Here is a 55132-nt window from a genome sequence, read left to right as displayed (position 1 = left end):
ACGGCTACCTGATTTCGTTGCCGTCATTCCCGTTCGCCGCCCGCCGAAACCGGCTTCGGCCTCGCCGCCTTCGATCAGCCGAACCGGTACGGCGTCAGGTATTCGGGCACGATCACCTCCGTCTCCGGGCTCGTCGCGCGCACCGCGGCGATCAGCGCGTCGCGGCGCTGCGCGCTCTTGTCGTCGGTGCGCGGCGGGTTGGCCAGCGGTGATTCGAAATCGTCCCAGTGCACCGGAACCACCGTGCGCGGGTGATCGAGCGCGCGCGTCAGCCGCGTGGCGTAGTCGTGCGTGGCGTCGCTGCTGTTGACCGCGATCATGGCGACGTCGGGCGCGGCGCCGGTCAGGTTTCGTTCCACGAAATCGCTTGCGCCCATGAAGAACACCGACGGCCCGCCGTCGACGCGCAGCAGGAACGCCAGCGTGTCGCCCTCGGGCAGATCGGCGATGGTGGCGGGGCGCTCGGGACGGCTGATCCGCACGCCGGGGAAGGTGACCGAATACCGGCTGGTCCGGCTGTGCAGCGAACCGACGATCTCCACGGTGTAGCCGCCGAAATCGAGCACCTCACCGCCGCGCACCACGCTCAGCTGATCGGACGGCACGTCACAGGCTTGCGCCACGTGATACGTCGTCAGGGTGCCGAAGACCCGCGCGCCGCTGCGCGCGGCGATGTGCGGCACGTCGTTGAAGTGGTCCCAGTGGGTGTGCGTGACGAACACGTACTTCGGGTTGCCGATGTGCGGGTCGATCGCGGCGGGATCGACCCGCAGCGGCGCGTTCGCGTCGAAGGCGCCTGCGGCGAGGCCGACCGGGTACCTGCTCAGATACGGGTCGATGAGCAGCGTGTCGCCGCCGATGTCGACGCGCCAGCCCGAGACGCCGAGCCAGCGGAATTCCGCGTTCCCAGCGCCGGGCAGGCGGACGGGTTCGCCGGAATCCCGGCTCGAGAGAAACGCGCCCGCCCCCGCCGCCCCGACGGCCGCGACTCCGGCGCCCGCGGCGGTGGTGCGAAACAAGGTGCGGCGGTTGATCCGTGGAGATGTCATGGCGACGAGACAAGCAGGCCGACGCGGGTCACGTCCAAGATCGAAAACCCGCCATGCCGATACGCGATCGGATATCAGGCCTGGTCGGGACCACTGCGGAGGGCGTCGACGGCGAGCCGCGCCGATCGCGCCATGGCCAGGTCGACGTCGATGCGGCGGGTGGCGAGCTCGTCGCTGCGCGCGAACACCGCCACCGCGTAGCGTCCGCCGTCGGGGTACTCCAGGACGCCCGCCTCCATGTGCAGTCCGGGCAGCGTGCCGGTCTTCGAGGCGACCAGCACTTCGTCCGGGAACGCGGCCGCCAACCTGGTCCAAGAAATCTGACGCCGCAACAGGTCTCGAGTCGCGGCGCACGCCGCCGGACTGCCCGCCTCGTCGCCCCAGATCATGCCGAGCAGCCGGGTGATCTCCCGCGCGGTGCTGGAGGTGGTGTGCTCGGGACGGAAGACCCGCATGTCCGCCACCCGCTCCCTGGGCAGGCTCGGGAAGATCGCGGCGAATTCGGCGGCGGTGCGCGCGCCCGCGTCGGCGAACATCGTCTCCAGCAGCTGGCGCGGTCCGCCGATCACCCGGGTCGCGGCGAGCCCCAGCTCGGCGGCGAGCAGCGCGGGCGTGTCCGGCCCGATCCGGCGCAGCAGCAGATCGGCGGCCGTGTTGTCGCTGACCGACATGGTGAAGTACGCCAGATCGCGCAGCGACATCTCCACGTCGTCGGCGCAGCCCGCGGTGCCCCAGCCGCCGAGCCGGTCCGCAGCGCGCACCAGCACGCGTTCGGTCGGGTCGAGCTGGCCGGCGTCGACCTGCCTGCTGAACTCCAGGATCAGCAGGATCTTGAAGATGGAGGCGATCACCACCTGGTCGTCGGCGTCGACGCCGATCTCGCGCCCGTCGGCCAGGTCGACGGCATGGAACCGGCCGCGCACCGGCAGCTCGGCAAAGATCTCGCGGATGCGCTCCTCGGGTGACACAGGCGGCAACAGTAACCGGCCCGCGCCCGAGCGGCCGATATCCGATCGCATATCGTCGGCCGATGGACCTCGCCCGACACCTGCGCCATTTCCTGGTGGTTGCCGAGGAGATGCATTTCGGCAGGGCGGCCGAGGTGCTCGGGATCGCGCAACCGCCGCTGAGCCAGTCCATTCAGCGGCTGGAACGCGAGCTCGGCGTCGCGCTGTTCGACCGCTCCCGGCGGGCCGTGCAGCTGACGACCGCGGGTCAGCTGCTGATCGAGGAGGCGCGCGCCCTGCTCGCGGCGGAACAGCGGTTGCGCACGGTGGCACGCAAGGCGGGCGACGGCAGTCTGGGAACGCTGCGCGCGGGCGTCCCCCCGGATACGCCCGCGGCCGTGCTGCACCGCCTGCTTCGCGAACTCGCCGCGCAGGCCGCCGGGCTCACCGTGGACCTGCACGAACTGACGACTGCCGAACAGCTCCGTCTGCTCGCCACCGCGGAACTCGACGTCGGACTGGTCGAGCATCCGGTCGACGCGCCCGACCTGCGATACGGACCGACCGCCGAACTGCCCCTCGGCGTCGCGCTGCCCCGCACCTCGCCACTGGCCCGACTACGCGAGGTGAGCCTCGCCGACCTGGCCGGACACGAGCTGATCCTCTTCCCGCGGGCCACCGCTCCCGGCTGGCACGACGAACTGCTCGAGGTGTGCCACACGCACGGTTTCGTTCCAGGGCTGGTCCGGCATGCTAGCAATCCCGAATTCCTGCTCGGACTGGTTCTTTCCGGCAATGGTGTGGCGCTCACCAGGGAGGCGCTGGCCCGGCGCGAGCCGAGAGTGGCCTGGCGTCCCCTCGTCGACAAGCCGCTGCGGCTGCGCGTCGGCGCCGTGTGGCCCGACACCTCGCCGCATCCCGCCGCACCACGCTTTGCGCAGGTCGCCGCCGATGTTCTGGGCGAAGGCGCCGGGCCACTCCCGTTGCCAGCGCCGGAGACGCCGACCGGTCCGTGGTCGGTGGTCTACACCGTCCATCCGGCGCAGCAAAAGCCTTTCGCGAGTGGAGATTTCGCAAAACCGCCCGTTCCGCACGGTTTGACGCGAGAATGAGTACGGCCGAGAACCGGCCTCTTGGGGACGCATCGGCTGTCTTGCCCGAACGAAACACGTAGGGAAACACGATGAGAGTCAATCAATTCGCCGCTTCCGCCCTGCTCGCGATCGGGGCCATCGGCATATCCGCGGGCGCTGTCAACGCCCAGCCCGCCGATCCAGCCGCCCAGGTGTCCGTGCACGGCGTCGACCAGGGCATCGGCTACACCGCCGGGCCGACGTCGGACGGCAGCGGCATCGTCACCACCGTCGAGGGCGGCGCGTTCACGCTCGCCGGTGACGCGCGGACGGTCACCCTCGCCGACGCCTCGGGCCGCATCGTCGCGACCCTGCCGATGGGCTTCACCGCCCACGGCCAAACCTTCGGCCTCACACCGCGCATCACCGACGCAGGCCGGACCCTCACCCTCACGCCGGCCGGCGCCCCGGCCGCCACCACGCAGCACCTGCGCCAGCTCGTCGAGTACGACGAGACCGTCGCGCGCAAGCAGCACAACGCCGTGGTCGGTGCGCTGATCGGTGCGGGTATCGGCGCGGTGCTCGGCTTCTTCCTCGGCGGTGTCGGCGCGCTGGTCACCGTCCCGATCGGCGCGGGCATCGGCGCACTGATCGGTTTCTCCACGCCCTGACCGACATTCACGGCGCGCCGTCACCGAGGAGCGAGCTCGGTGACGGCGCGCCGTCGTGTCCGGCCTGGACTATGCTCGCCACGGGGCACCTCCCCGCGTCCGCCCCGCTCCGGATGGCCCGCCGCAGGAGGCATTTCCCATGGCCGACGCCCGCTTCGCCCGCACCAAGCGGATCATGCTCTGGACCGATCTCGGTTTCCTCGCCCAGTGGGCGCAGTCGGACGCAGTCCGTCGATAGCCATGCGCATGGCCGGAGCGAAGGCGGAGGTACGCGTATTGGGTCGCGACGGCGCTCGGCGCCCTCAGCGTCGGTACGGATCCGTTTCTGCGCCAATGGAACTGGTCGTTCCTCGGGCTCGACCTCGCGGCCATCGGCATCGGGCTCGCGAGCCTGGCCGTCGCGCGCAAGCAGCCGGCGCTAGCCGAGCGGATGATGCTCGTCTCGTTGACCGCGACCGCCGCCGCAGGACTGATGGCGCTGAACTTCTACCTGGTGCGCTGCGAATTCGACCCCGCATGGTGGATACCGAACGCCTGGTTGCTGATCTTCCCCATCGTCGCCATGACCACGATGATGGTCACTTCCGCGGAACGCGGGCACATCCCCGATGCTGGATGATCGCTACCGTTCGTTCCGAGCGGGTGGACTCCCGTGATCGTTGTGATTCCCGCTGATCACGGCCGGTTCGGTGAAGACTCCGGCAATGCTATGTTGGGTCCGAATTCTACTCGGGCGCAATGATGTTCGATCCCTACCCGCAGGTCGCGACGAGAAACCCGGGCAGCGGCACCATTGTGAGATCACACAGTGAACCCGGCGTTCCACTGTGAGAATCATCAAGTTCAGTGCGCCCTTCTCCTCAATACGATCTTGGTTGCGATATGTTCGCCGCGGATAGTGGCCGTCGCCTGCGGCCCCGGGCAGCCACGGAGGCGAAGGAGGTGCGCCAAGCCTGGCACGACATCCGCCGCGAGGGGCGATGGCGTGCACGCGTCTCCAGCGACCCATTCCATTCGACCGCGATCGACGCGGTGACCGAAGTCGCTCCACCGCGTCGTTTCCCTGCCAAATTCGTCACCGATGTCCGCCGCGGCTCCCCCATCCCACGGTCGTCCATCGGCGATGCCCGATGCCCGAAAGAAAGACCGTGTCCAGAGTCACGACTCGAATACTGATCCTCGTCTCGAGCATCCTGTCCCTCGGCGTCATGTGCGCCCCGGCGCAGGCTGATCCCCTTTATCCCGAACCCGATCCGGATCCGTTCTACAGCGCGCCCGCCGAACTGGCCGCGCTGCAGCCCGGTGACGTTGTGCGGACACGCAAGATCGACACCGGTCTCTACGTCGGCACCGAAGGCTGGCAGGTGGCCTTCCGCTCCACCAATTCCGGCGGCAAGCCCATCATGGGCATCACCACCGTCCTGCTCCCCATCGGAGTGCGCAACCCACCCCTGGTCTCCTACCAGGCGCTGATCAATTCCCTTGGCTCCCGGTGCAACCCGTCGCGCTCGCTGTTCAACGGCGAACTCCAGGACGCGCCCGGCGCGATGCTGCCGATCGGCCGCGGCTGGGCCGTCTCCATGCCGGACTACCTCGGCCCGACCGTCGCCTACGGCGCGGCCAAGCTCAGCGGCATGATCACGCTGGACAGCGTGAAGGCGGTGCAGAAGGTCGCCGAACTCGGCCTCGGCGCTTCGCCGGTCGCGATCGCGGGCTACTCGGGCGGCGGCATGGCCACCGCGTGGGCGGCCGCGCTGCAGCCGACCTACGCGCCCGACCTGAAGCTGACCGCCGCGGTGGCGGGCGGCATTCCCGCCGATCTCGAGCAGATGGCGCTCGGTCTCGGCTTCGAACCGCACCCCGGCTTCGGCCTCGCCTTCGCCGCGGCGATGGGTCTGGAACGGGAGTACCCGGACCGGCTGCCGATCTCGGATCAGCTCAACCCGAACGGCCTGTGGTTCCGCGAGTTCACCCACGACGCCTGCCGCCGCTTCCTGCTCTTCCACGGCGCCTTCCGCAGCGCCGAGCAGATGGCCGCGTCCAAGAGCCTGATGGACAGCCCCGAGGCCCGAGAAGTGCTGTACGAGAACAGCTTGCGCCACTTCGACGGCGTGCCGGCCGTGCCGACCTACCTGTGGCAGGGCCGCTACGACACGCTGACGCCGTTCGACTCGCTCGCCGAGACCGCCGATCGCTACTGCAAGGCGGGCGCACCGGTGACTCTGGTGCCCTACGACATCGCCGAGCACATGACCGCTGCCGTCGCCGGATTCGCCGACGCGTGGAACTACGTCGAGGCGCGCTTCCGCGGTGATCCGGTGCCGACCAGCTGCTGATCGAGCATCGAAACCACAAGGGACGCCTAGCCATCCGGCCGGGCGTCCCTTCGTCGTCATCGGCCGGGCACGCGACGGCGCGGTGGCACCGCCCGGTCCCGGTGCGTCGCCGACCGTCAGAGCGAACCGCCGCCGCCGATCATCCACGGGTTGAACATGCACGTCAGCTCGATCGATGCCTGCGGGTCGAGTGCGCGCAGCGCGATGGCCGCGGCGCGCGGCGAGTACATGAGCGTCAGGTGATCGGACATGTCCTGCTCGCAGCCGTCCTGCAGCGCGATGTTCTGCACCGAGGCGTCTGGACCGGGCCGCAGGAAGGTCCATTCGAACGGGTTCGAGATCTGATCGTGCCTGGTGCCGACCGCGGTGTACTCGATGCCCGGGACGGTGTCGCCGTCCCGGTTCAGGTTGGCGTAGAACTCCGAACCGACGACCTGCTGGATGTTGGCCTGGCCGATCAGCGGCCGGTAGAAGCCCAGGATGGGGATGCCGAGGTTGGTGATGAGCCGTCCCAGCGACGCCATGCCCATCAGCGAGGTGCCATGGTTGGTGCCGCCGAAGGAGATCAACTTGCCGACCTTGTCCGCGCCGCCTTCGAATTTCAGGTATTGGCTCGAGACCGGTCCGCCCTGGGAATGCGCGATGATGTCGACCTTCTCTGCGCCGGTGGCGGCAAGCACGGTGTCGACGTACTCGCGGAGCTGGCGGGCCGAATCCTCCATCGGGCCGACGCCGTAGCGGCCGGGCAGGAGCGGTCCGAGGCCGCCGCCCTCGAACAGGCTCGCGCGGCCGAAGTTGAAGGTGAAGACGCAGTACCCGGCGCGGGCGACCCGCGGCGACAGGTACGCGAAGGTGTCGTAGGCGTTGAGCCAGGTGCCGTGCACAAGCACCACCGGACGCGGATGTTCCGCGCTGGGACGGCAATTCGGCTGGTTCGCACCGGCGGGGGCGGCGTCGGGATGGCTCAGCCCATGGGCGAAGGCCGCGAGGAAGGCCGACAGCTCGGGCCCCTCGCCCGCCACCCGGGTGGCGTGGCTGCGCCCGGCCGAACCCGAGCCGCTTCCGGTGTCCACGATGGGCTGCGGCTGCCTGCCGTCCGGCGCGGGCCGCAGTCCGGCGCGGACCAGCTCCGCGAGCTGCTGCTCGACCGACGCGGCCGCCGCGGGCTCGGGCGCGGCCGCCGCCGGGCCGATGGCGTGTGTCGCGCCGAGCATCGTCACGCCCGCGACGACGGCCGCCGCGACCACACCCCGCAGTCGGTCTATCGGTCTGTGTCTGGCTCGGGCAAGAGAGACGACCCGCATGGAATCACGCTCCAAAACTAGCGGTGAAAGTTTCCAAGCGACCGTAAAGCCGATAAACTAGCAGCGCAAGTTTTTGTCTCCTGCGACAATGCTGCGACAGGACAAGGAGGCAAACCCGTGGCCCGACCCCGCCACCCGCTGCTCACTCGAGCGCGCATCGTGGCCACCGCGCTGGCCCTGCTCGACGCCGAGGGCATGGCGGCGGTGTCGACCAGGCGCATCGCCGCCGAGCTCGGCGTCCAGGGACCGTCGCTGTACAACCATGTCGGCACCAAGGACGAACTCATCGATGCCATCGCCGACACGGTGCTCGGCGAGGTCGACACCGGCATGTTCGCCGCGCTCGGCCCGGAGAACCCGGATTGGCGTACGGCGCTGTGGGATTGGGCCTACTCCTACCGAGCCGCCATGGCCGCCCACCCGAACATCGTCCCGGCGCTGGCGGGCGGCCCCGGGCACCGCCCCAACGCGCTGCGGATCGCCGACGCGGTGTTCGGCGGCCTGGTGGCGGCGGGCTGGCCGCGCCGCGAGGCGACCACGGTCGGGGCACTGATGCGCTACTTCATCACCGGCTCCGCGCTCGCGTCGTTCGCCGCGGGGTTCCCCGCCGACGCGACGGTCTACGGCGGCGACTACCCGCACCTCAGCGAGGCCCATCTGCTCGCGGGTCGGCAACATCGCATCGACGAGGACGCCTTCGAGGTCGGGCTGCGGGCGCTGCTCGACGGACTCGGCGACCGCTATCGCGAGGTCCGCGACGCGCTGCCCGATCGCCACTGATTCGCTGCCGCCCTCGGCGGCTGTTGGCACGACGGGGAACGAGCCCGAATTGTCCGGATAGGGTGGGAGTTGTGAACGTAGAGGTAACACCCTTGCCGGGTATTGGTGTCCGCAAAGACTTTCCATTGAGGAACAACCGACGGGTCGGCGTGATCGACCACCGCGACGGCACTTTGGACCTGATCGTCAGCAAGCCCGACAACCCCGACGTCACCGACCAGATCTCGCTCACCCGGCGCGAAGCGTCGCTGCTCGCCAACTTGCTCGGCGCACCGCAGGTGGTCGCGCAATTGCAGGAGGAGCACCGCGAATTCGACGGGGTGACCACCCGGCAGCTCACCGTCCGCGCCGGCTCCCCCTACGACGGCAGGCCACTCGGCGACACCGGGATGCGCACGCGCACCAAGACGTCCATCGTCGCGCTCGTGCGCGCCGGTCACGTGATCGCCTCGCCGGGGCCGGAGTTCGTGTTCGCCGCCTTCGACGTCCTGATCGTCGTCGGCACCGCGGACGGTCTAGCGGCCGCCGCCATCATCCTGACGGACGGCTGAGGCGTGGTGGCACACGAAACCGCGCTCTCCTTGATTCAGCTGGGCGCGGTCTTCTTCGGCCTCGGTCTGCTCGGCCGCATCGCCGCGCGCATCGGCATGTCGCCGATCCCGTTGTACCTGGTCGGCGGTTTGATGTTCGGCACAGGCGGTCTCGTCGAACTGGACCACGTCGATTCGTTCATCCATCTGGCCAGCGAGATCGGCGTCGTCCTTCTCCTGCTGCTGCTCGGCCTGGAATACACTGCCGCCGAGCTCGTCACCGGCCTACGCCGATCCTGGGCGGCCGGGATCGTGGACATCGTGCTCAACGCCACTCCCGGCGTCCTCGTCGCGCTCTTCCTCGGCTGGGGTCTGGCCGGGGCCATCGCCATGGCGGGCGTCACCTACATCTCCTCGTCGGGCATCGTCGCCAAGGTGCTCAACGATCTCGGCAGGCTGGGCAACCGGGAGACCCCGACGATTCTGTCCATCCTGGTATTCGAGGACCTGGTGATGGCCGGCTACCTGCCGGTGCTGACGGCGGTGCTCGCGAGCGCCGGATTCCTGGCCGGTCTCACCACGGTCGGAATCGCCCTGGCCGCGGTCACAGTGGTGCTCGTGGTCGCGCTGCGCTTCGGGCGCTACGTCTCGATGATCGTGGACAGCGACGATCGCGAGATCTTCCTGCTCAAGCTGCTCGGCTCGGCGCTGCTCGTCGCGGGTCTAGCGTCCGCGCTGCAGGTCTCGGCGGCGGTGGGGGCGTTCCTGCTCGGTATCGCGATCTCGGATTCGACGGCGCACAACGCCACCAAGATCCTGGAGCCGCTGCGCGACTTGTTCGCCGCGCTGTTCTTCGTGCTGTTCGGGCTGAGCACGGATCCGGCGACCATTCCCCCGGTGCTCGGCTGGGCCTGCCTGCTCGCCGTGGTCACGACGGCCACCAAGGTCGCCACGGGCTGGTGGGCCGCCAAACGCGCGGGCACCTCGCGGTACGGGCGGGCGCGCGCGGGCACGGCGTTGGTCGCGCACGGCGAGTTCTCCATCGTCATCGCGGGATTGGCCGTCACCGCGGGCGCGGTGCCGACCGAGTTCGCGGCGCTGGCGACGACGTACGTGCTGCTGATGGCGGTGCTCGGCCCGATAGCGGCGCGTGTGGTGGAACCCGTCCTGGTGTGGCGCGACCGTCGCGCGGCCCGTCCCGTCTGACGAGCGCCCCTCCGGAAACGACCCGGCGCGGCCCCTCAGCGTAGCGGGGCCGTCGTGGTGTTCGACCGGCCGACGTACTCGTCGTTGAGCAGGTGATAGGCCTGCCCGAGATCGGTCAGCGCACGCCGCCAACGGTTTTCGGCATCGCTGCCCGCGGGGTTGCGGCTCAGCTCCAGCAACGCCGTGGTGGCGTCGGCCGACCGGGTGGCCGCGGCGAGCAGCACCGGCGCGGGCTCGGCGGTGGCGTCCTCGGCCAGCGCGCCGATGCGGTCGTGCAACTCCGCGGCGTCGGCGCACATCCGCTCGGCCGGGTCCTCGGCCACCGGAATGGCATGGCGCCCTTCGCCGCCGACCACGCGTCGCAGCAGACCGACCAGCAGCGCCCGCTCGGCGGCGGCGTCCCTCGGTCCGTCGAAGGGCGGGTCCAACGTGTCCGGGTCGATGTGCAGGATCGCCAAGACGGCCCGCAACTGCGCGATGGTCACCACGTTCTCGGTCCCTCCCTGCCCCGCGCCGGGCGACCGATGTGTTCGTCCGCCTGGATTGTCCCCGTCACCGCACACCCCTTCTCGTCGGCCGCGCGCGACGCGCGAACCTCCGTCGCCGCCGGGCCGGGGATAGTGTTTGCCAGATCTTCACTGAACGAGGGCCAAACTATACAAAACCTCGGCGGATGTCTCGGGAATCGACATCTAAAAGAGCGTCTCGCGGGGTGGCGGCCGCGGTCGCGGCGCGTCGCGATCCGCGCCCGCGCGCCGCCGGTCGCGAATAGGATTGCGCGGGAAGCGCGCTCGCGATCGATGCGGCCGCGGAAAGCGTGGGGAGACGATGACGACCGGACCGCGGCGGCAGCCCGCCGCACTGCGCTCGATCGCCGCACTGGCGGTCGCCTGTCTGACGACCGGCGGCTGCGCGACCCTGCTCGGTGATCCCGCTCCGCCGCCTTCCGCCGACGAGATCGCGGCGGTCACAGCCGAATTGACCGAATTGCCGTCTTCCGAGGTCGCCGAACAACAGGTCGCGTCGGTCGTCGAACAGATCGCGGCCGCCGCCGCGGCGCTCGAACCCGCGCTGCGGTGGAGTCGGATCGACGACCGCGCGATCGGGCCCTGCTACGGGCCTTACGCGCACACCGGCGGCAGGCGCGTCGTCCTGCCGCGCTACCGCACCGACGGTTCGCTGCCCGCGGCGGCGTGGCCGGGCTTTCAGGAGACGGCCCGCGCGCTGGCCGCGTCCGTCGGGGCGACGGACATGCTGCCGGGCGGTAGCTCGTCACCCGACCGGCACGTCACCTTCGAGGGCGGCGACGGCGCGCGGTGGGACAGCAACACGGAGCTGTCGATCCTCGCGGACGCTCGGTCGATGACGATCACCGCGACCGTGGGTTGCCGTCTGCCGGCCGACGATCGACCGGGCGCGTAGCGGTCGTCCGCGACGGCCGCACCGTCATCGGATTGCCGGTCCCCGAGCGCGTCAGGCCGCCACGTACTCGGTGTCGTCGCCGAGCGCCCGGTCGCGCAATGTCTTCAACGTCTTGGCGAGGATGCGCGAGATCTGCATCTGCGACACCCCGAGACGCTCGGCGATCTGGGCCTGGGTCCGGTTCTCGAAGAATCGCATGACGAGCACTTGGCGTTCCCGCTCCGGCAGTTCGGCGATGAGCGGACGCACGGCCATCGCGTCCTCCAGCAGCCGATAGCAGGGCTCCTCCGCGCCGAGGGTCTCCACAGCGGCGCGCGGCGAGCCGTCGTCGTCGTTGTCGCGCGACGTGGCGTCCAGCGAGCCCGCCTGGTAGCCATTGCTCGCGACCAGCGCCTGGGTGATCTCGGTGAGCTCCACATCCAGTTCGGCGGCGAGTTCGCGGGCGGTGGGCATGCGGCCGAGCCGCTGCGCGAGCGTGTCGGTGGCGGGGCCGATCAGCTGCTGAATCTCCTTGAGACGCCGCGGCACTCGCACCGACCAGGTGCGATCGCGGAAGTGCCGCCGCACCTCCCCCATCACGGTCGGCACCGCGAACGACAGGAAGGAGCTCCCGCGGGAGACGTCGAAGCGGTCCACGGCCTGCACCAACCCGAGGCGGGCGATTTGGTGCAGGTCGTCGAACGCCTCGCCGCGGCCCGCGAAGCGACGCGCGATGTGTTCGGCCAGCGGCAGGCACATACGGACGATGTCCTCCCGCAGCCGCTGCCGGTGCGGGTCGTTCTCCTCCAGGCTCGCCAGCTTCTCGAACCACGGCTCGACGTTGTCGTAGGTGTCCGTCCGGGCGGCGTCGTCCGCGGTGCCCACGGTCGATTCATGCTTCATCCGATGTACCTCGTTCCCACTGAATTCGACACTGATGGGATACCCGCGTCGCCGTTATCGAAACGTGATCGCAAAGAAACCGGGCCTCACCTGGGCCGACGACCACCGCCCCGCACAGATCAGAGGATCGGCCGCCCGCCGGTCACGGCGAGCCGCGCGCCCGAGATGTAGCTGCCGTCGTCGGAGGCGAGCAGGACGTAGGCCGCCGCGAGTTCGGCAGGCTGTCCCGCCCGCCCCAGCGGCGTGTCGTCGCCGAATTTCTTGACCTTCTCCACCGGCATGGTCGACGGGATCAGCGGCGTCCAGATCGGTCCCGGCGCGACGCTGTTGACCCGGATCCCGCGCTCCCCCAACAGCTGCGCGAGGCTGGCGGAGAAGTTCGCGATGGCCGCCTTGGTCGCAGCGTAGGGCGCCAGCGTCGGCGAGGGCATGTCCGAGTTCACCGACGAGCTGCCGATGATCGACGAGCCCGAAGGCATATGCGGGAGCGCGGCTTTCACGAGATAGAAGTACGCGCCGACGTTCAGCTTGAAGGTGTGGTCGAACTCCTCGTCGGAGATCTCCTCGAGGGTCTCGTGGGTCATCTGGTAGGCGGCGTTGCTGACCAGCACGTCCACCTTGCCGAACTCCTGCACGGCGCGATCGATGACGGCGCGGCAATGCGCGGGATCGGCGAGATCGCCCGCGACCAGCACGGCCTTGCGGCCCGCCTGGGTCACGAGGTCGGCGACCTGCTTCGCGTCCTCGTCCTCGTCGAGATAGGAGATCAGCACGTCGGCGCCTTCCCTGGCGAACGCGATCGCCACCGCGCGCCCGATGCCGCTGTCGGCGCCGGTGATCACCGCTGCCTTACCGGTGAGCTTGCCCGAACCGCGGTAGCTGTCCTCGCCGCAGTCCGGCACCGGCGTCATCCTGGCCTGGACCCCGGGGACCTCTTGCTGCTGCTCCGGAAAACCCATTGTTCAACTCCTCCTGATGAATTCCTGCGCTTTGGCTTTCATGCCCTGGGTGATGAACCGCCTGGCCTCGGGATCGCCGCGCAGCACGGCTTCGGCGGTGTCCTTCAACTGCTCCCAGGTGGCGTGCGGTGGAATGGGCGGCACCTCGGGATCGCACAGCACGTCGAGCAGCACCGGACCGTCGGCATTCAGTGCGCGATCCCAGGCCGGACCCAGGTCCTCGGGCGCCTCGACGGTGATCGCGGCCAACCCCATGACCCGGGCGACCTCCGCGTAGGAGACCTCCGGAAGCGATTGGGACTCCTCGAATTTCGGCGAGCCGCCCATCGCGCGCAGCTCCCAGGTGACCTGGTTGAGATCGTTGTTGTGGAAGACGCAGACGATCAGCCGCGGATCCGACCACCTGCGCCGGTAGCGGGCGATGGTGAGCAGTTCGGCGAGCCCGTTCATCTGCATCGCGCCGTCGCCGACCAGTGCGATCGCGGGCCGGTCCGGGTGGGCGAACTTCGCGCCGATGGCGTACGGGACGCCCGGACCCATCGTCGCCAGCGTGCCGGACAGCGAGCCGCGCATCTGGCCGCGGAAGCGCAGGCACCGGGCATACCAGTTGGTCGAGGAGCCCGAATCCGCCGTGACTATGGCGTTCTCGGGAATGCGTTCGGACAGTTCCCAGACCACGCGCATCGGGTTGAGCGGGCGCGCGTCCAGCATGGACTGGCGTTCGAGCGTCTGCCACCAGCGGGCCACATTCTTCTCCACCGTCTCCCGCCACGACCGATCGGTCTTGCGCTGGATCAGCGGAACCAACTCGGCCAGTGTGGATTTCGCGTCGCCGATCAGATTCACCTCGGTCGGGTACCGCATGCCGATCATGGTGCCGTCGATATCGATCTGCACCGCACGCGCCTGACCGAACTCGGGCAGGAACTGCGAGTAGGGGAAGTTGGAGCCGACGATCAGCAGGGTGTCGCAGTCGCGCATCAGCTCGTAGCTCGGCCTGCTGCCGAGCAATCCGATCGGCCCGGTGACGAACGGCAGGTCGTCGGGGAGCACGTCCTTGCCGAGCAGCGCCTTCGCCACGCCCGCACCGGTGCGGTCGGCGATCTCCACGACCTCCGCGGCAGCCGAGCGCGCGCCCTGGCCGATCAGGATCGCGACACGGGATCCGGCGTCGAGGATCTCCGCGGCGCGCCGGATCTCGTCGCTCGACGGGATCACCCGCGCGGGCGGCAGCGCGCCCGGCGGGCTGGAGGGCACCTGCTTGAACGCGTGCTCGGGTGGCTCGTACTCCTCCTCCTGGAGATCGGAGGGAATGATCACCACCGTCGGCGCGCGCCGCGTGATGGCGACGCGGAAGGCGCGGTCGAGCGCGTTGGGCAACTGACTGGCGACATTGACCTCGACCACGTACTCGGCGACGTCCTGGAACAGATTCTGCAGATCCACTTCCTGCTGGTAGCTGCCGCCCATGGCGCTGCGCGCGGTTTGCCCGACGATCGCCACCACCGGAACGTGATCGAGCTTGGCGTCGTAGAGGCCGTTCAGCAGATGGATCGCGCCCGGCCCCGAGGTGGCGGTGCAGACACCGGCGTTGCCGCTGAATTTCGCGTAGCCGGTGGCCTCGAAGGCCGACATCTCCTCGTGCCTGGCCTGGATGAAGGCCGGGTCGTCGTCGGCCCGCCCGAAGGCGGCGACCAAGCCGTTGATGCCGTCACCGGGATATCCGAAGACCTGTTGGACACCCCATTCGCGCAGTCGTCGCACGACGTAGTCGCCGACCTGTTGACCCATGGTTCCTCCTGTCCGTGCGTCGCTGTCGGAATCCGTCCTCAGGCGGTGGCGCGGCGGTGTTTGCGGTGGCTGGTGTCACACAGGGGGTAGTTCGCGGAGCGGCGGCACAGGCAGATCGCGACCTGGAAGCGGTCGCAGCGGATCGTCCTGCCGTCGGCGGTGACGAGTTCCACCGGGCCCTCGACGAGCGCGGGCCCGTCGTCGGTGAAAGTGACTCGCCTGGGCTCACTTTCGGATTCGATCGGCACGGATCACCACCAGATCTTCCTTGTCCTGGCCGGGTTCGATGAGCCCGATCGAGGCGAGCCAGTCGGCGCGCTCGCGCAGCACCGGCCCGAAGGGGACGGTGTGGCGGGCCACGATCGCGGCTTTCAAACCGGTGTCACGCAATTGGGTCAGCGTGCTGTCCGGATCGGAAAGGATCGAGTGCACGACCAGCGCCGCGCCCCGGGGTTTCAGCAGCTCCGGCATCATCCGGCACAGCCGGTCGAGCGCGCCGCGCCCCGATACTCCCGCGTTCCAGGCCCGCGCCGGACCGCGTCGCCCCGCGCCCGCCGGCGCGGGGACGTAGGGCGGGTTGGCGAGGACGAGATCGAAGCGACGTCCGCGCAGCGCGCAGCTGAAGTCGCCACGGATCACCTCGGCCTCGATACCCCTGATCCGGCAGTTCAGCCACGCCGACGCCGCCGCGGAGCGGGAGATGTCCACGGCCGTGACCGCCGAGGCTCCGCCGCGCGCGGCCGCGATGGCCAGCGCCCCGCTTCCGGTGCACACGTCGAGCACATGCCCACCGCGCGGAATGCCCGCCTCGGACAGCGCCTTGGCCAGCAGCCAGGTATCCGTTTGCGGGCGATAGACCCATGGCGGGCGAAGCAACATCACGTACGCCGGATAGCCGAAATGAGCCGAACTAATCGTGCGCGCCCACCGAACCCGGCTCACCGTCACGCAGCGAACCGCGTCCCGCCTCCCAGCAGCCCAGCACATGCTCGGCGAACCGGTCCTCGAGGAAGTTCGTCGCCTGGATCCCGAATACCACCGATTCGGTCAACGCGGGCTCCTGGGCGAGCAGGTCGCCGATCACGTCGCGGCGCATGACCTGTTCGTGCACCGCGTCGGCCTCCACATGCTCGCGGTAGAACAGCGTGCAGGCGGGGTCGGCGTCGAGACGGCGCAGCGCCTCCACCATCCGCCGCGCCCCCGGCGGCGAGCTGATCTCCACGGTCGCGAAATGACCGACCAGCGCCCCGCGCAGCTCACGGTGCAGCCCGAACAGCGAGATCGTGTCCATCAGCGCGAACATCGGCGCCGGAATCACGTCCAGATAGTGCAGATAGTCCGGATTCAGGCCCGCCGCGGCCATCAGATCGGCGTACAGCTTGGCGTGCACGCGTTCGCCGCGCCCGCCGCCGAACTCGTCGAACTCGACCGCGACCAGCGACGCCTTCGCCTGACCGCGCAGCCGCGGAATCGCCCACGCGTACGGATCTGCCTCTTTGTGGTGGTAGAGCGAACGGTGCACCAGGTACTCGCGCATCTGCCACCATTCGCCGCGATCGAGCAGGAACTGGCTCGGCCCGCTCGCCTCGACCGGCGTGACGAGCAGCTCTTCGAGTTCCCCTTCCAGGTCGGTCCCGCCGGGGACGGCGTCGCGCAGCCCGCGGAGCAGCCGCTGTTCCATCTCCGCGCGCAGCCCGAGCAGACCGGGATCCCACTCCCAGCCGGGATCGACCGCCGCGAAGCCGTAGTAGTGCAGCTCGTAGCAGGTGTGCAGGGCGAGCAGCAGATCCTCGTCGAACGGATCCGTCGACCCGGCCCGCGGTACGGACTGCCCCGGCGCGCCGCGCAGCAGCTCGACCACCGCCGCGGACAGCTCGCCGCGCGGCTCGGGCATGGGGTGGGCTTTCGGGACCATGGTCGCTGTCATGCTGGTCGTTTACCCCGCTCGCGCCGGGTTATCGCCCAGTTTCCACGCGAGTCCGCCGCCAACCGGGTCACGCGACGACCACGGTTCTCACGAGGCCGACCGCAGCCGCTCGGCGACGACCTCGCCGATCGCCGCGGCCGCGCGCACCCCGGCGCCACGGGTCTGCCATGCGCGCCAGCGGCCGGTGTCCAGCTCGCGGGCCCGCGCGAGCAAGCCGGGCCAGTCCTCGAGATCGGGCCAGCGGTCCACCGTCAGCGCCATGCCCGCCGACGCGAGCGTGCGCGCGGTGGCCAGTTGCTCGTCGAACGGGCGCGGCGCGGGAACCACCACGGCGGGTTTGCCCGCGGCGGCGACATCGGCGATCGCGCCCTGCCCCGCGTGCGTCACGATCACGTCGGCCCGGCACAACTCCGGCCACGGGTCGTCCACCCAATCGCCCAATCCGATACCGCGCCAGTGAAATTGGTTGTGTCGCAGGGCGCAGGCGCGCACCATCCCCGCCGTGAACGCGGCGCCGCCCGCGCCGCCGACGACCAGCACCGTCGGGCGTTCGTCGCGCGCCGCGAACAGCGGGGGGCGGCCGTCGAATCGGGTGATGCCGCCGACATAGCGGGTCTTGTCCGCGTACGGGCGCAGCCACGACGGGTCGTAGAGTTCGCGCGGCCACGCCGCGATCAGGCGTTCGGCGATGCGGTGCACCAGCTGGTGGGCCGGATCGGTGCGGGCGCCCGGCAGCGCCATGCAGATGACGGGCACCCCGTGCAGGCGGGCCAGCAGCGCCACCTCCACTGACACGTCCACCACCAGCGCGTCCGGCCGCGTCGCCGCGATCCACGCCGCGACCGCGGCCATCCGCTCGGCCAGCCTGCGATCATGGCGCGGCGCCCAGTGCAGGACGCCCGACGCGGTGGGATCGCGGACCGTCGCGGCGAGGTTGCCGGCGGGCAGGTGCACGACGTCGTCGAAGACGTCGTCGTCGGAAAGGGTCAGCGAGGTCAGCGCCGTGACCGGCTGCGCGAGGCAGGCGCTGATGCGGCGAGCCCGGACGAGGTGTCCCGAGCCGTGGTGGTGGATGTAGTAACCGATCACGTGGCCCCCCGGTGCGTGCGGGGCCCCTCAATCGGCAGCGGGCGATGGCGGCGCGGATTCGCCGCGGCGAACCACACCGGGTTCGGGCCGCCGGGCCCCGGTGCCCATTGCGCGAGACCGTTCATCGGACCTCCCGGCGGATCTGCGGTGACGTGCGACGATGCGGATCTACCCGGCCCTGTGCCCGGCAAACTTCGATGGCGCAGCCCGGACGGAGTCCGTCATCGACCGGCGCATGGCCGGAGCGAAGGCGGAGGGTACGCGTAGATCACGTTCCACCGGCAGGTGGGTTCGCGCTGTCGTTTGCCGGAGGTGGGCGGGGGTAGCCGGTCGGTGATCGACCGGCTACACACCCAGCGAAGGAGGTAGCGATGCAGATCGGATACAAGCTGGCGGCAGAGGGTTTCGGTCCCGCCGAACTGATCCGCCAGGCCGTGCAGGCCGAGCGCGCGGGTTTCGACTTCGTCGAGATCAGCGACCACTTCCATCCCTGGCTGGACAACCAGGGCCACTCGCCGTTCGCCTGGACCGTGCTCGGCGCCATCGCGGCGCGCACCGACCGCATCGGCATGGCCACCGGCGTCACCTGTCCGATCCTGCGCTACCACCCCGCGATCGTGGCCCAGGCCGCCGCCACCATGGCGCTGGTCTCCGACGGCCGTTTCACGCTCGGCGTCGGGTCCGGCGAACGGCTCAACGAGCACATCGTCGGACTCGAGTTCCCGGACTCGGTGCGGGTGCGCCACGAGATGCTGCGCGAAGCGCTCGAGATCATCCGGTTGCTCTGGAGCGGCGGCTATCAGTCGTATTCGGGCAAGTACCTGCATCTCTCGGACGCCAGGATCTTCGACCTGCCCGAGCGGCTTCCGGTGATCGCGGTCGCGGCGGGCGGGTCCGAATCGGCCAAGCTGGCCGCCGAACTCGGCGACGGCCTCTTCGCCACCGACGCCGACCCCTCGATCGTTCGGCAGTACCGCGAACACGGCGGCGAGGGGCCGCGCTACGCCGAGGTGCCGCTGGCCTGGGCGCCCGACGAACATACCGGTGCGCAGGCGGCACTGGAGACCACCCGCTGGGCGCTCACCGGGTGGAAGGTCATGAGCGAGCTACCCAACCCGGTCAACTTCGCCGCCGCCAGCGCAACGGTCCGCGAGGAGGACATCCGCGACCACTTCACCTGCGGCTCCGACCCGGACCGCTACGTGGAGGCCGTCCGCGCCTACACCGACGCGGGATTCGACCATCTCGTGCTGCAGAATGCCGGACCGGACCCGGACGGCTTCCTCGAGTTCTATCGCGACGAACTCGATCAGCGGCTGCGCGGTTCGCTCACCCCGGCCGCGAGTCCGAGCTGAGCGTTCAGCGCTGCCTGCCGGTGCGGGCCCGCCTGCGCGCCTCCTGCATCTCGGCGAGTTCCTGTTCGAGCGCCTCGGCGATGCGGAACTGCCCGGTGTCGTAGATGCCCGACGAGCGAACCACCTCGTGGTAGGCGTTGTCCGGATCCGGCGGCGCCGCCTTGCGCGAGTCCTTCGCGTTGCGCGAGTCCTTCGCGATGCGGGAGTCCTTCGTGCTCATCTTGATCGACGCGCTCTCGGTGGCCGGACGCGACGCGGCGGGCTTGTCGATCTCGATCGGCTTGGTCGGCGGCGGGGGCGTCTGCCGGACGACCACCTTGGCGGCCACCGGCTCCGGCGTCCGCGCCGGGGCGGGCTCGACGACCGGCTTGTCCACCTTGGCTGCCGCCGCGGGCTTTTCGGCCCGCAGCGGCTCGGCCGTGGCGGGCGCCTTGCCGTTGCCGTTCGCGGCGGGCTGCCCGGATTCGGCGGGCGCGCGGCGCTTCTCGACCCGTGCGGGCGGCGCGTCCTCGGGCGCGGCCTCCGCGGTGTCGGTCTCGTCGACCTCGGGCTCCGCGTACTGCTCCTCCTCGACCTCCGGCTCGGCTCGCGGCGCGGGCGCCGGTCGCTCGGCAGCGACGACGACGCTCTCGCGCCGGACCAACGCTGGCAAGCTGGCCCGAATCTGTTCGGCCGGGTCGGGCATATCGCGCACTTGCTCGGTGGCCCGGTGGATGGCCAGGCCGTACCGCGCGCTCGCGGCGTCGTGAATCAGCAGGGCCACACCGATCATCACGGGGGCGATGGCGTGCACGGCCACCTCGTACCACTGGCCGGAGCGCAGGTACGGGTAGGTGTTGAGGCCGACGGTCAGTGACAGCAGCGCCATTTCGGCGGCGGCGACCTGGCGGCGATTGTCGACCACGCCCCACTCGGCCACCTTGTTGGTGCCGATCATGATGATGATCAGACAGACGCTGATCATCCCTTCCAGCAGATAGCTGAACCAGTAGAGCGGGTCGCTCGGGCCGCCGGGTGCGATGTTGTGCTGCACGTTGACCGCGGACCACAGCATGCCCGCGCCGACCACGCCGGCCAGCGCGCGTAGCGACCAGGCGCGATGCCGGTACAGCGAGGCGAGCTTGGCGTGCGGACTGGATTCGCGCCGCTGCGCGGCGATCGCCTTGCGGGCGAGCAACAAATCTCGCATATCGGCCTTCGCGATTTCTTCCGCCGTGTGCCTCGCGCGGTCGGAGGCGACCGCGGCGGCCTGCACCTCTTTCCAGCGCTGCCCACGATCCTGTTCGCGAATTCGCTCGGCGAGTTCGCGTTCGGCGTGTAGTTCGTCCTCGGACAGCGCCTCGGTGAGAGCCGGGTCGAACTGATAAGCCAGCCGTCCGCGGGCCTTTTCGACCCGCCGCGCCAGCTGCGTGACCTCGTCCTCGATGGGGTGCTCTATGGTCAAATCGACCTCCGACCGTGGAGATCCGATGGCAGGCAAGTGATCACGAGTGTGAACAGCACCCCACATTCATAGTCGATGCATCGTTGCGAGCAAAACTATAGATTTGCCGCGTCGCGGATTCCGGCGGCGCGCCGTGCGCGACACACTGTATAGCGGACGCCGAGACCGATCGCGCGGATTCGCCGACTCCAGTTCCGACAGAGGGGTTGTCGGTGCGCGCCGGCCCGGCCGGATCGGGCCGGACCGACGTGCACCGACTGCCCCGCCGAGTCAGCTCTCCAGCAACGTCGCCCCCACCGCCTCCGCGCTGTCGAGCACCTGCTCGATCCGGCGCAGGGTGTCGGCGTGCAGGCCGATGTTCGCCGCGAACAGGTTGTCCTCGATGTGCGCGGGGGTGCGGCTGCCCGGGATCGGCACCACGTGCGGATCCTGGTGCAGCAGCCAGGCGAGCGCCAATTGGCTTCGGCTGATGCCGAGTTCGGTGGCGATTCCCTGGAGCGCGGCGTAGGAGTCGTTGTTCGCGGCGAGATTGGCGGCGTCGAAACGGGGCAGGTTGGCGCGGAAATCGTCCGCGCCGACTCGATCCACCGTTCCGGTGAGGAAACCCGCGCCGAGCGGACTCCACGCGACGACGCCGACACCCAATTCGCGGGCGGCCGCGATCAATTCGGCGTCGATCGGACGCCACATCGACCATTCCGCCTGCACCACCTGGACCGGGTGCGCCGCGTGCGCGCGCCGCAACTGCTCGGCGGTGACGTTGGACAGGCCGAGGTAGCGCACGAGGCCGTCGGCCACCAGTTCGCCCACCGCCCCCGCGGTGTCCTCGATCGGCACCTCGGGATCGGGGAAATGCGGGTAGTACAGGTCGATCACGTCGGTGCCGAGATTGCGCAGGCTCTGCTCGGCGTATCCGCGCACGTAGCGCGGCTCGGCGTTGACCGCGAGCTCGCCGAACGCGAAGCCCACCGGGAACTTGTGCGCCGCGGCGCCTTCCGGAATGCGGAAGCCGAATTTGGTGGCGATGGTGAGCTCGTCGCGGCGGCCGCGGATCGCGCGCCCGATCAGTTGTTCGTTGTGGCCCTCGGCGCCGTAGCCGTCGCTGGTGTCGATGAGCGTGGCGCCGTGGTCGACGGCGTGGCGCAGCGCGGCGAGCGCGCGGTCGTCGTCGATGTCTCCGTACATGCCGGGCGAGAGCACCATAGCGCCGAAACCGACTGCGGAAACCGGGATTTCGCCGAGGTGGCGCACGGGGATCTTGGTCATGGCACCACTCTCGCCGATCATGCCCCCTGCCGTCCAAGTCAGGTTGGTATAACCAAACGTTATGGACGTCGACCTGCGAGATCTGCGCTACCTGATCGCGGTGGCGGAGGAGGCCAACTTCACCAGGGCCGCGGCGCGGGTCTTCGTCTCGCAACCGGCGCTGTCCAAACAGATCCGAGCGCTGGAACGCCGCCTCGGCTTCGAGCTCTTCGAACGCACGCCGCGCGGCGTCGTGCTCACCGCGCAGGGCGCCGAGTTGCTGCCGACCGCGCGCGAGATGCTGGAACGCTGGGATCGCGCCTATCCGCGCGCCCAGGCGATCGGCCGCCCGCAGACTCTGGTGGTCGGCATGCAGACCGCGGTGGGTCGTGATCTGCAGCGCCGCGCCATCTCCCGGTTCCGTGCGGCGGCGCCCGACTGGACCGTCTCGCTGCGGCTGGTGGGCTGGTCGGATCCGACGGCGGGGCTCGCCGACGCGTCCAGCGATATCGGCCTCGTCTGGCTGCCCATCCCCCTCGACGGGCTGCGCACCCGGGTCCTGCGTCGCGAATCGCGCGGCGTGATGCTTCCCGAAGGGCACCCGCTCGCCGACCATGCGACGGTCGCGTTCACCGATCTGCTCGACGAACCGTTCGTCGCCCTGCCGCGCGCCGCCGGGCCGCTGCGCGATCACTGGCTGGCGATCGACGCCCGCGATGGACACCCGGTCCGCGTCGGCGCCGAGGCCACCGGGGCGGACGAGACGTTCGAGGCGATCGCCTCCGGACTGGGCGTCGCCTTGGTCGCGGCGGGCAACGCCGACCTCTATCGGAGGCCGGGCTTGGTGTTTCGCCCGGTCGACGGACTCGAGCCCGCCGAGCTGGCCGTCGCCTGGCGCGGCGACGACACCCGCTCGGCCACGGCGCTGTTCGTGGATTGTCTGACCGAGCCCTGACTCGCGACACGTACGGCACGGCCGCGTCACGGTAGCCGAGAGATTGCCGACCCAGTACGGTGTGCCTGGCAGTGTGCGACGGACCCGAACGAGTCACGGAGGTACACCATGGAGCGGCCAGCGCTCGGCAGGCCCGCGATCGCGCTGGCGGCGGCCGCCGCGGCGATACTCACAACTCTTGTCCCCGGCGCCGCGCGCGCCGAGACCAACGATCCGATCATGACGAGCGGCGCACTGCTCGCGCGCCCCGTGGCGCCGGACGGTTCGCGCATCGTCGATTTCACCATCGAGGACGACCGCAACCTGACGCTGAGTGTCTACTCGGCGGCGATGGACCGTCCGATCACCATCACCGTGCAGCGCCCGGCGGACACCTCGGCGCCGCGGCCGACGCTGTATCTGCTCTCCGGCGCCGACGGCGGCGAGGGCACCGCGAACTGGGATCACCGCACCCCGGAGGCACTGCAGTTCCTCGGCACCAAGGACGTCAACGTGGTCCAGCCCATCGGCGGCGCGTGGAGTTACTACACCGATTGGCGGGCGCCGGATCCGGTGATCGGCGTGCACAAGTGGAAGACCTTCTTCACCGAGGAGCTGCCGCCGGTGATCGACGGCGCGCTGGGCACCAATGGACTCAATGCCATTGCGGGACTGTCGACTTCGGGTACCTCGGTGCTGCAACTGCCGATCGCCGCGCCGGGACTCTTCCGCGCGGCGGCGGCCTACAGCGGCTGCGCACAGATCAGCGATCCGATCGGGTACTCCTTCGTCAACCTGTCCGTCGGGGTGTGGGGCGGCGGCAACACCGACAACATGTACGGCCCGCAGAACGATCCGATGTGGGCGGCCAACGACCCGTACGTGAACGCCGAGGGCCTGCGCGGGGTGGAGCTTTTCATCTCCAGCGGCAGCGGACTGCCCGGTCGCTACGACGTGCTCAACGGCCCGTACACGCTGCCCGGCATCGACGGACTCGCGAGCCAGGTGCTCACCGGCGGCGTGATCGAGGCGGGCGTCAACTATTGCAGCCACAATATGCAGGCCAAGCTGAACTCGCTCGGCATACCGGCGACCTACGACTTCCCGCCGACCGGCACGCACTCCTGGGGTTACTGGCTCGACGCGCTGAAGGCCTCGTGGCCGGTGCTGGCGCGCGGCTTGGAGCTGCCCGAGTGAGGTCGGGCTGCCGATCAGATCGGCGGCCCGCTTCTTTCGGTCAGTTCGGGTCGGCGCCCGGCAGCCGCCGGGCGCCGCTGCCCACTTCGGTGATCAGATCGTCGTAGGCCCAGCCCAATTCGCGCAGCCGCTGCTGCACGTCGGTGAGTTGCGTCTCGGCGCCACGGGCGAGCACGACCAGTTGCGCGAGCCGATCCACGACTCCTCCTGGCATTCGTGCCAGTCCACGCGGCGGATAGGTCTACCGTGGTTGATCGACGGTTGCCAAGGCAGTGCTGAACATCCACTCGTGATCTTCGATCAGGTAGGAGGAACGGAAATGCCTACTCGGGACACCGCTTGGCCGCAGGGCACACCGTGCTGGGTCGATTGCCAGGTCGACGACCCCACCCGGGCCAGGGAGTTCTACTCGGCGCTGTTCGGCTGGGAGATCGAGGACTCCCCGCCGGAAGCGGGCGGCTATCTGATGGCGTCGCGCAAGGGGTCGGCGGCGGCCGGCATCGGACCCAAGCCGGAGAACATGGCGATGCCCTCGGTGTGGACCACCTACTTCGCCGCCGACAACGCGGACGAGGTGGCGCAGAAGGTGACCGCGGCGGGCGGCACCGTCATGATGCCGCCGTTCGACGTGCTCGAGTTCGGCCGCATGTTCGTCGCCGCCGACCCGACCGGGGCCGCCTTCGGCGTGTGGGAGTCGAAGGCCCACACCGGCGCCCGCATCTACAACGAGCACGGCGCGTACTGCTGGAACGAGCTGCACACCCCCGGCTACCGGGAGGCGCAGCGGTTCTACGCGTCGGTGTTCGGCTACGACTACCAGGAAATCGGCGACGGCCAGAACTTCGATTACGCGACCTTCACCCTGCCGTCGGGCGGGGAGGTCGTCGGCGGCATCAACGACGACACGAAAGGCAGGCAGGTCGAGGCGCCGCCGCACTGGCTGGCCTGGTTCCAGGTGGACGACACCGACGCGTCGCTGGCCAAGGCGGCCGAACTCGGCGCCACGGTGCTCGCCGGTCCCGACGACAGCCCGTTCGGCAGGATGGGCGTGCTGCAAGGGCAGCAGGGCGAGGTGTTCGCCGTCATCGACCCGACCCGCGCCGTCGGCGAGCCGCCGACGCCGAGCTGAGCGCACACTCCGCGGCGAAATCGGGACGGGCCCGGCGGCACGGCGTGTCGGCCCCGGGCACCGGCCTCCGGCGAGTACCACCCCGAGCGCCACAGCCGCTACCAGGAGGAACACTCACCGGAGGTATCCGAACTTGGTTGGCCGCATCGAGATCGGCGACCGGCCCCGCGTCTCCGCCAGCGAGGCATCGGAGTTCACCGAGCCACCGACCACTCCGGCGACCGCGGGATCGTCGAACGCTTGCTCGACGAGAAGCTGCGCAGGCTGGCCCGCGCCACGTGCGATCTGTCCGCCGAGTCCCAGGATCTGCTGATCGCCATGGCGATCGGCTTCCGGCGCGCCGAGGACCTACCGGACACTCTGCCGGACTGCGCGCATTGACAACGAATCTCGGGCGCGATTCGTTTGCCGCGCAGGGGGTATGACCTCTTTGTCGGCAACTGGCGCAGGATGAGGGCCTGGTCAGCGGCCCGACACGACGACAGGGACAGGCTGTCCATCACCGGCATCGTCAACGGCGACGACGGACCTCAACGGCGAGGACCACGTCCGGCGGACCGGCCCGCCCCTGACGCGAAGCGATCGACCAGGCTGCCGAGGTGCCCGACCGGATATACCGAGGTGCCGCCGGGCCGGCCACGCCGCCCGGCATTCCTTGCCGCAGTGGACATCGCACACGGTCGCGGGCGGGCCGACGGTTGCCGCCGACCCGCCCGCGACCGCGTTCAGGCCGCCACTCGCCCTTTACGGACGCCCTCGGCCAGCACACGCACGACAACGGCCTCGGGCCGCTCGCGCGATCGGATGAACGCGACCGGCTGCCCCTCCACGAGGGTGCGATAGCCGACCATCTCGATACTCGAATAGTCCACGTACACCAATGCGCGTGGATCCGACGCGGGTTCGATGAAACCGAACCCTTTCGGTGCGTCGAACCACGCGACCCTCCCGCGCGACCAGCTCGCTGTTCCCGACCGTGCAGGCGTCATGGGCATCACCTCCGGGTCCGAGCCGCCCCCTACGAGCAGCCGGTGCACGCCGATTTCCCTATTCGCCGCGATCGAAACAGCCATCGGATCGATGGCCGCGGCGAGGACACGCCGGTAACGTCGAACGGACCCGACGGAGGAGGAAGTACCGGTGACGCATGCAGACGGGCGGGCCACCGAACTCGCAGAATTGGCACTGGACCGCGACATCACCATCGCGGTCGCGGAATCGCTGACCTGCGGTCGGCTGGCTTCCTCGCTCGGCGCGGCGCCGGACTCGGGCACCTGGTTCCGCGGCGGCGTGGTGGCCTACCGCCCGGAGATCAAACGCAGGGTGCTCGACGTGCCCGACGTGCCGGTGGTCTCCGAGACGGCCGCGCGGGCGATGGCGACCGGCGTCCGCGCGCTCATGGACGCCTTCGCCGGCGTCGCGGTCACCGGTGTCGGCGGCCCCGATCCGCAGGACGGCGAACCGGCGGGCTCGGTCTGGTTCGCCGTCGCCACCGACAGCGAGGTACGGGCCGAGCACCGTCAGTTCGACGGCGGGCCGGATCGGGTCCTCGACCAGACCGTCGAGCACGCTCTCACCATGCTGTTGGACGCGGTGAAGTCCGCGCGCGGCCAGCGTCTTTGAGCCGCCTCAGTCGAGGACGGCGGTGGCCTCCACCTCGACCATCAGGTCGGGCTCGCCCAGCGCGGCGACACCGAGCAGGGTGATCGGCTTGACCGGATCGACGCCGAGCTTCGCGGCCGCACGCGCCACGCCTTCGCCGAGCAGCGGGTACTTCTCCTCGTTCCAGTCCACGACGTAGATCGTCAGCTTCGCGACGTCGTCGAACGAGCCGCCGATCTCGGCGAGCGCGGCGGCCACGTTGAGATAGGCCTGCTCGACCTGCGCGGCGAAATCCCCCTCCCCCACCTTGTTGCCCTCCGCGTCGCGGGCGACCTGCCCGGCGAGGAACACCAGCCTGCTGCCCTGGGCGATCGAGAGCTGGCGGTACACATCGGGTTTGGGCAGTCCCTCGGGGTTGACCAGCGCACCTACTTCGACGGTATGGACGGCCTGTGGCGGGCACTGCGGCAGGAGGGCTTCACCCGGCTGTCGGCCAGGCTCGCCGCGGTGGCGGCGACCGCCGATCCGGTGCGCGACCTCGCGGCGCTCGGGGCCGCCTACCTGGTCAACGCTCTGGAGCATCCGGATCTCTATCGGGTCCGGCCTGGATCCGCTGGAGCTGGCCACCCAGAGCTGGACCATCGGGCACGGCCTCGCTTCCCTCGTCGCCACCGGCCCACTTCCCCGCGAGACCCTCGCGAACGGCATCCCCCTGCTGACCGCCCTTTTCGTCGCGGCGGGCGACGAGCGGACCCGCTGCCGCCGATCGGTGCGCGAAGGCTGGCGGCTCTGAGTCAGGTTGCCGAGCGCCGCACCTGATCGAAGAACGCCCGCATGGTCGGGCCGATCTCGGCCAGTTCGATGAACGGCACACCCTCCGAGGCGCCGTCGACGTAGGCGAAACGCATGTCCGCGGCCATGTCTCCGCGCTGCACCACCGTGAGTCCGTCGCGCTCGGCCGCGGCCACGGCGGCGTCGAAGTCGTCCGGTTCGAAGCACACGTGGTGCAGTCCGGGACCGCGGTGGGCGAGGAACTCCGCGTAGATGCTCTCGCCGCGGACCGGCTGGATCAGTTCGAGCTGGATGTCGTCGAGGTACGACAGCGCGATGTGCGCGGTGAAATCGGCGGGGCGGCCGCGATATACGCATGTGCGCGGGCCGAATTCGACGTCGGGGATGCGCGCCCATTTCCGCACGCCGAAATGCGTGACGAAGAAGCGTTCCGCCTTCTCGATATCGTCGGTCACCCAGGCGATCTGGGTGATGGGTCCATCAGCGTAGCTCATACCGAATCCCGCGTCCGGCCGTCGAATCCGATGTGGAACACCTGTCGCTCATGAACCGACGTTAAGCGACCTCGCTTAATCTCTCAATTCGAACCGTTTAGATTGTCGGACGGCTCGACACCGGTCCGATCAGCGCTCGGTGTTTGACGTGCGCGGCGCGTGGAATCGCGAAAGCGGATATCCGACCGGGCGGGAGGAAACATGAGCCAGGACGACGGACTCGGCCCCGCGGCCGCGAACCGGGTCGACGCGACGATCGTCGACAGCGGCGGTGCGATCCTGCCGCGCGACCGGCTGATCGAGGCACTCCGGCGCCACCGCGCGGCGGGCGCGCGAATCGTGTTCACCAACGGCTGTTTCGACGTCCTGCACGCCGGGCACATCGCCTATCTCGACGAGGCCAAGCGCCTTGGCGACGTGCTGGTGGTGGCGGTCAATTCCGACCGCACCGTCCGCAAGCTGAAGGGTCCGGATCGACCGGTGAACCCGCAAGGTGATCGCTGCGCGGTGCTCGCCGCCCTCGGCTGCGTCGACCACGTCACCGTCTTCGACGAGGACACCCCGATCGAGCTGCTGCGCGCGACCGAACCCGACGTGTACGTCAAAGGCGGCGACTACCGGCCGGAGGCGCTGCCCGAGTCGCCGATCGTGCGCGCCTACGGCGGCGAGGTCAGGGTGCTCGGCTACCTCGCCGATCGGTCGACCTCGGCGATGATCGAGCGAATCCGGACGAGCGCGTCCAGCGACGGCTTGTCGTCACACGGGTAGCGGGCACGCGCAGGCTCGAGCGATCGGCAAGGGCGCCTACCCGCTCCGACCGGGGGCTCCACGGACGCGTCGATTGGCCGAAGGGAAAGCGGGTAAGCGCCGCACATGGCACCACCGTGATCATCGCCGCGCGCGGCGAGCGAGTTCGTCCGCGGCCCCGACGCCGAGCATTCCGCTTCGCGCCGACGGAAGGAGCACCTCGTGAGAATCGCCATGGTTTCCGAGCACGCCAGTCCACTCGCCCAGCTCGGCGGAGTCGACGCGGGCGGACAGAACGTGCACGTCGGCGAGCTGGCGGCGGCGTTCGCCCGGCGCGACCACGACGTCACGGTGTACACCCGCCGCGACGATCCGGCACTCGACACCACGATCACCACCGACGCTGGTTATCGGGTCGTGCACGTGCCCGCGGGTCCGGCGAAACCCATTCCGAAGGACGACATCCTGCCGCATCTCGGCGAGTTCGCCACCTTCCTGCGCGAGCAGTGGTCGGTGGATCGGCCCGACTTGGTGCACGCGCACTTCTGGATGTCCGCCGTCGCCGCCGAACTGGCCGCCAGCCGCCAACTCCGCATCCCGGTGGTGCTGACCTTCCACGCGCTCGGCACCGTCAAGCGCCGGTACCAGGGCGCGGCCGACACCAGCCCGCCCGCCCGCATCAAGCTCGAGAGGCTGGTCGCCAATCGCGCCCACCACGTGATCGCCACGTGCACCGACGAAGTCGAAGAGCTGGGCCGCATGGGACTTCCGCACGCGCGCGCCACCGTCGTGCCGTGCGGCGTCGACCTCGACAGGTTCGGTCCGCACGGACCGGCCGACGAGCGCGACGGCCGCCACCGGCTGGTGTCGGTGGGCAGGCTGGTGCCGCGCAAAGGCTTCGACACCACCATCAAGGCGCTCGCCCAGCTGCCCGACACCGAACTGCTGATCGCGGGCGGATCCGCCGACGGCGACGACCCGACCGGCGCGGAATCGCGGCGGCTGCGCCAGGTCGCGGTCGACGCGGGCGTCGCCGACCGCGTCCACCTGCTCGGACAGGTTTCGCGCGAGGCCATGCCCGCGCTGCTGCGTTCGGCGGACGTCGTCGTGTGCACGCCCTGGTACGAGCCGTTCGGGATGGTGCCGCTCGAGGCGATGGCCTGCGGCAAACCGGTGGTGGCCAGCGCGGTCGGCGGACTGCTCGACACCGTGGTCGACGGCGTCACGGGCACCCTCGTAAGCCCGCCGGAACCCGGCCCGGTCGCGCGGGCGCTGCGTCCGCTGCTCGCGGACGAGGCGCTGCGCCGCGCGTGGGGCACGGCCGGATATCAGCGAGCGCGCAGCCGGTACTCCTGGGATCGCGTCGCCGACGAAACGCTGACCGCGTACCACCGCGTCATCCCCGAAGCGGCGCCCGCGACGCTCGCGGCCGCCGGTTGATCCCCGTCATCGACATCCGAAGGGACCCCTGGTGAATCAACCGACGAAGAACGAACTCGGCACCGTCCTGATCACCGGCGGCGCGTCCGGACTCGGCGCCGCGACCGTCGACGCCGTGCAAGCCGCGGGCGGCGTCGCCATCGTCATCGACCGCGACAAACCCGACACCGACGTTCCCTGGGAGTACGCGGATCTGGCGTACTCCGAGGACGCGGAGCGCGCGGTGCGGTCGCTGATCGCCCGCACGGGCGGGCGGCTGGACGCGGTGTTCACCGCCGCGGGCACCGATGCCTGCGGCAAACTGGACGACGTCGCGACCGAGGACTGGGAGCGCGTCGTGCGGGTCAACCTGCTCGGCACCGCCGCGGTCATCCGCGCCGCGCTGCCCGCGTTGCGTGCCAGTCGCGGCACCATCGTCACCTGCGCCTCGACCCTCGGCCTCAAGGCGCTACCCGACGCGACCGCCTACTGCGCCTCGAAGTTCGGCGTGGTCGGCCTGACCAGGGCACTGGCCGCCGAGACCGCCGGCGAAGTCGGCGTCACCCTGCTGATACCCGGCGGCATGCACACCGCCTTCTTCGACGGCAGGCCCGCCCAATACGCACCGCCGCCGGACATCCAGCTCAACAAGCCGGAAGACGTGGCCGCCGCCGCGGTGTTCGCCATGTCGCAGCCGCCCGGCTGCGAGATCAGGGAGATGGTCGTGTGCCATTCGACCGAGCGCTCGTGGCCGTGAGCGCTCCGGTGCGGGCATGACGGGACACGTGCTGACGGCCCGGCTCGACAGCGTCGGCGACGTGCTCGTCACCGGCCCCGCGGTCCGGGCCGTCGCGGCGCGGGCGGAGCGGGTGACGTTCCTGGCCGGGCCGCGCGGGCGGGCGGCCGCCGAACTGCTGCCCGGTGTGGACCGGGTGCTCGAATTCCAGGCGGGCTGGGTGGATTTCGATCCGCCGCCGGTGACCGCGACCGCGATCGAGCGCCTTCGCTCCTCGATCGCGGCCCTCGCCGTGGACGAGGCGCTGATCTTCACCTCGTTCCACCAGTCCCCGCTGCCGCTCGCGCTCGTACTGCGCACCGCGGGCGTCGGCCGGATCTGCGCGATCAGCACCGACTATCCCGGCTCGCTGCTGGACGTGCGGCACCGGCCGGACGAGGATCTGCCCGAGCCGGTCCGGGCCGTGTCCCTGGCTCGGGCGGCCGGTTATCCGGCGACCGACACGTCGTTGCGGGTCCGCCCCGACCTGCCGGACGCACGAACGCTGGCGGGCGAGCCCGGCTACGTGGTCGTCCATCCCGGCGCGGCCGTCCCCGCGCGGCGGCCGTCGCCGCGACGGTCGGCGTCGATCGTCGCGGCGCTGCGGCGTGCGGGGCATCGGGTGCTGGTCACGGGTGGACCTGAGGAGCGGGAGCTGACCGCGACCGTCGCGGGCGAGGTCGCCGAGGACCTGGGCGGCGCGACCGACCTACCGATGCTGGCCGCAGTGTTGCGCGACGCCCGGGTGGTCGTCGCGCCCAATACCGGGGCCGCGCACCTGGCGGCGGCGGTGGGCACGCCGGTCGTCTCGCTGTTCGCTCCCGTGGTTCCCGCGCTGCGCTGGGCGCCGCACGGCGTGCCCACGGTCGTGCTCGGCGACCAGGCCGCGCCTTGCGCGGGCTCGCGCGCCAGAGCCTGCCCGATGCCCGGCCATCCGTGCCTGGACGGCATCGCCGACGAAGCCGTCGTCGCGGCCGTGGCGAAGCTGGCGGCTGTCGAGCGCACCGCGCTCGACCGGGACGGCCTCGCCGAGCGCACCGCCTGACGAACGATCCGCCGCTCGGAGCAAGCACCTCGCGAACGACCCCGACCAGTGATCTTCCGGACTGTTTCGAAGCGCTTCGTCTGGGCATCACCGAGACAAGGTGGGCGTCGAAACCGCCATACCCTGCGGAAACTCTCGCCGCCACGATCACCTTCGTCCCCGGTGGGCGCGCAAAGAAAGGAAGGGGCCATCGTGAGCAGCGCAGAGTATCGGCAGAGCAGCCCGGTTACGGTGGAGCTGGAGGAGCACTTCGACGCGCTCGTCGCGGCCCTCGGTCGCAATCTTCGCCCCGCGGTCGCGCGGGTGCTGTCCTGGGGCGAGCAACTCGCCGCCGTGTACGACCGCGGCGGGCGTTTGTTCGCGTGCGGCAACGGCGGAAGCGCCGCGGAAGCGCAACATCTGACCGCCGAGCTGACCGGCCGGTTCCGAGGCGAACGCCGACCGCTGTCGGCCATCTCGCTGCACGCCGAAACCTCCAGTCTCACCGCGATCCTCAACGACTACGGAACCGACGAGATGTTCGCCAGGCAACTGCGCGCCCACGGCCGCCCCGGCGATGTCCTGATCGCCCTGTCCACCAGCGGCTCGAGCGCCAATGTCATCGCCGCCGCCAAGGCCGGACACGAGATCGGCCTGGCCACCTGGGCGATGACCGGACCGTCGCCCAACACGCTCGCCGCGCTGTGCGACGACGCGATACCGATCGAAGCCGACACCGTCGCCACCGTGCAGGAAATGCATCTGGTGCTCGTGCATTCGCTGTGCGCGGCGGTGGAGGCCGCACTCGAGGCGGATTCGTGATCTCCGGAGCCCCGCTTGTCGTGGTCGGCGACGCGCTGCTCGACATCGAGGTGGTCGGCCGTGCCGACCGGCACAGCCCGGACGCCCCGGTCCCGGTGGTCGACGTGACCGCGCGCTCGTTCCGTCCCGGCGGCGCGGGACTGGCCGCGCTGCTCAGCGCCCGCGACGTCGACGACGTCGTGCTGGTCGCCGGTTTCGCCGACGATTCGGCGGGTGAACGGCTGCGCGCGTTGCTGCCCAAGGGAATTCGCCTCGTCCGCTTGCCGTTCGCGGGCAGCACGGTGTGCAAGGAGCGCGTGCGGGCGGTGGGCCCGTGCGCGGGCCCGAGCGTGGACGGCGTCCCCGCTCCGATCACCCGGCTCGACTCCGGAGACGGACGCGTGACCGACGAGCCCCTCGACGAGGACGTGCGGACCGCCATCGGATCGGCCCGTGCCGTGCTGATCGCCGACTACGGTCGCGGCGCGGCGGCGCACCCGGAGATCCGCGCCCTCATCGAGGCGCGGGCCCGCCGGGCGCCGGTCGTCTGGGACCCGCATCCCCGCGGTCCAGAGCCGGTGCGCGGCGCCGCGCTGGTCACGCCGAACCGGGACGAGGCCGAACGATTCGTGCCCGGCGGCACCGAGTTCGGCAGTCGCGCGCGGACGCTGACCGATCGGTGGGCGGCCAAGGCCGTCGCGGTGACGCTCGGCGCGGAGGGCGCGGTGTTGTACTGCCGGGGACTGCCCGGCGTCGTGCCGGTCCCCCTTCCGGTCGAGCGCCGCGCGTCGGCGAACGCGGACACCTGCGGTGCGGGCGACCGGTTCGCCTCCGCCGCCGCCGTCGCGATGGCCGACGGAGCCGGTACGGAGAAATCGGTGCGGCACGCGGTCGCCTCCGCTGCCGAATTCGTCCGCGCCGGTGCGGCTTCCGCCTTCGCCATCACGCAGACCGAAGCAGCGATGCGGCTCCGGGTATTCGCCACGGAGTCCGCGCACACAGCGAGGAACGAGGTGAGAAACGAAGGATGAACATCCGACAAGTAGCCGAACGGAACGGACCGTTCGCCACGGTATGCATCGACGCCTCCCACGACACCGAGGACGCCGCGCACCAGACCGAGTTGCGCTGGCGTTCGATCCACGACCAGCTCGCCGGGGACGGCGCCTCGGACCGCATGCTGGCGGCCCTGGACGCCGCGATCGCGGAAACTCCCCCGGGCGAGGGCCGCTCGGGCCGGTTGCTCATCGCCGACGACGAGGCCGTGCTGGTCGACGAGCGGCTGCCCGATCCACCCGCGCGCGAGATCGTCCGGGTGTCACCGATGCCGTACCTGTTGCCGCTGATCGAGAAGGAAGCCGAGCAGGTGCCGCACGTGGTGGCGGTGGTCGATCGCGTGGGCTGTGATCTGCGCGCGGTCGACGAGCACGGCACGGCGGTCGGCGAGACGGTGCAGGGCGACGAGCATCCGGTGCACAAGGTGCCCGGTGGCGGCTGGGCGCACCTCTCGATGGAGCGGCGCGTCGAGGAGACCGTGCGGCGCAATATCGACGAGGTGGCGCAAGAGGTCTCCGCGCTCGCCGATCGGGTGCACGCCGATGTCGTAGTGCTGGCCGGGGAGGTCGCGGCGCGGTCCGCGCTGCACAATGCCATGCCCAAGCACGGCGACATCCCCGAGCACGGCGCCGAGATCGTCGAGATCGAGGCCGGTGGCCGGGCCGAGGGCATCGACACCGAGGCGTTCGACAGCGAGGTGCACCAAGCGGTCGCGCACGCCGCCGAACAGCGCAGGCGCGCCGTGCTCGACCGTTTCGCCGCCGAGCGGGAGCGCCCCGGCGGACTCGCGGTGGCCGGTCTCACCGCCACCACCGAGGCGCTGCGCATGGCGAACGTCGATCGTTTGCTGATCGACGAATCGGCGCTCGGCGATCGGGTGGTGCGCGTCGGCAGCGGGCCGGGACAGGTCGATGCCGACGGCGGCGGCCTCGTCGAGGAAACCGCCCGCGCCTGCCGCGCCGACGAAGCCCTTCCGGTGGCCGCCTTGGCCGTCGGTGCGTCGATCACACCGGTGGGCGAGGACATGACATTGCCCGATGGTGTCGGAGCCTTGCTCCGGCATCGGTGATCACGCGAAAGGAGGACACGATGGAACGCGGAAACAGCAAGCACGGGCCCAAGCGCGACGACCAACTCGCGCACGAGCTGCAGGGCACGTTGAAGGGCAACCGGTCGAGCCGCGCCGAAGAATGGCGCGATCCCGAACCGCCCGCCGACGACGACGAAGTCCTGACCGCTCGCCCCGACCTCCCGCGTCCGGCCCCGCCGGACAACCCGCAACCCTGACGGGAGGCCCGAGCCCGCGGCGATGATCTGGTGCGGCCGTGCTTCCGGCACGGCCGCACGAACCGGACTACTGTGGAGATTTCCGTCCCGGCGCACGCCGAGCTGCCGTGGCCGGTTCATCAGACGCAATCGCCCGTAGCGGGCCCGGCCGAGGCGGGAAGCGATGGAAACCTTCGTCTTCGACAGCGAGGATCTCGCCGCGACCGAGGCCATGCTGAATTCGGCATACACGAAGATGCGGATCGGCAGCCGTCAGGAGCGGACGCGAGCGCAGGTCGCGCGCGAGATGATGGGCACGGTCAGCGACGACCAGGTGGATCTGACGTTCGACATGGCCTACCGGGCCGATCCGCTCGGCCGGGTCTGTCTGTGCGACATGCAGACCGGCGCCATCGAGGAATCCTTCGCCGACGGCTCGGCGGATACCTTCGTCCCCGGCGACCTCACGCTCATCGCCCCGCCGGACGAGCCGTTCTCGGGCGTGGTGCGCAGCGCGCGCTATCGCCTGACGATGTTCGATCCGAACCTGCTCACCCAGGTGGCCTCGGCGACGCCGGGGCGAGGCGCGGAACCGGTCAGGTTGACCAACCACCGACCGGTGTCGGACACCGCGGTCGCCGAGTTGCGCCAAGTGATCCGGTGGCTGCGCGAACACGTCCTCGCCGTGCCGGAGGCGCGGGAATCGTCGCTGATCGCCGCCTCGGCGGGACAATGTCTCGCGGCAGGCGTGCTGCGGGCCTTCCCGAACACCGCGACGCCCGAACCGACGTCCGTCGACCGCCGAGACGCCCATCCGGACACCGTGCGCCGCGCCGTGGCCTACATCGAGGCGCACGCCGGCGAGCCGATCAGCGTCGCCGACATCGCGGCGGGCGCCAACGTCACCATCCGTGCCGTCCAGCTCGCGTTCCGCAAGCACCTCGACACGACGCCGATGGGCTATCTGCGGAAAGTGCGGCTGGCCGGTGCCCATGAGCAGTTGGTCGCGGCCTCTCCCGGCGGCGGGGACACCGTCACCGGCGTCGCCGCGGCGTGGGGTTTCGCCCATCCCGGCCGGTTCGCTAGCAGCTATCGCCAGGCCTACGGCGTCGCACCGCAGTCGACATTGCAAGACTGACCGGCTACCGGCCGTCCAGCATCGCGACGATCTCGCGGCAGGCCGCCGCGACCACGGGGTCGAGGTTCGCGTCCAAGACATGCGGGCGCTCGGCGTAGACCGCGAGCGCGACGGCCGTGTCGTTCGCCGCGCGCACACCGCGGCAGTGCAGCGAGCGCACGCCGAGCAGGCGCAGCTGCGCCCGGCAGTCGCTCCAGCGGGTCTCGGCATCCAGATCGGCGACGGTGACGGCGAGTTCCTCGCACAGCGCCGCCCGATTCGGCGCGGCATCGCTGATGAGCTGGGCTTCTTCGGCCAGCTTCGCCCGCGGTGACGACCACGCGCGCACCGCGATATCGGCACCGACGCGGACCGTCAGCCCGACGAGCACGCCGTGCGGCAGCGCCTTCGCCAGTTCGCGCGCCACCGTGTGCAGATTCCGGATTTGCGGGGGCGGCTGTGCGGCGGGTAGCGCGTCACCGGCCTCGGCGCACGGGCTCGTTTCCAGCATGGGATCTCCTTGGGATGTCGGCGATGAACGCAGCCGACGACACGCACGACCACGGATCTATCAGCGTGGCAACCCACGGTCGAGCCCCACAACACAGAGAACGAAGTGTGTCGCCGCGACGCCGTCCGGAAAACGAAGCGCGTCCGCGCCGAAGTCAGCGCGCGCGGGTCACCGCCCGAGCGCCTCGTCCAGGCTGGCGTAATAACAGAACAGCGCGCGCACGCCCACCACGTCGAGCACTCGGTCGATCTCGGCATGCCCCGACACCAGCCGCAGGTCGACGCTCCGCTCCGCGAGCTTCTTCTTGAATTCTCCCAGTGCGATGGCGGCTCGAATCCCGACGAAACGGGTGGTACGGAAATCGACGACCACGGCGCGACAGCCGTGCTCGGGTATGGAGTCCAGCGCGGCGCACAGCTCGGGCAGTCCGGCGAGATCCAGTTCGCCGTCCACCACCATCACCACGCAGCTGCCACGCATGGCTACCGATCGTCCCCCAGGGCGCCGCTTGTCGTACATATAGCGGTGGGTTCGCCCGACACCGGATCGCACAACGATTTTCGTCGACATCGCAGAACCTCCCAACGGGATGGTGTCCCACCCATCGGCCGAACGGCACCGTTCGAACGGCGTCACCATGGTCGGTGCGATTCGCCCGAGAACCGCGTGGGACTGTGCTCGTCTGAAGATTTCAGCCTGCGGCCGGCACTGTCTTTTCGATCCTCGGCGTCGCGGGATCGTAGCCACGATCCGCGGCCCCGGCCGCCATCCAATGTTGTGCTCCAAGCATAGGCCGGTAGCCGGTCTACTTCACCCTTTGCGGCAAAGGACCGTTTCTACCTGCGCTTGCGCGCATCAGCTGTATCGGCGTACGAGTTCGCGCTTGAGAACCTTGTGGCTCGGACCGAGCGGCAACTGGTCGACGAACTCCACCCGGCGCGGATATTTGTGCTTGGCGAGACGCTTGCGGCCGAACTCGACGACCTGCTCGGCGGTCAGCGGGGCGCCCGCGACGACGACCGCGCAGATCTCCTCGCCGTAGGTCTCGTCGGGCAGGCCGATCACCGCGACCGCCTCGATGGCCGCGTGGTACAGCAGCGCCTCTTCCACCTCGCTCGGGTAGACGTTGAACCCGCCGCGGATGATCATGTCCTTGATCCGATCGGCGATGGTGACGTAACCAGCGGCGTCCCGCACGCCGAGATCGCCCGTCCGGAACCAGCCCTGCACCACGGCGGCGGCGGTGGCGGCCGGATTGCCGATGTATCCGTTGAACACGTTGTGCCCGCGGATCACGATCTCGCCCAGTTCGCCGGGCGGCAGCAGGACGATCTCGTCCGCGACGCCCGGATCGGCGATCTCGACCTCGACGCCCCACACCGCGTGCCCGACGGTGCCCGCCTTCGGCCCGAAGTCCGGCTGGTTCACCGCGGCGGTCGGCGAGGTCTCGGAGAGTCCGTAGCCCTCCAGGATCGGCGTGCCGAACAGGTCGTGGAAGGTCTCCAGCACCGGCTGCGGCAGCGACGCTCCGCCGGAGATGCACAAACGCAGTTGCGGCGCACCGAGTTTCGTCGCCGCGGTGATCAGCCGGACGTACATCGTCGGCACGCCGTGGAAGGTGTTGACGCCCTCTGCGTGCATCAGGCGGATGGCCTCGTCGGGGTCGAACCGCGGCTGCAACACCAGTGTCGCGCCCGCGCGCCAGGTGGAGTTCATGGACACGGTCTGGCCGAAGATGTGGAACAGCGGCAGCGCGCCGAGCGCGACGTCGTCGCTGCGCACATCGTTGGCGTCGAAGGCGTTCACCGTCGCGTTCATGACCATGTTCAGATGGCTGAGTTCGGCGCCCTTCGGCTTGCCCGTGGTGCCGCTGGTGTAGAAGATCACCGCCGTGTCGCCGGGCGCGCGCGAGACGAACGACCGAATCGGTTCCGCCACAAGCGTATCGGGGTCGTGACAGCCGATGCCCACCGCGCTCGCCGCAGCCCGGCCGACCTCGGCGAACTGCTCGTGACACACCAGCAGCGTCGCCCCGCTGTCGCGCAGGACGTGCTCGGCCTCGTTCGCCGTCAGCAGCAGGTGCACCGGGATCACCGCGGCGCCCGCGGCGAGGATCGCGTAGTAGGCGCGCGGGAACTCGGCGGTGTTGGGGCACATCAGCGCGACGCGGTCGCCGGGGCGCACACCGAGTTCGATCAGCGCGGCGGCCTGTTCGCGGGCCTGCGACCACAATTCGGCGAAGGTGACGCGCTGCGCACCCTCGATCAGCGCGATCCGGTCCGGGCGGCGGCGCGCCTGCTCGGCCAGAATGCTCGCCAACGACAGCGTGGCGTTCATGCCACCTCCAAAACTAACGATGCAAGTTTTCCGCTCACCGTAGAGCAGCCAAACTAGCGGTGCAAGTTTCGGTTTCCGCGTCTACTTCGGCGCGGCGTGCAGCTCGATGGCGACGAGCAATTCGACGAGATCGTTGACGCTGCGGACGTTTCGGCCGGTGAGTTCCTGGATGCGGCGCAAGCGGTACTTGGCCGTGTTGTGGTGGATACGCAACGCGTCCGCGGCCTCGCGCAGATTCATGTCGGCGCCCGCGAAGGCGCGGATCGTCTCGGCGAGCATCCCGCCGCGCAGCCGATCCTCGGCCAGCGCGGCGGCTATCCGCGGATCCACCAGCTGACGAACGGTGTCGTCGGCGCGCAGCATGAGGTACCGGAACGGTGAGAGGTGCGGAAGGGCGAGCACGCCGCCGTCCTCGGGCAGCAGATCCAACGCCGAACGCGCCTGCTGGTAGGCGCGCGGAAACTGGGCGATCTCGGTGAACACCGTGCTGACGCCGATGCCGAGAGTGATGCCTTCGGCGTGCAGCTTGTCGCGGGTCCGCCGCAGCAGCGCGCACAGTTCGTCGGCCGAGCCGTCGCGACCGAGCGCGGGCAGCGCGACGATCTCCGACTCGCGCACCACCGACAGCGTGCGCAATCCGTTGACACCGGTGCGCGCGAGCGCCGCCGACGCGATGTGCCTGGCCTCCGCTTCGGAACTGCCCGGCTCACCGCGGCCCGCGGTCCGCAACACAACCGCCGTCACCGCCGCCATGGGCGTGGCCCGTTCGGTGCCGATGCCGTGCGCGTGAGCCGTCGCCAGTTGCGGACCGCGGTCGGGCAAGGCGCCGTCCAGCAGACTCTCCACCAGTTCCCGGCTGTCCCGCCCGGCTTCGGCGGACAGGTACTGCTGGAATTCCAGATAGGCGTTGGCCGCCTGGGTGCTGATCAGGTCGCAGTAGCGGGTCAGCGGCACGACCATCGACAGCGCCGCGTCGCGCCCGGCCTCCGAGTCGCCCGCGTGGGCGACCAGCGATTTCCAGATCGCCTGCTGCCCGAGCCGGAACGCGGAGATGTAGTCGACCAGCGTCAGACCGGACTGCGCCCGGCGCGCCGCGGCCCGCCGGGCGTAGGCGATGTCGTCGACGGTGACCCGGCGCTTGTCGAGCAGCGCGCCGAGCCCGGTCCGGCACAGCCGCGTCAGCTGGTCGTGCACGTCGGCGTGGAAGCCCCTGTCCCGCGCCGCGTATCCGGGGACCCGCGCCAGGATCGCGGACATGCCCGCGTCGGCGATGTCGTGCGCGTGCTCGAAGACGCTGCCGACGATCCGCGTGCGCTCGGCCTGGACCGGCGCGGATACCCCGATCGAATGTGATCCAGCTGACATAACCCGGCATACTCCACGGCCCTCGTCGCGGGTGTCAACAGGGCCGAACGAGGCACCCGCCCCTGTCCACGCCGGACAAAGCGCGCCGCCGAGATTGGGCCTCCGCGTCCGATGTGCGCCCTGACCAGCGTCTTTACGCTGACCACGATCCACAGGCCAGTTCGCGATGACTGCGCCGACCCGCACGGAATTTCACCCACGTCTCGGACGCGGGCCGGAGGACGAATGCTCGACATATCCCACCTGACCGTTCGCTTCGGCGGCATCACCGCCCTGCACGACGTCGGCTTCGGCGTCGCGCCGGGCGAGATGGTCGGCCTGATCGGTCCGAACGGGGCGGGCAAGACCACCCTGTTCAACTGCCTCACCCGGCGCTACCAGCCGACCGAGGGCACGATGCGCTACCAGGGCCAAGACCTGCTGACGGTCCGTCCCGACGCGCTGGCCGGACTCGGCATCGCCCGCACCTTCCAGAACCTGGGGTTGTTCCCCCGCATGTCCGTGCGGGACAACGTGCTCGTCGGCGCGCACCACCGCGCTTCCGCCGGTTTCGTCTCCGCGAGCCTGCGCCTGCCACGAGTGCGCGGGGAGGAGCGGCGGCTGCGCGCCGAGGTCGACGCGCTGTTGGAGCGGCTCGACCTCGCCGATGTCGCCGACCATCCCGCCGCGGGCCTGCCGTTCGGCACGCTCAAGCGGATCGAGCTGGCCCGCGCGCTGGCCGTCGGGCCGCGCCTGCTGCTGCTGGACGAGCCGGTCAACGGACTCAGCCACGGTGAGGTCGACGTGTTCGCCGAGCGCCTGCGCGCCCTGCGCGCCGAGTTCGACCTGACGGTGATCGTCGTCGAACACCACATGGGATTCGTGATGGGCACCTGCGATCGGGTGGTGTGCCTGGAGTTCGGCCGCGTCATCGCCGAGGGCGAACCCGAAGCGGTGCAACGTGATCCGGCGGTCATCCGGGCCTACCTGGGGACGGCGGCATGACCGACGAACCCTTCCTCACGGTCACCGACCTGCGCGCGGGCTACGGCGCGGCCAAGGTGCTGCACGGGTTGAGTTTCTCGGTGGCGCGCGGCGAGGTGTGGGCGGTCCTCGGACCCAACGGCGCGGGCAAGACGACCTTGTTGCGCGCACTGTGCGGCATGATCCGGGTGCGCGGCACGGTCCGCCTCGGCGATGCCGAGATCACCGGCCGCGCACCGGAAGCCATCGCGCGCCTCGGCGTCGCGCACGTTCCCGAGGGCCGCGGCACCTTCCTGCCGCTGACCGTCGAGGAGAACCTGCGCCTCGGCGCCTATCAGCACCGCGACCGGGCCCGCACCGAGGCCGACCTGCGCCGGGTCTTCGACTTCTTCCCCATCCTGCGCGACAAGCTGCGCGAGACGGCGGGCGGACTCTCCGGCGGCCAGCAGCAGATGCTGGCCATCGGCAGGGCGCTCATGTCCCGGCCTCGGCTGTTGCTGCTGGACGAGCCGTCGCTCGGCCTCTCGCCCCTGGTCACCCAGGAGCTCTTTCAAATCGTGCACACCATCAACGAAGAGGAGCGCACCACCGTGATCGTCGTCGAGCAGAACGCGCATCTCGCGCTCGGGACCGCCCACCGGGCCCACGTCCTGGAGACCGGCCGGATCGTCTTGTCCGGCACCGCGGCCGAGATCAAGGCCGACGAGCAGGTCGCCGAGTCCTATCTCGGATACCGGGTGTGACCATGGCCGGATTTCTGCAACAGATCATCGAAGGCCTCACGGCCGGAGCGATTTACGCCGGCTTGGCGCTGGCGCTCGTGCTCATCTACCGATTCACCGGCATCGTCAATTTCGCCCAGGGCGAGCTGGCCATGTTCTCGGCCTTCTTGGCCTGGCAGTGCGTGCAGAGCGGCCTGCCGTTCTGGGCCGCGCTGCTCGCCACCCTCGCGGTGTCCTTCGTCGGCGGCATGCTGATCGAACGGGTGATCATCCGGCCCGTCGAGGGCGCACCGGAACTGACGCTGGTGATCGTCACCGTCGGCCTGTTCTTCTTCGTCAACGCCGCCGCGGGCTGGATCTGGTCCTACCAGGTGAAGTCGTTTCCGAATCCGTTCCCCGAGGGCGCTTTCCGTGCGGGCGGCGTGACCGCCGGGTACGGCAGTCTCGGCGTGCTCGGCGTGGTGGCCGCGGTCATGGGCCTGCTGTACCTGCTGTTCCGCTACACCAAGATCGGCCTGGCGATGCGGGCCGTCGCCTGCAACCCGCAGTCGGCGCGCCTGGTCGGCATCCGGGTCGGCACCGTGCTCGCGCTCGGCTGGGGTCTGGCCGCACTGGTCGGCGCGGTCTCCGGCGTGCTGTCGGCGCCGCTGCTGTTCCTCGAGCCGAACATGATGGGCGGCGTCCTGATCTACGCCTTCGCGGCGGCGACGCTCGGCGGCTTCGACAGCCCGGGCGGCGCGGTGGCGGGCGGGCTGATCGTCGGGATCGCCGAAACCCTCACCGGCGCTTATCTGGACGTCATCGGCACCGAACTCAAGATCGGCGTGCCACTGGTGATCATTCTCGGCGTCCTGCTGCTGCGGCCGCAGGGTCTGTTCGGTCGCGCGGTGGTGGAACGGGTATGAGCGACATGGGAACTCGAAACACCGCCGTCGCGGCGGATACGTCCACCCCGACCGAAACCGTCGCTCCGCGCTCCGAAACGCGGCGGCCGCGGATGCCCAACTGGTCGTGGCTCGGGATCGGCGCGCTGCTGCTGATCGCCTGTCTCGCACCGTTTCAGCTGGTGCCGTTCCGCACCTTCCAGCTGGCGCTGGCGATGATCTACGCGGTCGCGCTGCTGGGCCTGAACCTGCTGGTCGGCCACACGGGTCAGATCTCGCTGGGGCACGGCGCGTTCTTCGCGGTCGGCGCCTACACCAGCGCGGTGTTGATGGACCGTTGGGACACACCGTATTTCGCGACCCTCCCGGTCGCCGCGGCGGTGGCCTTCGCACTCGGGTTCGCCCTGGGCATTCCGGCTCTGCGGCTGCGCGGACTGTATCTGGCGCTGGTCACCCTGGCCATCGCGATCTTCCTGGTGCCGCTGCTCAAGCGGTTCGAGTCGGTCACCGGCGGATCCATGGGACTGACGCTGACCAAGCCCGCGCCGCCGGTGTGGACCGGGTTGGCCGAGGACCAGTGGCTGTATTTCCTGGCGCTCCTCGTCGCCGTCGCGAGCTTCGTCCTGGTCGCCGGGCTGCTGCGCTCGCGGGTCGGCCGGGCGCTGCACGCGATCCGCGACAACGAGATCGCGGCCGAGGTGATGGGCGTGCGCCTGGCCTTCTACAAGACCCTCGCCTTCGCCTGCGGCGCCATGCTCGCCGGTGCGGCGGGCTGCGTCTACACCTGGGTCATCGGCTTCGTCTCGCCGGACTCCTTCGCCGTCGGACTGTCGATCACGCTACTGGCCGGATTGGTCGTCGGCGGGCTCGGCGGTCACTGGGGACCGCTGCTCGGCGGGCTGTTCGTGATGTACGTCCCGAGCTTCGCCCAGGACGTCAACCAGGCGGCGCCAGGAGTGATCTTCGGACTGCTGATCATCGCGGTCATGTACCTCGCGCCCAACGGATTGGCCGGACTCCTCGGCCGCACGGCGCGCTGGCTCGAACGTCTCGTTCGGAAAGGGAACAACAATGCGCACTAAGGCAATCCGCGCCGCCGGCGTCGCGGCCGCCGTCCTGCTCGCGGTCTCCGGCTGCGGCGGCCGCGGCGACACGGGCAGCACCGTGGGGCAGGGCGAATGCCGTGGCCAGCAGACCACCGGCATCACCGACGACAGCATCAAGCTGGGCGGGGTCTACCCGCTGTCGGGCCCCGCCTCCGCCTACGGCGAACTGCCCAAGGGCGTTCGCGCCTACTTCGACTACCTCAACGCCGAACACGGCGGAATCGGTGGCCGCACCGTCGAGTACCTGGTCCGCGACGACGGCTACCAGCCGCCCAAGACCGTCGAGGAGACCCGCCGCCTGGTGGAGCAGGATCAGGTGTTCGCCGTCTTCCAGACGCTGGGCACCCCCACCTCCTCCGCGGTGTGGGACTACCTCAACCAGCGCAAGGTGCCCCAGGTGTTCGTCGCGGGCGGTGCGACGAAATGGGGTGCGGACGACGGGCATCCGTGGACCATCGGCTGGCAGCCCAGCTACCGCGCCGAGGGCCGCGCCTTCGCGCAGTACGTGCGCCAGCACAAGGCCGACGCCACCGTGGCCGTGCTCTACCAGAACGACGATTTCGGCAAGGATCTGCTGGCCAGCTTCACCGAGGCCGTCGCGGGCAGCGGCGTCCGGGTGGTCGCCGAGCAGAGCTACGAGGTCACCGACCCGACCGTGGAACCGCAGGTGCGCAACCTGGCGAACACGAAAGCCGATGTGCTGCTGAATTTCTCCACGCCGAAGTTCGCTTCCCAGGCGCTGGCCGCCGAGCGGCGCAACACCGACTGGAACCCCCTGCACATCCTGACCCAGGTGGCCAACACCATCAGCACGCTGAAGCCGGTCGGCCTGGAGAACGCCCAGGGCGTGGTGTCGGCGGCGTTCACCAAGGACCCGTCCGACCCGCAGTGGTCGGCCGACCCCGCCATGCGCCTGTACCAGGAGAAGCTGGCGAAGTACGCGCCCGGCGCGGACCCGACCAACCAGTACACCGTGGTCGGCTGGGCGGCCGCGCAGAGCTTCCACAAGACCATGGAAGCAGCGAAATGCCCCACCCGCGAAGGACTTCGCGACGCCATGCGCTCGCTGAACGATGTCGGCATCGACCTGCTGCTCCCCGGCATCACGCTGAAGACCGGCGAGGGCGACGCGTTCCCGATGGAGTCTCTGCGCATCCAGCGGTTCGAGGGTGACCACTGGGTGCTGACCGGCGACGTCATCGACACCGGCAAATAGCCACTCCCCCATCACGTGCCGCGGCGCACTCCGGCGTCGTCGGCAAGCACGAAGAAAACCGATCGATGAGGATCAACAATGAAACTGCGAAACAGTGTCGTGACCGCGGCCATGGCGGCCGTCGCCGTCGGTGTCTGCGGCTCGGGCGTCACCAACGCCCAGCCCGCCGAGGAGCAGGGCGCGGTGCGCTACGAGGTCACCCGCCAAGGTGATTCCGCCGTGGTAGCCATCGGCGACGGCAAGCTGCGCGTCGTCGCCGACCAGCTGGTGGTCACCGACGTACACGACACCCCGGTGGCCGCCGTGCCGCTCACCTACCGGATGGACGCGATGGCCTACCCGATCGCGGCGAAGATCGAGGGAGACCGCGCGATCCTGACGCCGTCCCGCGAGGGCGGAACGCCGGTGACGGCCGTCTCGGCGAGCGAGGTCATCAGTCAGGAGCAGGCTGCCAAGCAGGTCGCCGAATCCTTCACCCCGCGTGACCAATCCGCGCTCGGCGTGTTCGCCCAGCGGATGACGATCAGTGCCGCGGTGAGCGCCGTCGTCGGCGCGGTCCTCGGCGGCGGCGTCGGCTGCCTGCTCGGCGGGGCGGCGGGCGCGACGGTCGCCAGCCCGGTGATCGCGCTGCTGCTGCCCTGGGTCGGCGCGACCATCGCCGGATGCGTGCTCGGCGCGGCGACCCTCGGCGCGGTGGGCGCCATGGTCGGCCTCATCACGGTGGGCGGTCCGATCGCGCTGTTCTCGGCGTTCCAGTACTTCTCCACCATCCTGACCCCCTGCCCGCCGGAGCTGCCCTACTGCAAGGACCCCTCGGTCCCGGCTCCGCCGAAGTAACACCGCAAGAACAGATCCCGCAGGCCTGTCCGGCGCACCGCCGGGCAGGCCTGCGCGGCGGTGCCGAGGCGCCGCCCCGACCAGGAAGGAAATCAGCGTGCGCAGAACAGTTTTCGAGGCCGACCACGAGGCGTTCCGGGAGACCGTCCGCGCTTTCATCGAATCGGAGGTCGTCCCGGAGTACGACAAGTGGTACGCCGACGGCATCGTGCCTCGCGACTTCTATCGCAAGCTCGGCGAACTCGGCGTATTCGGCATCGAGGTTCCCACCGAGTACGGCGGCGCCGGGATCGATTCGTTCTCCTTCCAGGCCGTGCTGACCGAGGAGATCGCGCGCGCCGCGGTGTCCTTCGGCGGCTCCAGTGTCCATGTGTCGCTGTGCCTTCCGTACCTCAAGGCGCTGGCCACCGAAGAACAGAAGCAGCGCTGGCTACCCGGTTTCGTCAGCGGCGACATCATGTTCGCCATCGCCATGACCGAGCCCGGCACCGGCTCGGACCTCGCGGGCATCCGCACCACCGCGACCTTGTCCGAGGACGGCACGCACTACGTCCTCAACGGCGCCAAGACCTTCATCACCGGCGGCGTGCACGCCGACCGGGTCATCGTCTGCGCGCGCACCGCGCCCTCGCTGGCGGAGGACCGCCGCTACGGTCTTTCCCTGCTCGTGGTGGACACCAGTTCCCCCGGCTACTCGGTCGGCCGCAAACTGGACAAGCTGGGCCTGAGGGTCTCCGACACCGCCGAACTCACCTTCACCGACGTCGAGGTTCCGGTCGAGGATCTGCTCGGAGAGGAGCACTGCGGCTTCTCCTACCTGGGCCAGAACTTGCCGCAGGAGCGGCTCAGCATCGCCGTCGGCGCCTACGCCCAGGCCAAGGCCGCCGTGCGCTTCGCACACCAATACACCAGGGACCGGGTGGTTTTCGCCAAGCCGGTGGCCAGCTTCCAGAACACGAAGTTCGAGCTGGCGGCCTGCCGCGCCGAGGTGGACGCCGCCGAAGCCGTGGTGGATCGAGCCCTCGCCGCGCACGACCGCGGCGAGCTGACCGCGGCCGACGCCGCCTCGGCCAAGCTGTTCTGCACCGAGACCGCCTCCCGCGTGATCGACCGCTGCCTGCAGCTGCACGGCGGCTACGGCTACATCACCGAGTACCCGATCGCCCGCCTCTACGCCGACAACCGCGTCAACCGGATCTACGGCGGCACCAGCGAGGTGATGCGCATGATCATCGCGAAGGACATGGGCCTCTAGCTCAGCGCTCGGGTGGGGTCGGCAGCACCTCTTCGGCCACCGCGAGCACGGCGGCCAGCGCGCGCGAGGTGTTGTCCGCCCGCCAGGCCAGCGCCGACGCGAGCGGCGGAATCTCGCCGCGCAACTCCTTGTAGACCATGCCGGTCCGGCGTATGTGTTGCACCGAGGAGACCGTCAGCGTCACGCCGACGCCGGCCGCGACCAGGTCGAGGATGGTGTAGGAGTCCGGCGCTTCCTGGACGATGCGCGGGGTGAACCCGGCGTCGAGCGCCGTGCGGACCAGATGGTCGCGCACGCTCGAGCCCTGCGTGCCGGGGAAGGTGACGAAGGCGTCGTCCGCGAGGTCCGCGACATCGATGTCGGGGGCGTCGGCGAGCGGGTGCTCGGCGGGCAGGGCCGCGACCAGCCGCTCGTACTGGATGACCCGCACCGCGACGCCCTCGCGCCGCACCGGCAACCGGACGAAGCCGAGATCCAGCTCGCGCGCGGCGACCATGTTGAGCGCGGCGCCCGCGTAGGTCTGTCCGCGCAGGCGCACCTCGATACCGGGGTGCGCGGCGCGCACCGCCCTGGTCAGCGTCGGCAGCGCCTCGTGGCTGCTGGCGCCCGCGAAGCCGATCGAGACCCGGCCGACCTCGCCGCGCCCGGACGCGACCGCCGCGCGCCGGGCCACCTCGATGTCGTCGAGGACCTTGCGCGCGTGCGGCAGCAACACCTCGCCCGCCGCGGTCAGCCGCACCGAGCGGGTGTTGCGCTCGAACAGCGCGACACCGAGCTCCTTCTCCAGCGCGCGGATCTGCTGGCTCAGCGGCGGTTGGGCCATGTGCAGGCGCTCGGCGGCGCGGCCGAAGTGCAACTCCTCGGCGACCGCGACGAACCCGGCGAGATGACGGAACTCCACGACACCCCCATTCAGTCAGAATTGATATTACTGCATTGCGAATTGAGTATTGGACTATATCGGTCGGGCAAGGCAGCGTGAGGATCGATCCGAACGAAGGAGCCCGATGCCCCGGCCCGAACAGCTGATGATGCGCGAGGCCATACCCGCGTTCGTCGAGGACGGCCGCTCCGGGTGGCCGTCACCGAAACCCCGACCGCGGCGGAGCTCGACCTGCTCCGCACCACCATCGATCCGACCAGGGTGTATCTCCGATGAACCGACGAAGTGAGCGAATTACGCGCCAGCGCGTTTCGGGGCCGAGCGAGGCGCGGGCATGAGCGAACCTTCCGTACTCCGTAACGATCTGTCCGGCGAGCACGCGGGTATCCGCGTCCTGCGCATTTCCCGGCCGCAGGCTCGCAACGCGCTGAACTCGTTCACGAAAACGTCTCTTGCCGAGGAACTTTCGGCCGCCGATTCGGATTCGGCCGTGCGCGCTGTCGTCCTCACCGGCGACGCGGGCGTATTCGTCGCGGGCACGGACTTGAAGGAGATGAGCACGTATCGGCCGACCGATCTGTTCGCGGGCGACACCGGCAAGGTCTTCTCCGTGCTCGACGAACTCGGCACACCCGTGATCGCCGCGGTCGAAGGCTATGCGTTCGGCGGCGGATGCGAACTCGCCATGGCCTGCGATCTCGTGGTCGCCGGTGCCTCGGCGCGGTTCGGGCAGCCGGAGATTCGCGTCGGGCTCATTCCCGGCGCGGGCGGATTGAGTCGCCTCGTGCAGCGCGCCGGACGGGCCCGCGCGCTGCGCATGGTGCTGACCGGCGAACCGATCGACGCCGCCACCGCGCAGCAGATCGGCATCGTCGCCGACATCGTGCCCGACGGCACCGCGCTGGACGCGGCCGTCGAGATCGCGGCGACCATCCTGCGCCGGCCGCCGTTGAACGTCCGCGCGATCCGCAGCATCGCGCGGCACGCCGAGAACGCCCCACTGAACACCGCGATCGCTCTGGAGCGCACCACCTTTCAGATGTTGTTCGACACCGCCGACCACGCCGAGGGCATCGCCGCCTTCCTCGGCAAGCGCACCCCGACCTACGAAGGACACTGATGGAACCGATCGAACGTATCCGTGTCGTCGGCGCGGGGGCGATGGGGCGCGGCATAGCGCAGATCGCCGCGACCGCCGGGTACCTCGTCGAGCTGACCGACGCCGACGACGACGCCGTGCCCGCCGCGCTCGAGTTCGTCGCGACGATGATCCAGCGGTCCGTCGACAAGGGCAAGCGCGACGCCGACGAGGCCGCGGCGATCCTGGCGCGGCTCACGGCGGGCTCGGCCCCGACCGCCCCCTCCTCCGACATCGATCTCGTGATCGAGGCCGTTGTCGAGAAGCTTCCGGTCAAGCAGGCGATCTTCGCCGAGCTGGAGACGGCGACGCCGAACGCCGTGCTCGCTTCCAACACCAGTTCGCTGTCGATCACCGCGATCGCGTCGGCGCTGCGCGACCCGGCCCGGCTGATCGGTCTGCACTTCTTCAATCCGGTGCCGCTGATGTCGCTGGTGGAGATCGTGCCGGGACTGCGCACCGCGCCCGAACTGGTCGATACCGCAACGGCTTTCGTCGCCCGGAGCGGGCACACCCCGATCCTCGCGCGGGACACCCCCGGATTCCTCGTCAACCACATCGGGCGCGCCCTGCCCAGCGAGGCGCTGGCCATCCTGTCCGAACAGATCGCCTCCCCCGCCGATATCGACCGCATCGTCCGCGAGACGCTCGGGTTGCGGATGGGCCCGTTCGAGTTGATGGACCTGACCGGATTGGACGTCAGCCACCCGGTCATGGAGACCGTCTCCGCGGGCTTCTACGGTGACCCGCGGCTACGCCCTTCCCCCATCGCGGCCGCCCGCGTCGCCGCCGGTCTGCTCGGCCGCAAGACGGGGGAAGGGTTCTATCGCTACCGGGACGGCGCACCGCTGCTACCCGCCGAACCGGATATCACGCCGGATGCCGAGGCCACCCCGGTCCACGTTCACAACCACCCCGATTTCGCGGCCGCGCTGCGCCGAGCGGGTGCGACGGTACTCGAATCGCCCAGCGCCGAAGCGATTTCGCTCGTCCTTCCGATCGGCGAACCGACCTACCGGCTCGCCGCGCGCTACGGCCTCGACCCCGCCCGCACCCTCGGCATCGACCCGTTGGGGCTCGACCGCGGCCGCCTCACCGTCGTCGTGCCCGCCGCCGCCGACCCGCTCGCCACGGCCCCCGCGTTGCGTGTCCTGGCCGCCGCCGGTTACACGCCGACGCCGACCGCGGACGGGACCGCTCCTGTCGCGCAACGGATTCTGGGCGCGATCGTGAACCTGTCCTGCGCGCTCGCCGAACACGGCATCGGCACACCGGAGGACATCGACCGCGGCGCGCGCCTCGGCCTCGGCTATCCGCTGGGCCCGCTGGAACTCGGCGAATCCGTCGGCGCCGAGCGGATCACCGCGATACTCGACGGCTTGTACGCCTACACCCGCGATCCCCGCTACCGGGTGAGCTCCTGGTTGCGCACCCGCGCCGAGCAGCGAATCCCGCTGCACGCCAAGGGCACCCGCCCCGAAGACCTGCTCACGAACCGAGGAACCGATGTTCGTTCTCGATGACACCCACCGCGAGATCCGCTCGCTGGCCGCCGATTTCGTCGACACCGAGATCGTCCCGCACGCGCGCGACTGGGACCGCGCCGAAAGCGTCGACTTGGCCATCGTCGAACGACTCGGCGAACTCGGCTTCCTCGGGCTGGGCATCGCCGAGGAATTCGGCGGCACCGAGGTCGACATGCTCTCCTACGTCCTGGTCTGCGAGGAACTCGGGCGCGGCGACTCCGCCGTGCGCGGCATCGTCTCGGTGTCGCTCGGGCTCGTCACCAAGTCGATCGCGGCGCACGGCACCGACGAGCAGAAGCGCAGGTGGCTGCCGGAGCTGACCTCCGGGCGCGCGCTCGGCTGCTTCGCCCTCACCGAACCCGACAGCGGCTCCGACGCGGCCTCCCTGCGCACCAAGGCGGTGCGCGACGGGGACGACTGGGTGCTTTCCGGCGAGAAGATGTTCATCACCAACGGCACCTGGGCCAAGGTCGCGTTGGTGTTCGCGCGGACCTCGGCCGACGGCGGCAAAGGCATCACCGCCTTCCTGGTGCCCACGGCCACACCGGGTTTCACGGCGACGACCATCCACGGCAAGCTCGGACTGCGCGGACAGGCGACCGCCGCGCTGTCGCTCCAGGACGTCCGGGTGCCGGATTCGGCGCGGTTGGGCGCGGTGGGCAAGGGTCTCGGCATCGCTCTCGGAGCGTTGGCCAAGGGGCGCATCTCCGTGGCCGCGGGTAGCGTCGGCGTCGGGCAAGCGGCCTTGGACGCCGCGGTGCGCTACTCGACCGAGCGCACCCAGTTCGGCAAGCCCATCGCCACCAAGCAGCTCGTCCAGGAACTGCTCGCCGACTCCGCGCTCGACGTCGAATCCGCCCGCCTCCTCACCTGGAAGGCCGCCGCCCTCGTCGACGCCGGAGCCTCGCGCGACGAGGTGCAGCTCGCCTCGTCCATGGCCAAACTCGCGGCAAGCGAGACCGCCGTGCGGGTGAGCAACAACTGCCTCCAGGTGTTCGGCGGCTACGGCTTCATCGACGAATACCCCATGGGCAAATACCTGCGCGACGCGCGAGTGCTCACCCTCTACGAGGGCACCAGCCAACTGCAGAAACTCATCATCGGCCGCGCCCTCACCGGCATCGACGCGATGTGATCGCCCCTCCCGAAGGACACACCCCATGCCCGACGCAGTCATCTGCGAACCGCTGCGCACCCCCGTCGGCCGCTTCGGCGGCGTTCTCAAAGACGTTCCGCCACAACAGCTCGCCACTACTGTCATCACAGAACTCGTGCGCCGCACCGGCATCGACGGCGCCGCCATCGACGACGTGATCCTCGGTCAGGCCTCCCCCAACGGCGAGGCCCCCGCCATCGGCCGAATCGCCGCCCTCGACGCGGGCCTCGGCATCGACGTCCCCGGCATGCAAGTCGACCGGCGCTGCGGCTCCGGCCTCCAGGCGGTCATCCAGGCGTGCCTGCAAGTCGCCACCGGTGGCAGCGATCTCGTGCTCGCGGGCGGTGTCGAATCGATGAGTCGGACCGAGTTCTACGCGACCGGCATGCGCTGGGGCGTCAAGGGCGACGGCGTCGCACTGGCCGACCGCCTCGCCAGAGCGCGCGTCACCGCGGGCGGCCGCGACTTCCCCGTGCCGGGCGGAATGATCGAGACCGCGGAGAACCTGCGCGCCGAGTACGCGATCAGCCGGGCGGACCAGGACGCACTGGCCGTGCTTTCGCACCAGCGTGCCGTAGCCGCCCAACGCGAGGGACGATTCGCCGACGAGATCGTCGGAGTCCCTGTTCCGCAACGCCGCTCGGCACCCGTACTTGTCGACACCGACGAGCACCCGCGCGCCGACACCACCGTCGAGGCGCTGTCCGCACTGCGTCCGATCCGTTCGTCGATCGACCCCGAATCCACGGTCACCGCAGGCAATTCCAGCGGCCAGAACGACGGCGCGGCCCTCTGTCTGGTCACCACCCCGGAGCACGCCCGCAGACTCGGCCTCCGCCCCCTGGCCCGCCTGGTGTCCTGGGCCGCAGCGGGCGTCCCACCCCGCACCATGGGAATCGGCCCGGTTCCGGCAACCGAGCGCGCCCTCGCCCGTGCGGAACTCACTCTCGCCGACATGGACGTCATCGAACTGAACGAGGCCTTCGCGGCCCAGGTACTCGCCGTAGTGCGCCGCTGGAACGTCGCGCCCGACGATCCTCGGTTGAACCCCAACGGCTCCGGCATCTCCCTCGGCCATCCCGTCGGCGCCACCGGCGCCCGCATCCTCGCCACCCTCCTGCGCGAAATGGACCGCCGCGAAGCACGATACGGCCTGGAGACGATGTGCATCGGCGGCGGCCAGGGCCTCGCCGCGGTCTTCGAACGCCTGCCCTGATCCTGGCCTACGCCGCCACCCGGCAACTTCGCCAGCGGGCCGGGCCGAGTCGGGGCGACCGAAATCAGGCTGCTAGCGCTCGAGGTAGAGGCGTTCGTTGGGCAGTCGTGGAAACGTCCGCTGCTCGAGGTAGATGGTTACCGCGTCGACGTAGTGGCGAGCTTCATGCTCCTGTACGAAGTTCAACGCGGCGGTCAGGCAAGCGGTGTAATCCATTCGCACCCCGTGCAAGAACACCGACAGGTGCACATCCGGTTCGCTCGGCAGCGGCGATTCCGCTCCGGCGCTCACCAGACCGGCTGCCGTTGCGCGTCGAGGACCGCGTGAACGGCATACAGCACCGCACGCCCTGATGGTCGAAATACCGAGTGCGCTGCGGTGATCCAGCCCCGATACTCCGAACCCTGATCAGCCGGGGACGGCAACGCTACGAAATCACCGTTACCGAACACCACCACCCGGCGACTGCGATACAACACTGCCTCGGCCGCGATCATCGTTGCGGGGATATCGGAGGGGACCAGGAACGTCCAGGTCGCCGTGCGCGGTGTGGTGATGATCGGCCCACCGCCCTGCCTTCTGGCGTCCAACTCCGCCTTGACCATCTGCCCGACCTCGGCGGTCATCGCCACCGCCCACACCATGCCCGCGGTGAAACCGATCCTGCCCGTGCCCGGTTGGAGCACAGCGGGCAAATGGCACACGCTGCGGTAACACTCCACCCGCGTACGCGGCGTATCCCCGACAACCGGTGCGCTGGGTTCCGTGCGCGTCGGCGCCGGGTCCGTAGCCGCGTTTGTTCCCCGGACTTCGCTTTCGGGCAAATCCATTCGGCAGCACCCTCCCTGCTCGCTCGAGACGTGGCAAGCACCCGCCGCCGGGGATCGATGAGGGGCACCGCATCAACCCGACGGCGAGGCTGCATTGAGCTTCACAGGGGTATAGACAGCTGGACAATGGCACTTCCAGCGGTGAAGCTCTAGAAGTGACACAGTGAAAGCTGATCATTCGATTCAATACTCGAGCCGAATGATGTCCGCCAGTTCACGCATTTCCGCTGTGAGAGTTCGCCGTTTGGCGATGATCCGACTCAGTAGATCCCGAGCCATCCGCTGTTCGACCAGCCACGGTCGCGCCTCGCGGGAAAGTTGGACAAGAACGTCGAAGGCAGCGTCATAGCGCCGCAACTCCAAGTTCGCCGATGCGACATCGAGTAGATGACGATTCCGGTTGTCCGACGTCGGCCGCAAATCGGGCGGAACCTCTCGCGCCAGCCGTAATGCCAAGTCCGGCCGGTCATCTACGACCGCATTCTCCACACGCTTCATCGCGACTGTCGCAGGCCCGAACGTCGTCCAGTATTGGTGATAACTACCGGCCTCCCGCCGAACAGCAACCGCTGCCGCTCGAGCAAGCCGCATCATGTCATCGGCCTCGTCAGGCCGGTTGTCCCGAATAGCGGCCGCCGACCCACGCAGCAACAACCATCCCCACGTCGAAACCTCCGGCACCGTCGCCACCGACAACCTCGGCTCGACCCTGTCCGCCCACTCGGTAGCGAGCACGCGAACATCCTCGAATTGCCGCTCCACCAACATCAACCAGCAAAGCGTGATCACGGCCGAACCCGCATCCAGAAGATTCCCCGTGGCCT

At 69.9% G+C, this 55132-nt stretch carries 58 protein-coding genes and 1 pseudogene (1 of these 59 running past the window's edge); 34 read left to right on the top strand and 25 right to left on the bottom strand.

All coding sequences use genetic code 11. The annotated features are described in order from the left end of the window. Positions 1 to 74 precede the first annotated feature (74 nt). Together FB390_RS33015 and FB390_RS33010 are read right to left on the bottom strand one after the other, a co-directional pair. Positions 75 to 1049, bottom strand: a complete 975-nt coding sequence (locus FB390_RS33015; RefSeq protein WP_141813058.1) for an MBL fold metallo-hydrolase — start codon at positions 1047 to 1049, stop codon at positions 75 to 77. Positions 1050 to 1123: 74 nt separating this feature from the next. Next, a complete protein-coding gene (locus FB390_RS33010) occupies positions 1124 to 2017 on the bottom strand; it encodes a serine hydrolase (RefSeq protein ID WP_141813057.1) in 894 nt (297 codons plus the stop codon). A gap of 62 nt (positions 2018 to 2079) precedes the next feature. On the opposite strand from FB390_RS33010, the gene FB390_RS33005 reads away from it, so the two are divergent. From FB390_RS33005 to FB390_RS32995, 4 genes and pseudogenes are all read left to right on the top strand, one after another. Continuing rightward, positions 2080 to 3108, top strand: coding sequence for a LysR family transcriptional regulator (locus tag FB390_RS33005; protein WP_141813056.1), 1029 nt, complete (start codon positions 2080 to 2082; stop codon positions 3106 to 3108). Between the two features lie 71 nt (positions 3109 to 3179). After that, the gene (locus FB390_RS33000) at positions 3180 to 3740 is read left to right on the top strand and encodes a DUF8020 domain-containing protein (protein ID WP_141813055.1); all 561 of its coding nucleotides are present in this window, start codon (positions 3180 to 3182) and stop codon (positions 3738 to 3740) included. A gap of 286 nt (positions 3741 to 4026) precedes the next feature. Further along, positions 4027 to 4359, top strand: a pseudogene (locus FB390_RS33865) (DUF5360 family protein); the annotation flags it as partial. Positions 4360 to 4948: 589 nt separating this feature from the next. Beyond that, positions 4949 to 6076, top strand: a complete 1128-nt coding sequence (locus FB390_RS32995) for a lipase family protein (protein WP_246124606.1) — start codon at positions 4949 to 4951, stop codon at positions 6074 to 6076. 116 nt (positions 6077 to 6192) lie between these two features. Here FB390_RS32995 and FB390_RS32990 read toward each other — a convergent pair whose 3' ends face one another. Beyond that, positions 6193 to 7290, bottom strand: coding sequence for an esterase/lipase family protein (locus FB390_RS32990; RefSeq protein ID WP_141813250.1), 1098 nt, complete (start codon positions 7288 to 7290; stop codon positions 6193 to 6195). Positions 7291 to 7497: 207 nt separating this feature from the next. On the opposite strand from FB390_RS32990, the gene FB390_RS32985 reads away from it, so the two are divergent. The 3 genes from FB390_RS32985 to FB390_RS32975 all read left to right on the top strand — a co-directional run bounded on the left by FB390_RS32985 (position 7498) and on the right by FB390_RS32975 (position 9896). Continuing rightward, complete coding sequence (locus tag FB390_RS32985) at positions 7498 to 8160, top strand: TetR/AcrR family transcriptional regulator (protein WP_141813053.1); 663 nt, start codon at positions 7498 to 7500, stop codon at positions 8158 to 8160. 71 nt (positions 8161 to 8231) lie between these two features. Beyond that, on the top strand, positions 8232 to 8711 hold the full coding sequence (locus FB390_RS32980; protein ID WP_221639454.1) for a cation:proton antiporter regulatory subunit: 480 nt from the start codon (positions 8232 to 8234) through the stop codon (positions 8709 to 8711). Positions 8712 to 8714: 3 nt separating this feature from the next. Next, the gene (locus tag FB390_RS32975; protein ID WP_141813051.1) at positions 8715 to 9896 is read left to right on the top strand and encodes a cation:proton antiporter; all 1182 of its coding nucleotides are present in this window, start codon (positions 8715 to 8717) and stop codon (positions 9894 to 9896) included. A 35-nt stretch (positions 9897 to 9931) separates the two neighbouring features. Here the strand turns inward: FB390_RS32975 and FB390_RS32970 are convergent, their stop codons facing one another. Next, on the bottom strand, positions 9932 to 10384 hold the full coding sequence (locus FB390_RS32970; protein WP_141813050.1) for a hypothetical protein: 453 nt from the start codon (positions 10382 to 10384) through the stop codon (positions 9932 to 9934). 340 nt (positions 10385 to 10724) lie between these two features. Between FB390_RS32970 and FB390_RS32965 the strand changes: the two genes are divergently transcribed. Then, positions 10725 to 11318, top strand: a complete 594-nt coding sequence (locus FB390_RS32965; RefSeq protein ID WP_141813049.1) for an LppA family lipoprotein — start codon at positions 10725 to 10727, stop codon at positions 11316 to 11318. Between the two features lie 51 nt (positions 11319 to 11369). Here FB390_RS32965 and FB390_RS32960 read toward each other — a convergent pair whose 3' ends face one another. The 7 genes from FB390_RS32960 to FB390_RS32930 all read right to left on the bottom strand — a co-directional run bounded on the left by FB390_RS32960 (position 11370) and on the right by FB390_RS32930 (position 17966). Continuing rightward, positions 11370 to 12200: an RNA polymerase sigma factor SigF gene (locus tag FB390_RS32960; protein ID WP_141813048.1), complete on the bottom strand. Its 831-nt coding sequence runs from the start codon at positions 12198 to 12200 to the stop codon at positions 11370 to 11372. A 119-nt stretch (positions 12201 to 12319) separates the two neighbouring features. Beyond that, entirely contained in the window at positions 12320 to 13159 is an 840-nt protein-coding gene (locus FB390_RS32955; protein WP_141813047.1) for a glucose 1-dehydrogenase, read from the bottom strand. Between the two features lie 3 nt (positions 13160 to 13162). Next, on the bottom strand, positions 13163 to 14950 hold the full coding sequence (locus tag FB390_RS32950; RefSeq protein WP_141813046.1) for a thiamine pyrophosphate-requiring protein: 1788 nt from the start codon (positions 14948 to 14950) through the stop codon (positions 13163 to 13165). 38 nt (positions 14951 to 14988) lie between these two features. Further along, positions 14989 to 15198: a CDGSH iron-sulfur domain-containing protein gene (locus FB390_RS32945; RefSeq protein ID WP_141813045.1), complete on the bottom strand. Its 210-nt coding sequence runs from the start codon at positions 15196 to 15198 to the stop codon at positions 14989 to 14991. Beyond that, positions 15176 to 15898, bottom strand: coding sequence for a HemK2/MTQ2 family protein methyltransferase (locus tag FB390_RS32940; protein WP_342780464.1), 723 nt, complete (start codon positions 15896 to 15898; stop codon positions 15176 to 15178). Before FB390_RS32940 ends, FB390_RS32945 begins: the two co-directional genes overlap by 23 nt. Then, on the bottom strand, positions 15861 to 16877 hold the full coding sequence (locus FB390_RS32935) for an iron-containing redox enzyme family protein (protein WP_141813044.1): 1017 nt from the start codon (positions 16875 to 16877) through the stop codon (positions 15861 to 15863). The genes FB390_RS32940 and FB390_RS32935 overlap by 38 nt, the downstream gene beginning before the upstream one ends. Before the next feature lie 87 nt (positions 16878 to 16964). Then, entirely contained in the window at positions 16965 to 17966 is a 1002-nt protein-coding gene (locus FB390_RS32930) for a glycosyltransferase (protein WP_141813043.1), read from the bottom strand. Positions 17967 to 18337: 371 nt separating this feature from the next. On the opposite strand from FB390_RS32930, the gene FB390_RS32925 reads away from it, so the two are divergent. Continuing rightward, complete coding sequence (locus FB390_RS32925) at positions 18338 to 19321, top strand: LLM class F420-dependent oxidoreductase (protein ID WP_141813042.1); 984 nt, start codon at positions 18338 to 18340, stop codon at positions 19319 to 19321. A gap of 4 nt (positions 19322 to 19325) precedes the next feature. Here FB390_RS32925 and FB390_RS32920 read toward each other — a convergent pair whose 3' ends face one another. Together FB390_RS32920 and FB390_RS32915 are read right to left on the bottom strand one after the other, a co-directional pair. Continuing rightward, positions 19326 to 20765, bottom strand: a complete 1440-nt coding sequence (locus tag FB390_RS32920) for a hypothetical protein (RefSeq protein ID WP_141813041.1) — start codon at positions 20763 to 20765, stop codon at positions 19326 to 19328. A 270-nt stretch (positions 20766 to 21035) separates the two neighbouring features. Beyond that, positions 21036 to 22031: an aldo/keto reductase gene (locus FB390_RS32915; protein ID WP_141813040.1), complete on the bottom strand. Its 996-nt coding sequence runs from the start codon at positions 22029 to 22031 to the stop codon at positions 21036 to 21038. A 61-nt stretch (positions 22032 to 22092) separates the two neighbouring features. Here FB390_RS32915 and FB390_RS32910 point away from each other — a divergent pair, with 61 nt between their 5' ends. Continuing rightward, the gene (locus FB390_RS32910) at positions 22093 to 22965 is read left to right on the top strand and encodes a LysR family transcriptional regulator (protein WP_141813039.1); all 873 of its coding nucleotides are present in this window, start codon (positions 22093 to 22095) and stop codon (positions 22963 to 22965) included. Between the two features lie 108 nt (positions 22966 to 23073). Further along, positions 23074 to 24141, top strand: coding sequence for an alpha/beta hydrolase (locus tag FB390_RS32905; RefSeq protein ID WP_141813038.1), 1068 nt, complete (start codon positions 23074 to 23076; stop codon positions 24139 to 24141). 40 nt (positions 24142 to 24181) lie between these two features. Here FB390_RS32905 and FB390_RS32900 read toward each other — a convergent pair whose 3' ends face one another. After that, entirely contained in the window at positions 24182 to 24355 is a 174-nt protein-coding gene (locus FB390_RS32900; RefSeq protein WP_141813037.1) for a DUF4254 domain-containing protein, read from the bottom strand. A gap of 105 nt (positions 24356 to 24460) precedes the next feature. Between FB390_RS32900 and FB390_RS32895 the strand changes: the two genes are divergently transcribed. Both FB390_RS32895 and FB390_RS33860 read left to right on the top strand, forming a co-directional pair. Further along, entirely contained in the window at positions 24461 to 25270 is an 810-nt protein-coding gene (locus tag FB390_RS32895) for a VOC family protein (protein ID WP_141813036.1), read from the top strand. A gap of 240 nt (positions 25271 to 25510) precedes the next feature. After that, on the top strand, positions 25511 to 25651 hold the full coding sequence (locus tag FB390_RS33860) for a hypothetical protein (RefSeq protein WP_185757377.1): 141 nt from the start codon (positions 25511 to 25513) through the stop codon (positions 25649 to 25651). Positions 25652 to 25995: 344 nt separating this feature from the next. Here the strand turns inward: FB390_RS33860 and FB390_RS32890 are convergent, their stop codons facing one another. Beyond that, on the bottom strand, positions 25996 to 26259 hold the full coding sequence (locus tag FB390_RS32890) for a cold shock domain-containing protein (RefSeq protein WP_067779444.1): 264 nt from the start codon (positions 26257 to 26259) through the stop codon (positions 25996 to 25998). Positions 26260 to 26410: 151 nt separating this feature from the next. On the opposite strand from FB390_RS32890, the gene FB390_RS32885 reads away from it, so the two are divergent. Then, positions 26411 to 26893 (top strand): CinA family protein, encoded by a 483-nt coding sequence (locus tag FB390_RS32885; RefSeq protein WP_141813035.1) that lies wholly within the window; start codon positions 26411 to 26413, stop codon positions 26891 to 26893. Between the two features lie 6 nt (positions 26894 to 26899). On the opposite strand, the gene FB390_RS32880 is transcribed toward FB390_RS32885, so the two are convergent. Beyond that, positions 26900 to 27454, bottom strand: a complete 555-nt coding sequence (locus tag FB390_RS32880) for a RidA family protein (RefSeq protein WP_246124542.1) — start codon at positions 27452 to 27454, stop codon at positions 26900 to 26902. Positions 27455 to 27666: 212 nt separating this feature from the next. Further along, positions 27667 to 28158 (bottom strand): VOC family protein, encoded by a 492-nt coding sequence (locus FB390_RS32870; RefSeq protein WP_141813034.1) that lies wholly within the window; start codon positions 28156 to 28158, stop codon positions 27667 to 27669. 201 nt (positions 28159 to 28359) lie between these two features. Here FB390_RS32870 and rfaE2 point away from each other — a divergent pair, with 201 nt between their 5' ends. From rfaE2 to FB390_RS32825, 9 genes are all read left to right on the top strand, one after another. Next, on the top strand, positions 28360 to 28926 hold the full coding sequence (gene rfaE2, locus FB390_RS32865; RefSeq protein ID WP_246124540.1) for a D-glycero-beta-D-manno-heptose 1-phosphate adenylyltransferase: 567 nt from the start codon (positions 28360 to 28362) through the stop codon (positions 28924 to 28926). 201 nt (positions 28927 to 29127) lie between these two features. Continuing rightward, positions 29128 to 30345, top strand: coding sequence for a glycosyltransferase (locus FB390_RS32860; protein WP_141813033.1), 1218 nt, complete (start codon positions 29128 to 29130; stop codon positions 30343 to 30345). Between the two features lie 31 nt (positions 30346 to 30376). Then, a complete protein-coding gene (locus FB390_RS32855) occupies positions 30377 to 31081 on the top strand; it encodes an SDR family oxidoreductase (RefSeq protein ID WP_141813032.1) in 705 nt (234 codons plus the stop codon). 16 nt (positions 31082 to 31097) lie between these two features. After that, entirely contained in the window at positions 31098 to 32144 is a 1047-nt protein-coding gene (locus FB390_RS32850; protein WP_141813031.1) for a glycosyltransferase family 9 protein, read from the top strand. Between the two features lie 192 nt (positions 32145 to 32336). Next, on the top strand, positions 32337 to 32945 hold the full coding sequence (locus FB390_RS32845) for a D-sedoheptulose-7-phosphate isomerase (RefSeq protein WP_246124539.1): 609 nt from the start codon (positions 32337 to 32339) through the stop codon (positions 32943 to 32945). Next, the gene (locus FB390_RS32840) at positions 32942 to 33955 is read left to right on the top strand and encodes a bifunctional heptose 7-phosphate kinase/heptose 1-phosphate adenyltransferase (protein WP_185757375.1); all 1014 of its coding nucleotides are present in this window, start codon (positions 32942 to 32944) and stop codon (positions 33953 to 33955) included. Before FB390_RS32845 ends, FB390_RS32840 begins: the two co-directional genes overlap by 4 nt. Next, positions 33952 to 35049 (top strand): Rv2629 family ribosome hibernation factor, encoded by a 1098-nt coding sequence (locus tag FB390_RS32835; protein ID WP_141813029.1) that lies wholly within the window; start codon positions 33952 to 33954, stop codon positions 35047 to 35049. The genes FB390_RS32840 and FB390_RS32835 overlap by 4 nt, the downstream gene beginning before the upstream one ends. A 20-nt stretch (positions 35050 to 35069) precedes the next feature. Further along, positions 35070 to 35267 (top strand): hypothetical protein, encoded by a 198-nt coding sequence (locus FB390_RS32830; protein WP_141813028.1) that lies wholly within the window; start codon positions 35070 to 35072, stop codon positions 35265 to 35267. A 163-nt stretch (positions 35268 to 35430) separates the two neighbouring features. Then, a complete protein-coding gene (locus tag FB390_RS32825) occupies positions 35431 to 36384 on the top strand; it encodes a helix-turn-helix transcriptional regulator (RefSeq protein ID WP_141813027.1) in 954 nt (317 codons plus the stop codon). 4 nt (positions 36385 to 36388) lie between these two features. Here FB390_RS32825 and FB390_RS32820 read toward each other — a convergent pair whose 3' ends face one another. The 4 genes from FB390_RS32820 to FB390_RS32805 all read right to left on the bottom strand — a co-directional run bounded on the left by FB390_RS32820 (position 36389) and on the right by FB390_RS32805 (position 40576). Further along, positions 36389 to 36874 (bottom strand): hypothetical protein, encoded by a 486-nt coding sequence (locus tag FB390_RS32820; RefSeq protein ID WP_141813026.1) that lies wholly within the window; start codon positions 36872 to 36874, stop codon positions 36389 to 36391. A gap of 168 nt (positions 36875 to 37042) precedes the next feature. Continuing rightward, entirely contained in the window at positions 37043 to 37354 is a 312-nt protein-coding gene (locus FB390_RS33855) for an STAS domain-containing protein (protein ID WP_185757373.1), read from the bottom strand. Positions 37355 to 37729: 375 nt separating this feature from the next. Then, complete coding sequence (locus FB390_RS32810) at positions 37730 to 39211, bottom strand: long-chain-fatty-acid--CoA ligase (protein ID WP_141813024.1); 1482 nt, start codon at positions 39209 to 39211, stop codon at positions 37730 to 37732. Positions 39212 to 39292: 81 nt separating this feature from the next. Next, positions 39293 to 40576: a PucR family transcriptional regulator gene (locus FB390_RS32805; protein ID WP_141813023.1), complete on the bottom strand. Its 1284-nt coding sequence runs from the start codon at positions 40574 to 40576 to the stop codon at positions 39293 to 39295. Between the two features lie 225 nt (positions 40577 to 40801). On the opposite strand from FB390_RS32805, the gene FB390_RS32800 reads away from it, so the two are divergent. The 7 genes from FB390_RS32800 (at position 40802) to FB390_RS32770 (ending at position 47559) form a co-directional block, all read left to right on the top strand. Beyond that, positions 40802 to 41560 carry an ABC transporter ATP-binding protein gene (locus FB390_RS32800; RefSeq protein ID WP_141813022.1) on the top strand — a complete coding sequence of 253 codons (759 nt, stop codon included), beginning with the start codon at positions 40802 to 40804 and terminating at the stop codon, positions 41558 to 41560. Continuing rightward, positions 41557 to 42282 carry an ABC transporter ATP-binding protein gene (locus FB390_RS32795; protein WP_141813021.1) on the top strand — a complete coding sequence of 242 codons (726 nt, stop codon included), beginning with the start codon at positions 41557 to 41559 and terminating at the stop codon, positions 42280 to 42282. Before FB390_RS32800 ends, FB390_RS32795 begins: the two co-directional genes overlap by 4 nt. A gap of 2 nt (positions 42283 to 42284) precedes the next feature. After that, the gene (locus FB390_RS32790; RefSeq protein WP_141813246.1) at positions 42285 to 43166 is read left to right on the top strand and encodes a branched-chain amino acid ABC transporter permease; all 882 of its coding nucleotides are present in this window, start codon (positions 42285 to 42287) and stop codon (positions 43164 to 43166) included. Next, positions 43163 to 44227 (top strand): branched-chain amino acid ABC transporter permease, encoded by a 1065-nt coding sequence (locus FB390_RS32785; protein WP_246124536.1) that lies wholly within the window; start codon positions 43163 to 43165, stop codon positions 44225 to 44227. The genes FB390_RS32790 and FB390_RS32785 overlap by 4 nt, the downstream gene beginning before the upstream one ends. Then, complete coding sequence (locus FB390_RS32780) at positions 44217 to 45467, top strand: ABC transporter substrate-binding protein (RefSeq protein WP_141813020.1); 1251 nt, start codon at positions 44217 to 44219, stop codon at positions 45465 to 45467. The genes FB390_RS32785 and FB390_RS32780 overlap by 11 nt, the downstream gene beginning before the upstream one ends. Positions 45468 to 45545: 78 nt before the next feature. Further along, on the top strand, positions 45546 to 46304 hold the full coding sequence (locus FB390_RS32775) for a DUF8020 domain-containing protein (RefSeq protein WP_141813019.1): 759 nt from the start codon (positions 45546 to 45548) through the stop codon (positions 46302 to 46304). 97 nt (positions 46305 to 46401) lie between these two features. Beyond that, on the top strand, positions 46402 to 47559 hold the full coding sequence (locus tag FB390_RS32770) for an acyl-CoA dehydrogenase family protein (protein ID WP_141813018.1): 1158 nt from the start codon (positions 46402 to 46404) through the stop codon (positions 47557 to 47559). A gap of 1 nt (position 47560) precedes the next feature. On the opposite strand, the gene FB390_RS32765 is transcribed toward FB390_RS32770, so the two are convergent. Next, a complete protein-coding gene (locus FB390_RS32765; RefSeq protein WP_141813017.1) occupies positions 47561 to 48460 on the bottom strand; it encodes a LysR substrate-binding domain-containing protein in 900 nt (299 codons plus the stop codon). 316 nt (positions 48461 to 48776) lie between these two features. Between FB390_RS32765 and FB390_RS32760 the strand changes: the two genes are divergently transcribed. The 4 genes from FB390_RS32760 to FB390_RS32745 are packed head-to-tail and all read left to right on the top strand — an operon-like array spanning position 48777 to position 53478. After that, positions 48777 to 49562: an enoyl-CoA hydratase-related protein gene (locus tag FB390_RS32760; RefSeq protein ID WP_141813016.1), complete on the top strand. Its 786-nt coding sequence runs from the start codon at positions 48777 to 48779 to the stop codon at positions 49560 to 49562. Next, positions 49562 to 51103, top strand: coding sequence for a 3-hydroxyacyl-CoA dehydrogenase (locus tag FB390_RS32755; RefSeq protein ID WP_141813015.1), 1542 nt, complete (start codon positions 49562 to 49564; stop codon positions 51101 to 51103). The genes FB390_RS32760 and FB390_RS32755 overlap by 1 nt, the downstream gene beginning before the upstream one ends. Then, entirely contained in the window at positions 51087 to 52241 is a 1155-nt protein-coding gene (locus FB390_RS32750; RefSeq protein ID WP_141813014.1) for an acyl-CoA dehydrogenase family protein, read from the top strand. The genes FB390_RS32755 and FB390_RS32750 overlap by 17 nt, the downstream gene beginning before the upstream one ends. Positions 52242 to 52266: 25 nt before the next feature. Further along, positions 52267 to 53478, top strand: coding sequence for an acetyl-CoA C-acetyltransferase (locus FB390_RS32745; RefSeq protein ID WP_141813013.1), 1212 nt, complete (start codon positions 52267 to 52269; stop codon positions 53476 to 53478). Positions 53479 to 53550: 72 nt separating this feature from the next. On the opposite strand, the gene FB390_RS32740 is transcribed toward FB390_RS32745, so the two are convergent. The 3 genes from FB390_RS32740 to FB390_RS32730 form a co-directional block, all read right to left on the bottom strand. After that, positions 53551 to 53769 (bottom strand): hypothetical protein, encoded by a 219-nt coding sequence (locus tag FB390_RS32740; RefSeq protein WP_141813012.1) that lies wholly within the window; start codon positions 53767 to 53769, stop codon positions 53551 to 53553. Further along, positions 53766 to 54110, bottom strand: a complete 345-nt coding sequence (locus tag FB390_RS32735; RefSeq protein ID WP_141813011.1) for a hypothetical protein — start codon at positions 54108 to 54110, stop codon at positions 53766 to 53768. Before FB390_RS32735 ends, FB390_RS32740 begins: the two co-directional genes overlap by 4 nt. 381 nt (positions 54111 to 54491) lie before the next feature. Then, positions 54492 to 55132: the 3' portion of a helix-turn-helix domain-containing protein gene (locus FB390_RS32730; protein WP_141813010.1), read on the bottom strand. 526 nt of this gene lie beyond the right edge of the window; only the last 641 of its 1167 coding nucleotides appear in the window; the start codon falls outside the window, past its right edge; the stop codon is at positions 54492 to 54494.

This window comes from Nocardia bhagyanarayanae, from assembly GCF_006716565.1.
Taxonomy (GTDB): domain Bacteria; phylum Actinomycetota; class Actinomycetes; order Mycobacteriales; family Mycobacteriaceae; genus Nocardia; species Nocardia bhagyanarayanae.
The sequence above is the reverse complement of the archived record's forward strand: the minus strand, read 5'-3'. Positions and strand labels throughout refer to the sequence as shown.

Bases quoted from the DNA above. Each gene is read 5' to 3' on its own strand.
- FB390_RS33015 (WP_141813058.1), bottom strand. From the start codon at position 1,049: ATGACATCTCCACGGATCAACCGCCGCACCTTGTTTCGCACCACCGCC.
- FB390_RS33005 (WP_141813056.1), top strand. From the start codon at position 2,080: ATGGACCTCGCCCGACACCTGCGCCATTTCCTGGTGGTTGCCGAGGAG.
- FB390_RS33000 (WP_141813055.1), top strand. From the start codon at position 3,180: ATGAGAGTCAATCAATTCGCCGCTTCCGCCCTGCTCGCGATCGGGGCC.
- FB390_RS32995 (WP_246124606.1), top strand. From the start codon at position 4,949: ATGTGCGCCCCGGCGCAGGCTGATCCCCTTTATCCCGAACCCGATCCG.
- FB390_RS32990 (WP_141813250.1), bottom strand. From the start codon at position 7,290: ATGCTCGGCGCGACACACGCCATCGGCCCGGCGGCGGCCGCGCCCGAG.
- FB390_RS32965 (WP_141813049.1), top strand. From the start codon at position 10,725: ATGACGACCGGACCGCGGCGGCAGCCCGCCGCACTGCGCTCGATCGCC.
- FB390_RS32960 (WP_141813048.1), bottom strand. From the start codon at position 12,200: ATGAAGCATGAATCGACCGTGGGCACCGCGGACGACGCCGCCCGGACG.
- FB390_RS32955 (WP_141813047.1), bottom strand. From the start codon at position 13,159: ATGGGTTTTCCGGAGCAGCAGCAAGAGGTCCCCGGGGTCCAGGCCAGG.
- FB390_RS32950 (WP_141813046.1), bottom strand. From the start codon at position 14,950: ATGGGTCAACAGGTCGGCGACTACGTCGTGCGACGACTGCGCGAATGG.
- FB390_RS32935 (WP_141813044.1), bottom strand. From the start codon at position 16,877: ATGACAGCGACCATGGTCCCGAAAGCCCACCCCATGCCCGAGCCGCGC.
- FB390_RS32925 (WP_141813042.1), top strand. From the start codon at position 18,338: ATGCAGATCGGATACAAGCTGGCGGCAGAGGGTTTCGGTCCCGCCGAA.
- FB390_RS32915 (WP_141813040.1), bottom strand. From the start codon at position 22,031: ATGACCAAGATCCCCGTGCGCCACCTCGGCGAAATCCCGGTTTCCGCA.
- FB390_RS32910 (WP_141813039.1), top strand. From the start codon at position 22,093: ATGGACGTCGACCTGCGAGATCTGCGCTACCTGATCGCGGTGGCGGAG.
- FB390_RS32905 (WP_141813038.1), top strand. From the start codon at position 23,074: ATGGAGCGGCCAGCGCTCGGCAGGCCCGCGATCGCGCTGGCGGCGGCC.
- FB390_RS32900 (WP_141813037.1), bottom strand. From the start codon at position 24,355: ATGCCAGGAGGAGTCGTGGATCGGCTCGCGCAACTGGTCGTGCTCGCC.
- FB390_RS32895 (WP_141813036.1), top strand. From the start codon at position 24,461: ATGCCTACTCGGGACACCGCTTGGCCGCAGGGCACACCGTGCTGGGTC.
- FB390_RS32890 (WP_067779444.1), bottom strand. From the start codon at position 26,259: ATGACGCCTGCACGGTCGGGAACAGCGAGCTGGTCGCGCGGGAGGGTC.
- FB390_RS32880 (WP_246124542.1), bottom strand. From the start codon at position 27,454: ATGCTCCAGAGCGTTGACCAGGTAGGCGGCCCCGAGCGCCGCGAGGTC.
- FB390_RS32870 (WP_141813034.1), bottom strand. From the start codon at position 28,158: ATGAGCTACGCTGATGGACCCATCACCCAGATCGCCTGGGTGACCGAC.
- rfaE2 (WP_246124540.1), top strand. From the start codon at position 28,360: ATGAGCCAGGACGACGGACTCGGCCCCGCGGCCGCGAACCGGGTCGAC.
- FB390_RS32850 (WP_141813031.1), top strand. From the start codon at position 31,098: ATGACGGGACACGTGCTGACGGCCCGGCTCGACAGCGTCGGCGACGTG.
- FB390_RS32835 (WP_141813029.1), top strand. From the start codon at position 33,952: ATGAACATCCGACAAGTAGCCGAACGGAACGGACCGTTCGCCACGGTA.
- FB390_RS32830 (WP_141813028.1), top strand. From the start codon at position 35,070: ATGGAACGCGGAAACAGCAAGCACGGGCCCAAGCGCGACGACCAACTC.
- FB390_RS32825 (WP_141813027.1), top strand. From the start codon at position 35,431: ATGGAAACCTTCGTCTTCGACAGCGAGGATCTCGCCGCGACCGAGGCC.
- FB390_RS32820 (WP_141813026.1), bottom strand. From the start codon at position 36,874: ATGCTGGAAACGAGCCCGTGCGCCGAGGCCGGTGACGCGCTACCCGCC.
- FB390_RS33855 (WP_185757373.1), bottom strand. From the start codon at position 37,354: ATGCGTGGCAGCTGCGTGGTGATGGTGGTGGACGGCGAACTGGATCTC.
- FB390_RS32810 (WP_141813024.1), bottom strand. From the start codon at position 39,211: ATGAACGCCACGCTGTCGTTGGCGAGCATTCTGGCCGAGCAGGCGCGC.
- FB390_RS32805 (WP_141813023.1), bottom strand. From the start codon at position 40,576: ATGTCAGCTGGATCACATTCGATCGGGGTATCCGCGCCGGTCCAGGCC.
- FB390_RS32800 (WP_141813022.1), top strand. From the start codon at position 40,802: ATGCTCGACATATCCCACCTGACCGTTCGCTTCGGCGGCATCACCGCC.
- FB390_RS32795 (WP_141813021.1), top strand. From the start codon at position 41,557: ATGACCGACGAACCCTTCCTCACGGTCACCGACCTGCGCGCGGGCTAC.
- FB390_RS32790 (WP_141813246.1), top strand. From the start codon at position 42,285: ATGGCCGGATTTCTGCAACAGATCATCGAAGGCCTCACGGCCGGAGCG.
- FB390_RS32785 (WP_246124536.1), top strand. From the start codon at position 43,163: ATGAGCGACATGGGAACTCGAAACACCGCCGTCGCGGCGGATACGTCC.
- FB390_RS32780 (WP_141813020.1), top strand. From the start codon at position 44,217: ATGCGCACTAAGGCAATCCGCGCCGCCGGCGTCGCGGCCGCCGTCCTG.
- FB390_RS32775 (WP_141813019.1), top strand. From the start codon at position 45,546: ATGAAACTGCGAAACAGTGTCGTGACCGCGGCCATGGCGGCCGTCGCC.
- FB390_RS32760 (WP_141813016.1), top strand. From the start codon at position 48,777: ATGAGCGAACCTTCCGTACTCCGTAACGATCTGTCCGGCGAGCACGCG.
- FB390_RS32755 (WP_141813015.1), top strand. From the start codon at position 49,562: ATGGAACCGATCGAACGTATCCGTGTCGTCGGCGCGGGGGCGATGGGG.
- FB390_RS32750 (WP_141813014.1), top strand. From the start codon at position 51,087: ATGTTCGTTCTCGATGACACCCACCGCGAGATCCGCTCGCTGGCCGCC.
- FB390_RS32745 (WP_141813013.1), top strand. From the start codon at position 52,267: ATGCCCGACGCAGTCATCTGCGAACCGCTGCGCACCCCCGTCGGCCGC.